Here is a 57,671-nt window from a genome sequence, read left to right on the forward strand (position 1 = left end):
TCCGGAAGAATTGTTTCGTGCAGGATATAAAAGAATGCCAGGGCAATCACCAGCGACAGGACAGTCAGACTGTAATAGGACTGAGAATCAACCGCAAATTGCGGTCTCGTATCCTGTACAACCCATGCTGCGATGGATGTGACGATTCCCCGAAAGCAATACAAACTCAGTGTGCAGACGCCTGCCCCGTAGAAGGCCTGGGTAAATGACATATCCGTGGATAGATATACGCCTGCGGCCATGGCCAGGAGCAAAGCAGGAAGATGCAGCCAGGAAAGAGCCGTCAAATCAGCTGCGAAATAAGCTCCGATAAGAAGAAGTAACGCTGCCCCTATCCTCCAGTGATCCCTCTGGCCAAAAGGCAGCAGCTCGCGATAGTAGAGCAAAAAGGTGAAACAATATATGATGATGGAAACTCCTGCAGCGATGCTCATAACTTTATCCCTCCTTTTGGAAGGTAGATATGATTCTGAGTGATGTAATGGCAAAAACGCCCCTTTACCCTATCTATGTATTTTCTTCCAATCGGAAGTTCCGTCGTATCCTGCAAAACTACCTTCTGTGAACAGAATCTGGCGATATATGGAAGATGAACAAGGTAGGACCTGTGAATGCGCAAAAATTCTTCGGAGGACAAGTCCTCTTCCAGATCGGACATCTTTCCATAAAAGCAGACAGGCTCTGAATTATAAGTGTGATGCAATAGAATTTTTCGGTTTATCACCTCAAAATAAGTGATGCACCTAAAAGGGATACTCGTAACTGAACTATTGAATTCGCAGACAAAATAGGTATCCTTTTGTGATTCCACCTGATTTACCGCCCGCAAAAAAGTCTGCTCGAACTCTTCCTCTGTTATTTTTCCTTTTATCAGATACTGAACAGCCTCTACATCAAAAGCCTGTCCCATATAGTCCGGCGTACTTGTCAGAAACACAATCTGAGCATGAGAACCCTGATCCCGGAATGCCTGTGCCGCATCCATGCCGCTGGTCTTTTCCATAATGATATCCAGATAGAGAATATCTGCATGGTGACCGCATTCATACAAATCAAAGAGAAGCGATTCTGCACTTTCATAGCATGATAATTCAATTTCAATCTTGTTCTTGTCTGCACATTGTCTGATCTGATCTGCACAGTTTTTTAAATCCCGGCGATTATCGTCACATACGGTAATCTGAAGCATACGATAGATACCTCCCCTATTCGTGAACTTAATCCAGCAGTGAAGATAAAATCTCCACTTTTTCCATTTTCCAAGATTTGAACGGATTGCTCCGCATCCTTATTATCTTATAATATATTTGTCGAATTTTGTAAGGATGTTGCAGAAAGCGTAAATTTTGTTGTAGAAAGCAGAAAAATCACCTTTCTTTTCACTCTTCCTGTTTTATTACGATTATAAAGTACACTTTTGTGACCGTCAAGAATAATGGTAAAAAATCCCTTTAAAATCCATATGATTGTGATAAAATGATACCAGGGTCAAAAGGTCATGCGTTTCATGCTCGCATGAAAAAGCATGAATAGATACAGATGGTCAATAGAATGAATACAATTGGGAGATTTCGTTATGACTGCAGGAGAAAAGATCAGATATTATAGAGAGATGTATGGACTATCGCAGGAAAAACTCGGTCAGCTTGCCGATATCAATTCTGCGACGATAAAAAAATACGAGTACGGAATCCGAAACCCGAAGATTGAGCAGCTGAAAAAAATTGCAGATGCTTTTGGTATCAGTATCTGTCTTTTTCTTGATTTTGATATCGAGACAGTCTCCGATATTATGTCCCTACTCTTTAAACTGGAGGATGAGACAGATATGTGTTTTGAAGCAATACAAGATGATGCCGGAAACTTTATCCCCGAAAGTGTAAAACTCTCTTTTCAAAACCAGGATATCAACGAAAGACTCTGCACCTATCTAAAAGAGAAACATTCACTGGAAGAAAAGTGCCAAAAGGCCAGAACCCCCTTGGATGATGAACTTACAAAACTAAAAATGCATCTGTCGGATGATTCTATGGTAACGAAAAAAAAGAAGCACTGCTAGTTACAGTACCTCTTTTTTCTATCTATGGTTACCTGACATCACAAGTCATACTTTGAACTTATGTCCATAAGAGCGTGTGCCATGCGAATTTCTTTCCTGACTTTCAGCACTGAAGAGGGTGCCACGGACAGTTCATCTGCACCCATCCGCACAAATTCCTCCGTAAGTGTCACATCGGCCGCAAGTTCCCCACAGATTCCCGCCCAGATACCTGCTTTATGGGCATTGTCCATGACCATACGGATCATACGCAGAACTGCCTCGTGGTGCGGATTGTAGAACTCATCGAGAATTTCGCTTCGCCGGTCAATCGCCAGTGTGTATTGTGTCAGATCGTTGGTGCCGATGCTGAAGAACTCTACGAGAGGGGCAAGCCGATCGCTGATCAGCGCAGCCGCCGGCGTCTCTATCATAATTCCCTGCTCTGGTACCTGATATGCGGCATGCTCACGATCCAGTTCTTCTTTTACCTCATTTACGATCTTCTGAATTCTCCTGATCTCGTCGGCCGAAGTAATCATCGGATACATGACGGCCAGACACCCATGTACGGCGGCCCGCAATAGAGCTCGCAGCTGTGTTTTGAAGATATCCGGCTGTCGAAGACAGATCCGGATCGCGCGGTATCCGAGTGCGGGATTCTCTTCTTCGGGCAAGTTAAAGTAATCCGCCTGCTTGTCCGCTCCGATATCCAGCGTGCGGATCACAACTTTTTTTCCGTTCATTCTCTCTAGAACTTCTCTGTACGCCTGATACTGCTCTTCTTCCGTCGGGAAGTCCTCTCTGCCAAGATAGAGAAACTCGCTTCGGAACAGACCAATCCCGTCGGCGTCATTGTCCAGTGCAAAATCCACATCCGAAACACTTCCGATATTGGCATAGACATGCACCTTTTTCCCGTCTGCAGTGATAGATTCTTTGCCTTTTTGTTCCTGCAGGAGCTGTAACTTCTCTCTCTCCTGCTCAATTTTTTTGGCTGCCCGGCGACTTGTCTCTTCATCGGGATTTAAGATGAGTTCCCCTTTTTCTCCGTCCACGACCGCCATAGTCCCATTCTGCAAATTGGACAGCTCCACTGGAACCTGTATCAGAGCAGGGATATTCATCGTGCGTGCAAGAATTGCCGTGTGGGAGTTCATAGAACCATGTACCGTCACAAAAGCCAGAACTTTCGACTGATCCATCTGTATCGTCTCGCTCGGACTTAAATCATCGGCTATGATGATCGACGGCTCTTTGATCTCATAATCGTTCTCTCCGTGACCGGTAAGGTTTCTTGTCAGCCGGTCCGAGATATCCCGGATGTCTGCCGCCCTCGCCCGCATATACTCATCATCCATCTCGTCAAATATCTTGTAAAACCGGTCGCAGACAATGTTGACGGCATACTCGGCATTCAGGTTTTCTTTTCGGATCATATCTTCGATGGACTCTCTGTAATCGTCATCCTCTAACATCATCTGATGTACTTCGAAGATCGCTGCCTCGTTCTCTCCCGCCTCTTTGGCTGCCTTCTCGTACAGCTGCCGAAGTTCCTTTTGCGACTGATCGACAGCTTTTTGAAGGCGCACAAGTTCCTTTTTGGGATCTTCGATCTTCCGTCTTCTTATCATCTGTTCTGTTTTCTGTAATACCAGTATCTTTCCGAGGGCAATTCCCTCATACACAGATTTGCCCGATATCTTCGTCATTTTTTCGACCCCTTCCATAAACAGTTTCCTAATCTACAGGTTTTCCTGAAAGAAGATCTTCATCGCCTCACAGGCGGACTCTTCGTCCTCACCCTCGACGCAGACCGTAACTTGATCATTACACTTGATACCAAGTCCCATCAGTTTTAACAGCTGTGTCGCCGATGCCTCTTTCTCTCCCTTTTGGATCTTTATCTCGCTTTGATACTTTTTGGCCTCTTTCGCAAGGATTCCTGCAGGTCTTGCATGAATTCCCAATTCATCTGTAATCACATATTGAAACGACTGCATCTTTCGTTACCGCCTTTCTTCTTAAAGTTTTTCTCCATTTGATTCAATTACTTTTTTATACCAGTAAAAACTGTCTTTTCGAATTCGCTCTTTACTTCCCTTGCCTTCATCGTCCTGATCCACGTAGATAAACCCATAACGTTTGCTCATCTGCGAGGTTCCGCAGCTGATCAGATCGATGCATCCCCAGGTCGTGTATCCCATCAGGTCAACGCCGTCTTTGATTGCCTCTTTCATCTGAATCACGTGTTCGCGGATATAATCAATGCGGTATTCGTCATGAACAAAACCGTCCTCACTGATCACATCATGTGCTCCCAGACCATTCTCGCAGACGAACAGTGGAATTCCATAGCGGTCATACAGTTTCATCAGAGAGATTCGAAGACCCATCGGGTCGATCGGCCAGTCCCACTGCGACTTGGGCAGGTACTCGTTCTTTATGGGGCTGTCGAAAGTTCCGGCAAGCTTCATGGCATCTTCTCTTGCCTCGGTTACGTGAGACATATAGTAGCTGATCGCCACATAATCAACGGTTCCCTCTTTTAAGATGGTATCGTCTTGCGGCTCTGTCTTGAGGACAATGCCATTCTCATCAAAATAGCGATTGATATAAGACGGATATTCACCCCGCACCTGCACATCCGGATAGAACATATTCAGCTGATTGGATTTTAATGCCTGCAGCTGATCTTCCGGTTTCGCCGTTCTCGCATAGGATTCAATCTGGTTGATCATACAGCCAATCTTTGCATCCGGGCAGATCTCTTTTGCCGCTTTTACTGCCAGGGCACTTGCCAGAAACTGATGATGAGAAGCCTGATATGCCGCCTGTAATTTATCGTCTGCCAGATCTTCCAGTACCCCGGCACCCGTATAAAGGCTGTTCAAGTTCATGTTCATCTCGTTAAAGGTGATCCAGTATTTTACCTTGTCTTTGTATCGCTCTAAGATCACTCTTGCATATTTTTCAAACAGAGGCACCAGTTCACGGCTGACCCAGCCATTGTATTTTTCCGTAAGTGTAATCGGCATCTCATAGTGAGACATCGTCACAAGCGGTTCCATCCCATACTTTGCACACTCTTCAAAAACTTTATCGTAAAAAGCAAGTCCTGCTTCATTTGGCTGCTCTTCCAGGCCCGTGGGGAAGATTCTTACCCAGGAGATCGACAGACGGAATACCTTAAAGCCCATCTCGGCAAATAAAGCGATATCCTCTTTGTATCTATGATAAAAATCAATGCCCCATCTTTTCGGGAAGAGATACTGCTTCGGGTTTGCCTTATATTCTTCCAGCTCCCGAGACGTCACATTGAATGTAAAATTGTTGACTTTTCCGGAAGCATAAGGGTCTTTGTAAGCCGCATAGTCTGATGTAGACATTCCTTTTCCGTCAATATCATAGGCACCTTCAATCTGGTTCGCCGCTGTTGCACCGCCCCACAGGAAATTTGCGGGAAAGCCTTTTTTTGCTGTTAAGTTCATATTGATCCTCCTTGTATCATAGGGGGGTCAAATTACTTTTGACCCCAACATCATTAGTTTACAATTTTTATAATTTTATCCTCGCAGGCTTTTACTTTTCTGCCGCCATCGGATATCACCTCTTTATATTCATCACTGTTGGTTACAATGACTGCCGTATCAACCGAAAATCCTTTTTTAGCAATGAGTGCCGCGTCAAACTTCAGCAGTTTTTGCCCTCTCGAAACGCGCTGACCGTCTGTTACAAATGTTTCAAATCCCTCTCCCTGCATGGATACGGTATTGATTCCCACATGAATCAGCAAATCCACACCGGCGTCGGAGGTGAGCCCAAGTGCATGTCCAGTGTCTGCAACCATGGAGATGGTTCCGTTAAAGGGCGCCCTGATTACATCCTCATCGGGAAGTATACCGACGCCTTTGCCTAAGACTTCCCCTGCGAAGACATCGTCTTTCATCTCGCCAAGTGGAATGGTCTTTCCGGATACCGGTGCCAGAACCGCTGCCTCTTCCCCGAAAACCGGAGTTGTATCGGCATGAGAAGCGACAACTTCCGGCTCTATTGTATTGCCTTCTTTTTCATCGCCGGCAGATTCAAAGGAGAACAGCATCGTAAGCACAAAAGCCACGACCATACTCACAACCACCCCGATGCAGGCGAACAAAAAGTTTGATGTATAGCTGCTGCTGATAAAGGATGGCAGAGCGGTAATACCCGGTATCGTAAAAGTAAAGATCTTCACAGTGAAAAATCCGTAGATGGCGCCCCCGATACCGGAGCCAATCATAGCCGCATAAAGGGGCTTTTTCAGTTTTAAAGTTACTCCGTACATCGCCGGTTCGGTAATTCCAAACAATGCGGAAAGCGAAGAAGAAAATGCCAGCGATCTTAAGTCTTTATCTTTTGTTTTAATTGCCACTGCCAGGGTAGCCGCACACTGTGCCATATTGTTGACCAGGCTCATCGGAAGGAGCATAATATCATATCCCAGTCGTCCGATGGAATCGAATGCAACCGGAAACAGTGCATAATGCATGCCGGCCATCACGATAAATGGCATAAATCCGCCCATCAGCAGTCCTGCAGCCGGGCCGGCAACATCGAACAGCCATTTAAAGAATTCTGCCAGATATTCGCCGAGATAATTGCCAATCGGGGCTACAATAAATAATACAATCGGCGCCACAACCAGCAGTGAAAGGAGCGGTGTAAAAATCAGCCGCAGCATCTTCGGCATATGTTTGTCGATGAATCGATAGACAACACTGAGCAGCAATACTCCCAGAATAATCGGCAGTACCGAACCGCTATAGTCCAAAACCGGTATCTTCAAGAAGAAAAACCGTATGGATTCTTCCGTTCCGACCAGAGCTGCAAATGACGGATACATCAAGATGCCGGCAAGACTGACGGCAACGAATTCATTCGTCTTAAACTTTCTGGCTGCAGAAAATGCAAGCAGAAACGGCAGAAAATAAAAGGTTGCATCGGATATCATGTTCAGCACCAGATATTCGCTCGACTGGTCACTGATGACACCGATAAACAAAAGCAGGGACAAAATACCTTTTAACAATCCGGCGCTGGTAATGGCCGCAAGCATCGGATTGAAAATTCCTGAAATCGTATCAAATACAACATTCAGTGGATTTTGCTTTTCTTCCTTTTTCGCTGCTGCCTGCGTACCTGTATCGCCGACCATCTCTTTTAGTTCCTCATATATACTGCCTGCACTGTTTCCGACGATAACCTGAAGCTGATTCCCCTGAAACTGTGCGTTTAATACTCCATTGATCTGTTTTAATTCACTTAAATCTGCTTTGGATTTATCCACAAGATTAAACCGAAGTCTGGTAAAACAATGCCACGCCTGCGTGATATTGGATTTTCCGCCAACTTTTTTTATGACTTCCTCCGCCACTTTCTTATTATCCATATGCTCTTCCTCTCATACCTTTATAGAATTCAATCAACTGCGTTTGTTTTTCTCTCTTGATAACCGGACAAAAACTGTGAAATACTCAATACTAAGGAGAGCATCTCTTCACCGGAAATCTCATAAGAATACTGATCAGCTAAGAACTTTTTAATCTTTTTTGCACAAGGATTGATCTTGCTGTAGTATTCCTCGATTACCTGATATAATTCTTCATGCATATCTTCATGTTTTGCAGACTGCAGAATCTGTGAAGCAAGAATCCGAATCTGATTAATCAGCGGATAATCTTCCTCCGACTCAAGATTCTGCTCAATGTGAAAGTAATACTTGATAATACTACTGATCTCCCGGATGATTTTTGTCACCTGATGAACCAGTTCCATGTTCTCATCCGTATTGATCCTGGCATTGACAAAATGTAAAGCAATATAGGCCGCTTCATCATCGGAAAATCGAATCTTACACTCTTCCTCAATGATATCCAAAGCCTGCTGGGCGACCAGATACTCTTCCGGATACAACTGCCGGATGTCCCAAAGCAGTGCATTATCGAGCTCGATATTTTGTTCGTAGCGGCGAATTGCACCGGATATATGATCCGTCAGTGTAATATAAATGTTATCGTTGAGTTTCCACCCTGTAACGGAATATACCATCTGGATAATCTTCTCGCTCAGAATAATATGTTCCGACGGCAAAACCGTAACAAGCTGCTGGAATTTGCTGTTGATCTCTTTTTGGCGCAGTGAAAAGGTTTTTTTAATGCTGTCATAGGGAATGAGATCTCCCGGCTTTTTGCGAAAACCTATGCCCTTGCCCATGACTACGGTTTCATTTCCCTCATTGTCCAGAATCGTCAGAACATTGTTGTTAATCACTTTCACAATTCTTGTATCCATTGTTTGCTTACCTCCTTTTCTTTTTTATTCTTCCCTGCAGCAGCTATTTTCATAAATCTGTCAGGTACCCGGAAGTTTCATCTTCTGCTTCGTCGTCCCGAAAAAAGAAAGAAAAAAGGCAGGCAAAACCCTTATCGGTTTTGCCTGCCACGCAGTAACAATCCTTGTTCTAAAAAAACTATATCAGACAACTTCCCAAAATGCAATACGGATTTTCTCATAAAATTTCACCCTGCTTTTTGTGCTATTTGTACACTTGCCCTGTGACTGCTCAGATTTACGGATTGTCTTTGCTCATACGATGTACTTGTTTATACGAGATATAATTCTCTTAATCTCTGCTCTTCTTCCCTGCTCACACCGATCCCCCGATAGATGTACTCAGCAAAAGAACCATAGATTTCTTCGGCCGCCTGGTATGCCGCTTCCAGATAGGAACAGTCCACAGACATTGCTTTTAACACAGAATGTGCCCGCGGACTGTCGGCCTTTATTCCATACTTATGTGTAAATTCCTCTATCATTTTCCGGTTTGCCTCATATCTCATCTCGTTTGTGCGCATGTAATCCCGAAAGATTTCTTGTTTTGAGATGCCAAGAAGAGTCAAAATGATGGCAACAGAAATTCCGGTTCTGTCTTTTCCCGCAAAACAATGTACTAGTACAGCACCTTCTTCCTGATTCAGATAGATCTCCACCATCTTACGTAGTTTCTTACTCACCTCAGGTGTGGAAATCAGAGAAGCATAGAATTCTTGCATAAATGTGTCTACATATTCCGGATCTTCCATAGCCTCCAAAGTTCTCTGGTCAGAAGTAGGAGCATCTTTTAACTGCCCGGTCAAATCCAGGTTGTGGTAGGCAACCCCATCCAGGATAACATCCGGACTCCGACTGATCTCCTCTCCCTCACGAAGATCAATGATGGCTGCAAGTTCATACTCCTCAACCAGTCTGCGCTGTTCCTCTTTGGAAAGTCCGGATAGTTCTCCCGAACGAAGAATTCTTCTGCTGCGGATTCTCTTTCCTTCTTCGTTGATCAGTCCGCCCAGGTCTCTGAGATTATCAGGTTTTTGTGTCTTCATATTCAGTAACCTCCATGTTTTGTTTTATCAGTATTGGTGTCGCAGCCTACAAAAATAGCCACTGCAGGTTAAAAAGTGACGGGAACATCAGTAAAACACCGAATGTTCCTATAATCATAGTGCCGCAGATAAAAAAACGCAATGCCGTAAATGGAATACAGCTCTTGATTACGGCTGCCATGGTTATTAATATCAAAAGCAGATACATCACCGTCTGTTTTTGTGCCACTGAAAGTGGCGCCAGGAGGGTGACCAGAACAATCATTCCTGTCACCGCCATTGCAAACGGAAGTGCTTTTTTCACAGCATTTTTAAGAAAGCTTCCCCGCGCCTTTCGGGTGTCCGACTCAAAAACAGTAAGAAAAGACGGATATGCTTCGATCGCGGCATCAATCAAAGTAATCTGAAGCGGGATAAACGGGAAAGGCTGATTCATAAGCAGGCAAAACAGCGATACAAGAACGGAATAGATCGTCTTGATAAAAAAGACCCCCGCTGTTCTGGTGACATTGTTGATCACTTTTCTCCCTTCTAAAAGGACTTGCGGAAGGTGTGTAAAATCCGACTCCAAAAGTACAATCTGGGAAATCTGGCGGCTTGCATCGCTTCCTTGTGCCACGGCAATCGAACAATCCGCCTCTCGAAGTGCCAGCAAATCATTTACGCCGTCTCCTGTCATCGCAACGTGATGTCCCTGCCTCTTTAATGCCCGCACCAGTTCCTGCTTTTGTTTGGGAGTGACCCTTGCAAACACTGCATAGTTCTGACAGATATCATCATATGGAATCTCTCCCTTCAGTTCGGACATATCCAACACATCCTCCCAACGTGTCAGCCCGGCTTCCTTTGCAATCATGGAGACGGTCTTTTTATGATCCCCGGAAATGATCTTGACATCCACGTCTTCTTTTCGAAAATAGTCCAGCACTTCCTTTGTGTTTTTACGGATCGTATCCGACATAGAGATCACCGCCAGAGGGAGAATCTGCCCCGGCTCCGGCAGAGCCGTTGTATCTGTCCACATCTTTTTTGTATAGCCGAACGCGACTAGGCGAAAACCTTGCTCCATCTCCTGCTTTGCTTTCGATGGAAGTTCCTGTAAGATTTTTTCCGGTGCCCCTGCAAAGATCGTTCCGATGTTTTCGAAACTGACAGATCCCCACTTCCTACCCGAAGAAAAGGGGATCTTGCGAACGGGTTTGAAGCTTACAGCAGGTGGATATTCGTTTCTCAGAGCCTGTATCGTTGCGTTGTTATCATCGCTTGCCGCCAGGTAGGCCCGTATCATGTTCTCTGCCTCTTCGTCTTTCATGCGTATTTCACCTGCATTTTCCAGAGGAATCCGGGTATGCACCTCCATATTTCCATCTGTGATGGTTCCGGTTTTATCGAGGCAGAGGACATCCACATGGGCCAATGTCTCCAGCGAATAGATATTCTGCACCAGAATTTTCATCTTCGCCAGACGGATGACGCCGACTGCTAAAGAGACGGAAATCAAGAGGACCAACCCTTTTGGCAGCATTCCGAGCAGGGCCGCTGACGAAGAAACAACAGACTCCGAAAAGGACGCCTTCCGAAAATACAGCGATTCCATGAACATGAAAACTCCTAAGGGGACAATCAAAAAACTGGTAAGCCTTGTAACTTTCTTCATCGAGCCCAAAAGTTCCGACTCAATTTGCTTTTCTTTTTTCGCTTCCTCTGCCAGCCGGTCTGCATAATTAGATGCTCCGACATGTGTCACTTTCGCATAGCATTTTCCGGCAATCACCGAACTTCCGGAGAAAAGCTCATCGCCTCTTTCTTTGACGATGGCGTCACTCTCTCCGGTGAGAAGAGATTCATTGATCTCGGCCAGTCCCGATACAACAACACTGTCATTGCAGATCTGCCTGCCGCTCTCCAACACCATAATATCATCTCTTACAATTTCATCGGTTTCTATCAAGACCTCTTTCCCGTCTCGAACCACTGTCATGTGCGGGTGGTTGAGTATAGACAGGTCATCCACCAGCTTTTTGGCCTTCCATTCCTGCGCAATTCCGATGACGATATTTAGCAGGACAATTGCGATAAACACCATATTCGTATAGGCGCCCGCCAGGAAGAGTAACACCGCAATGATAAAATTGAGCAAATTAAAGAGTGTAAAGATATTGTCCTTTAGAATCTGCCCTTTCGTCTTTGTCATTGGTTTTTGTGCAGCGTTTCCTTCACCGCGCTGCCGACGCTTTTGTACCTCTAAAGACGTCAGCCCTGATATTGGCTCCTCCATATCATTCCTCCGTTAAGTAATCATTCTCTTGTCTTTTTTTTATTTCGAATCCGTTTGATCAGTTTCGTAATCTCCACAAGGAACAAAGGCAAAAGCGACAGTAACGCTGTCATCCCCCACTGTGCACCTGTGAGAACTACAAGGCTAAAAAAGCGGCGCAGAGCAGGAATCAGCAGAATGCATGTCAGAACTGCCCCGGATACCACTATGGTCCCGTACAGTGCCTTATTGTGCCCATTGCCCCTTGCAAAAACCGAGTCTGTATTCGAACGCTGATTGAGTGCATGAAGCAGCTGTGAAATTGCCAGAACCAGAAACGCCATTGTCATACCCGCAGCATGGTTGTCACTCGTCAGACCGTATCGATAGGCCAAGACGGTAGCAGCCGTAATATAGATGCCGTGCAGCATGACACGAATCACCAATCCGCGCTCAAACAACGTTCCTGATTTTACAGGTTTGTGTTTCATAATATTTTTGCTGGCCGGATCCACACCCAGAGCAATCGCGGGGAGCGAGTCTGTGATCAGATTAATCAGCAAGATGTGCACGGCTAGAAGCGGTGCATCCCAGTTTATCAGCGTAGCAAGAAACAGCGTAAGTATTTCTGCAACGTTGCCGGCCAGAAGGAATTGAATTACTTTTTGTATGTTTCGATAGATACGACGTCCTTCACGGATCGCATACTCGATTGTGGTAAAATCATCATCCAGAAGAATCATATCTGAGGCATCTTTTGCGACATCTGTACCACTTTTTCCCATGGCAATTCCGATATCTGCAGCTTTCAGTGCAGGTGCATCGTTTACACCGTCTCCCGTCATCGCCGCCACCTCACCGGTACGCCGAAGCGATTCAATAATGCGAAGTTTATCCGCCGGCGTGACACGGGCAAAGACAGTGGTACGTTTTATCGCCTGATCGAGAGCTTCCTCGGACATTTGATGAAGTTCATCACCTGCCACCACAAGATTTCCCTCACAAAAGATACCAAGCTGCTGCGCAATGGCTACGGCGGTCTCTTTATGGTCACCTGTAATCATGATCGTACGAATTCCCGCATCGCGGCAAGTCTCGACAGCTGGAATTACTTCTTCGCGTGGAGGATCAATCATCCCCGTCGCTCCGAGAAAGGTGAGGTCATGTTCCAGATTTTCGTCATCCTCCTCAGGGATTCGTGACAGCGTCCGCTTTGCAAACCCTAACACACGCAGTGCATCCGTTGACATATGATAACACAGATCCCTGATTTGTGTCTGGTCTTCTTCGGTAATCGGACGTTCTCCCCTTGAAGTGAGGATATAGGTACAAAGAGGAAGGATCTCATCAACAGCACCCTTCGTATAGGCGGTATATTCCTCTTCCATCTTGTGCACCGTGGTCATTCGTTTGCGTTCCGAGTCGAAGGGCTGTTCAAACACCCTGGGGTATTTGTCTTCTAGTTCCTCATGATCTTTTCCGAATGCATCGGTCAGAAAGAGCAGCGCACCCTCCGTGGGATCGCCGAGAATCTCTCCCGGACGATCCGGGTCAAAGCTTGCATTATTGCAAAGCGCCGCCGCATAGACCAGTTCCCGATATACGGCATGTTTTTTCGCGGCATCCGCTACTTTCGTCGTCTCTTTCGTCTCAAAGTCACCGTTCATCGCTATGTCTGTTACCGTCATACGATTTTTTGTCAGTGTGCCGGTCTTGTCACAGCAGATGACAGATGCACCTCCAAGCGTTTCCACTGCAGGCAGCTTGCGCACCAGTGCATTTTCCTCTGCCATACGCTGTACACCGAGTGCCATAACAATCGTTGCCGTCGCAGGAAGACCCTCCGGAATCACGGAAATCGCCAGTGAAATGGCTGTCATAAGCAGCGGAACCCAGGGTCTGCCATACAAGGATCCTATCACAAAGATCACAATGCAGACAAACAGGCCAAAGATACTTAAGGTTTTGCCGACAGCGTTCAGTTTCTGCTTTAAGGGGGTGTCATATTCATCCTGCTGATCCAACATGCCGGCGATTTTTCCGACCTGCGTACGCATTCCGGTTTCCACGACAACACCTGTTCCGTTGCCATACATGACGATGGATGAGCTATAGGCCATATTCCTTCGATCACCCAGCGGTGTATCTTCGGCATATGAGGTGTCATCCTCCTTTTCAAGCGGAACGGATTCTCCCGTAAGAGCTGCCTCTTGAATCTTTAAGTTATTCGTACTGAGCAAGCGGATATCTGCCGGCACAATACTGCCGTCTTCCAGATAGACAATGTCTCCCGCCACGAGCTCCCGGGCAGGGATCAGGCTCTCTTCTCCTTCGCGCAGTACCCTCGCAGTCGGCGCTCCTATACTTTTTAGCGCCTCAAGTGCGTTTGCCGCCTTCTTTTCCTGAATGATGCTCACCGCAGCATCCAGCGCTACAATGACCAGAATTACAATCGCTTCTGTCCATTCATTCAGCAACATGGAAAGCAGTGCGGCAGCAATCAGGATAATCACCATCACATCCGTGAGCTGTTCTTTTAGCATCTCAAGAATACTCTTTTGCTTTTTCTGGCACAATACATTGCAGCCATCTTTTTGCAGTCTCTTTTCTGCCTCGGCATCACTTAATCCTTCTTCCGATGTCTGAAGTTTCTTCAGTACATCCTCCGCAGATTTGGCATGCCAAGGCTTGTGTAAGTCGTCATCCATCAATATAAACTCCTTTTAAAATTTATTATAAGTCAGAAGAGCATAAAAAGGCATACTTTACATCGAAACGCAAAGTACACCCTCATCTTAATCTGAAACTTATTCTGTATTTATACATGGTCTTATCTGGTACATCCTTTTTTGTATCTGATTTTCCACAGCTTTTGAGGTTGTCCTCCAAGCGGCAGATATCTGTTGTCAATTTTGTCTCATCTTATTTGGTTCTCTCATGTTGTCCGACAGAAGAAGGTTCCACATTGGGGTGCGGAAACCTTCGTATGTTCATTCCCTTACATGCTGACAATAACTGAAGAAAGGGAAAAAATTAATCATGATAAGGGAATGAACCGGGACAGCAGGGGTTGAACCTGCAGCACAATCATACACATGCTTAAAAGGCAAAACATACAGAACTGGAGAAATATAAAAACAATTTGCAAATCTAATATTCTTATAAGCCTGGTACAACTATGCCTGAATCACTCTGCCATTGAGCTATGTCCCGAAATAATAATAATGCAAAAATGAGTATAGCAGAATTCAAGGGATGATTGACTATATATGTACTGAACAACATATTTCATGTACCGAAAAACAAAAAGTGCAAGAAAGTATATCACATGCTTTCCTGCACTTTTTATCTGATTAACCGGGACAGCAGGATTCGAACCTGCAGCTATCGCGCATCGCATATATGGAAAACATACAGATCTATGAAACATTGTACAAGATCTCGAGTGAAACTTTTTATACATTAGTCATTACTACGTTGGAGAACTGCTCTGCCGCTCTGCCATTTGAGCTATGTCCCGACAAGTATAAATTATAATTCAGTATAACAGATCTACGCCAGATTCCTTTGTATAGGTAACGAACAACCTGTCTTATGTAACAAAAGACAGGTTGTTCTGATTTCAGAATATGCCGCACTGCGAAAACACGAAGTAATTCTTTCGCTGATTTGTTGAATTACTGAAGATTCAATTTCTTTGTCATAATATATTTTGTCACGAAAAAGCCCGCGATGAAAATAATCAGTGATATAATCAGATTTATAATCATCGTTGTATTCGCTATCTGTACTCCGGTTACCTGCATTTCCCAGGCATTTTCTGATTCAAGACTTGAGGATATGAATGAATTACCGGTGACTGCGATTGTTATGATCATAATAATCTGTTCAACAACGTAGATTCCGGCATATACCCCAACCGAACCCAATAGCTTATGTCCGGAAAGCAAACTGCCTATGGATACAGAAACATACATCTTAAGGACGCTTACGAATGGGGTCAGAACAATTGTGGCTACAATTAAACATCCCGTCAAAAGAGATCTGCCATGAAACAGATACCCGATGACCTCCTTCATAAGTTGTGACAGATTGCTGAATGTCTCCTTGTCTGCCATTATGATAAAAATAGCTGCGATCACAACAATAATATCAAGAACCATCCAGAGAATCCCTGTAAGTCCCTTCGAAATGATAATCTGCTGCGGTGTAACAGGCAGTGTGTTTGTCAGGTATCCCTGATCTGTAAACACATCTTTATAGAAACGATATCCGATAAAAACGACAGTGAATATAGCTGCTGTTCCAATTACCATAATGCTTAAGAAGAAAAACAACCCTGCTATGGTAGAATTTTCATTCAGACCGCCGCTTACTGCAAAGGATATTCTTGTGAGAACTGCAAAAAGAAGAACAATTCCATGCAGAATAATTAAACTTTTGGATATTTCTTTCCACTCATATTTAAATAATTTCTTTAACATCTGAATACCTCCCTGAACAGTGCATCCACTGATTTTCCCTGTTTGACACGAATGTCATCGACTGCTGTCTGCATACGGATCTGTCCATCCTTTATGAAAATCACTTCATCTAAAATGTTTTCCACATCCGATATCAGGTGAGTAGAGATAAGTATCGTTGCATTTTCATCATAATTATTGATAATGGTATCTAAGATATAATCTCTGGCCGCCGGATCAACACCTGCAATTGGCTCATCCAGACAATACAGCTTTGCTCTTCTGCTCATCACTAATATCAGCTGTACCTTTTCCCTTGTCCCTTTTGACAAGGTCTTAATTCTTGCTGTCGGATCAATCGCCAATCGTTCCAGCATATCCTTAGAACGGCTTCTGTCATAATCTGAATAGAAGTCCTCAAAGAAATTCATGACATCGGAAACCCTCTGATTTTCATTCAGATAGGTACGCTCCGGAAGATAAGAGACAATCTCTTTCGTCTTAAGCCCAGGTTCATTTCCAGCGATGAGCAATGCACCCTCAGACGGTGAGAGAAGGCCGTTAATCAGTTTAATTAAGGTGGTCTTTCCACTGCCGTTCGGACCAAGCAAACCGATAATCCTACCGGATTCCAAATCCAGATCCACAGATTTCAAGGCCTGCTTTTTTCCATATTTTTTTGTCAGTCCCCTGCACTCTAATATTGTACTCATACTCTCTCCTCCTTCAGATTTTTATGGAGCAGGCTGAGAATCTCCTCTTTTCCAAACCCCATCTGAATCATCTTTTCCATAAACTCCCGAATCTGGACCGACGCCAGTTCTTCTCTCGTCTTGTCAATCATTCCCGAGTCCTCCGTTACAAATCTTCCACTGGTTCTCTCCGTAAAGAGAAGTCCTTCTCTCTCAAGTTCCGACATAGCCTTTTGCATCGTATTAGGATTTACTCCGGCTTCTACAGCCAGCTCCCGTACAGATGGTAATTTATCACCCGGTTTGTAATAACCGGATACAATCGTAAGTTCAATTCTCTCGACTAATTGTGTATAAATTGGTCTTCCTGAATCTAAGTCCCATGCCATTCTCTTGCCTCCTTAATTTTAATTCTTGTATTATTGTATTGTTGTATTATTTGTATAGTACAATAATACGATAGGAAATACATTTTGTCAAGATGTTTTTTTATTTTTTTTAAATGGCACATTAAAAAAGCAAGGATAGCGTTCCAGCGATATCCCTGCTTTTCAATTACAACGTTATTTTCAGCAGTGCTTTATTTTTGATTCCCATAATAGCATCTCAGATAAATCTCTTTTATCTCTTTTAATAATGGATATCTGGGATTAGCTCCTGTACACTGATCGTTAAATGCCTGTTCAACCATGTCGTCTAAGGTATCAAGAAAATAGTTCTCATCGACACCATACTCCCTGATAGACTTTTTGATTCCAATCTGTTCTTTCAGCTTTTCCAGCTTTGCTATGAATTCTTCAAACACTTCCTGATCATCTTTGCCGGTACACCCTGCAAATCGTCCCAACTCGGCATATCTTGCCAGGGTATCCGGATAAGGGTACTGGGAAAAAGTTCCCATCTTCGCCGGTGCTTCAGCTGCGTTATATCGCATGACCTCCGTGAGAAGAACCGCATTGGCAATACCATGGGGAAGATGATGGAAAGCGCCCAGTTTGTGTGCCATGGAGTGGTTGACTCCCAGGAATGCATTCGCGAATGCCATCCCCGCTATACAAGATGCATCAGCCATCTTTTCCCGGGCAATCGGATCATCTGCTCCGTTCTCATAGGCAGAGGGGAGATAATCGAATACGGTTTTTACGGCTTTCATTGACAATGGCTGCGTAAAGTCCGTAGCCATAATTGATACATAGGACTCGATTGCGTGGGTCATGACATCAATACCGGAAGCACTGGTCAGTCCCTTAGGCTGTGACATCATGTTGTCAACATCTACAATTGCCATATTCGGGAGGAGTTCATAGTCTGTCAGAGGCCACTTTACACCTGTATCTGCATCTGTAATGATAGCAAACGGTGTCACCTCAGAGCCGGTTCCCGAAGAGGTGGGAATTGCTACAAAATATGCCTTTTCTCCCATCTTAGGGAAGGTGAATACCCTTTTTCGAATATCCATAAAATCCATGGCCAGATCTTCAAAATTCACTTCCGGATGCTCATACATAAGCCACATAATCTTCCCTGCATCCATCGCCGAACCGCCGCCCATAGCAATGATCGTGTCCGGTTCAAAAGCAGAGATCATCTCTGCTCCTTTTCTTGCGCATTGGAGAGTCGGATCGGGTGCAACTTCAAAAAAGCATGAATGCTGAATTCCCATCTCATCCAGCTTTTCCTCAACAGCGTCTACATACCCGTTCTTGTACAGGAAGGAATCTGTGATAATAAAAGCCTTCTTTTTATGCATCACTGTGCCAAGTTCATCCAGCGCAGTCGGCATACAGCCTTTTTTAAAGTAAACTTTTTGAGGTGTCCGAAACCAAAGCATATTCTCTCTCCTCTCTGCAACCGTCTTAATATTCAGCAGATGTTTTACCCCTACGTTCTCTGACACGGAATTTCCGCCCCAGGAACCACAGCCAAGTGTAAGAGAAGGGGTCATTTTAAAGTTGTAGAGATCACCAATACCTCCCTGAGAAGAAGGTGTGTTCACTAATACACGCCCTGTCTTCATTCTCTTTGCATGCATTGCTATCTTTTCTTTCTGACTTGGGTGTACGAAGAGAGAGGATGTGTGTCCATAACCGCCATCGGCTACGAGCCTCTCGGCCTTTTCAAGGGCTTCATCAAATGTTTTTGCTTTATACATCGCAAGAACTGGAGATAACTTTTCATGGGCGAATTCTTCGGAAGGTTCTACAGACTCCACTTCACCGATCAGAATCTTTGTATCCTCCGGAACATCTATACCCGCCATTTTTGCAATCGCACACGCCGACATTCCCGGAATCTTTGAATTCAGTGCACCGTTGATCATTATCGTCTTTCGCACCTTATCAAGCTCACCTTTCTTTTTCAAAAAATAGCATCCACGATAAGCAAATTCCTTTTTGACTTCATCATATATATCTTCAAGAACTGTTACAGATTGCTCGGAGGCACAAATCATACCGTTATCGAATGTCTTAGAATGAATAATTGAGCTGACAGCCATCTTGATATCTGCTGTGTCATCTATGATGACTGGTGTGTTGCCCGATCCTACTCCCAGTGCCGGTTTTCCCGATGAATACGCAGATTTCACCATCCCCGGTCCGCCTGTCGCCAGAATAATATCTGACTCTCGCATTACCTGTGTTGTAAGTTCGAGAGAGGGTTCATCTATCCAACCAATGATTCCTTCGGGAGCCCCTGCTTTTACCGCCGCCTCAAGTACCACCCTCGCAGCCTCGATCGTACATCTTTTTGCGGCCGGATGAGGACTGATAATGATCGCATTTCTCGTCTTTAAACTAATCAAAGTTTTAAAAATTGCTGTTGAAGTAGGGTTTGTGGTGGGGATAACTGCTGCAATCAGGCCAAGAGGTTCTGCAATCTTCTTAATTCCATATGCCGGATCTTCTTCAATAACACCACAGGTCTTTGTATGTCTGTACGCATTATATATATACTCCGCTGCATAATGGTTCTTAATTACCTTATCTTCCACAACACCTCTTTGTGTCTCTTCCACTGCCAGTTTTGCAAGAGGGATGCGCTGTTTGTTCGCTGCCATAGCCGCTTCAAAGAAGATTTTATCTACCTGCTCCTGCGTATAGGCAGCAAATATCTTCTGAGCCTGGCGCATCGCCTGTATCTTAATGCTGAGGGTTTCTGTACTGTTCACGATATCAGGTACAACTGTCTTATCCTTATTAGCCATCTTAGTGCCTCCTGTTATTCAAATCTTTTTACATTAATAACTTACTCGTATAGTTTACAACATGCTGCATTGTTTGTCAATATATTAACGTTATATTTTTAACATAGTTAGTTTTTTAGTTATTACTCGTGTTTGAAGATAGAAAAAAAGGGGATGGCCCCTTTTTTCAAATCACCTTTATTCACCAAATCCACTTTCTACCAGTGCACATAATTCTTCGACTGCATTTTCTTCATCAGAACCGTCTGCAGCTATCTCAATTCTTGTTCCCTGCTTCAATCCTTCTGCCATGATTCGCACGACTGATTTCGCATTCACTGCCTCTTTATCCTGATCCAGATTACGAATTGTCACTTTGCTTTCAAATTTCTTGGCTTTTAGCACAAGTTCAGAGGCAGGACGTGCATGAAGACCTGTTTTATTGATCACTTTCAATTGCTTTTTTATCATGATTTGCTACCTTTCTGCTAAGTTTTGTGTTTCTTGCAGCTGATGTCAGACACTCTCGCCGTTGCTGGAAATCAGCTCTTGATACCAGTAGAAAGAGTCTTTTCGAATCCTCTCTAAAGTGCCGTTTCCCTCATCGTCTTTATCTACATAGATAAACCCATAACGTTTCATCATCTCACCTGTGCTTGCACTGACAAGATCAATACAGCCCCACGGCGTATATCCGATGAGATCTACCCCATCTTCGATGGCCTCCGCCATTTGCTCTACATGCCATCTCAAGTAATCGATCCGATAATCATCATGAATACTCCCATCCGGCTCCAACGTATCAGCGGCACCGAGTCCGTTTTCCACCACCATAATCGGAACTTCGTATCGGGCATACACTTCATTCAGGAAATAACGCAGTCCCTTGGGGTCAATCATCCAGCCCCAATCGCTCGCCTTGAGATAAGGATTCGAAACTGCATCTCCCATCATATTGCCCGCCGTCTTTTTCATCTCAGGATCTGCACTGGCACAGGCACTGGAATAATAACTGAAAGAGTAGAAATCTACACATCCGGCTTTTAGTATCTCATCGTCGCCCGGCTCCTTCGTCACCTGAATATTGTGTTCCTGAAAGTAGCGTTTAGCATAATGTGGATAGGCGCCGCGAACCTGCACATCACTGCAAAACCAGTTTCCCATATTCATCCGCTGCTGGCTGGCAAGCATGTCATCCGGATTACAGGTATATGGATAGACACACGTTCCCGCTATCATACAGCCCACGCGATTATTTTCATCAATTTCATGTGCCAGCTTCACTGCTTTCGCACTTGCCAAAAACTCATGGTGCAGCGCTGTAAAGCGTCGGCTGGCCACTTCAGGAGATTCTGTCTTGCTGTTTGCAAATGGATTGCCCATATCGGCATCTTCTTTTGGCAAAATTCCGCCCCCTAGTGTTTCTCCAAAACTATGGCTTAAGGCATTGATTTCATTAAATGTCAGCCAGTATCTCACCAGACCTTTATATTCTGTAAATATTGTCCGACAGTAATTGAGATAATAATCAACCACTCTTCGATCTGCAAAACCATTGTATTTTTCACAGAGATGATACGGCATGTCAAAATGCTGTATGGTCACAAGGGGTTCTATCTTGTATTTCTTACACTCTAAAAATATATCTCGATAAAATTCAATTCCCTCTGCATTCGGTGCACTCTCATCTCCCCTGGGAAATATGCGGCTCCACGCAATCGAGAGACGATACATCTTGAATCCCATCTCAGCAAATAGGACAATGTCTTCTTTATAATGATGATACATGTCGATTGCCTCATGACTGGGATAGCTCTGATTTGGATCAATCTCTCGGGTAAACTTACGGGGAACCTGTCGGCTTCCTGCCGTATAATGATCCGATACAGAAGGACCCTTGCCTCCCTCCTTCCATCCACCTTCACACTGGTTTGCCGCGGTTGCTCCGCCCCAGAAAAAATTATTAGGAAATGTCTTTGTTTTCTTCATCAACTTCTAAACCTCCCAGTTTCTTATTCTGTAACTGCTTCGCTTTCCATCATTCTTCTATTTTCTTCTTCTTCCGCCACATGAGCCTTGTCTTCCCATCTCATAAACGGAATATAGATGATATAGCAAAGAACCACCTGTACCAACTGTGCCACGATTCCCTGCCAGCCGTTCATAAAAAATCCGTTTACAATAATGGGAAATCCAAGTGGAAGTGTAACGCCATTATGGTATGGCAAAAATCCTATAACTGTCAGCAGCCATGCACTAAATACAGAGACTGCCGGTGTCAGTATCAGCGGAAGAAGCATTCGGATATTCATAACCTGAGGAATACCGAACTTAATGGGCTCAGAAATTCCGAACAAAGAAGGAACTAATCCCGCTTTCCCCACTGCTTTTAACTGCTCAGATTTACAATTGAATATACAATGCAGCGCAACAGCAAAACTTCTTGCACCACGATTGTTTAAGATAAAACCATAAGTAAACAGATAAGGAAGAGCCTTTCCGGCATTATACGCCTCCATATTGGCAACCTGCGGTCCGTAAAAGATAGCCATTAGAATCGGCATGACAACCATAACGCCGTGGATTCCAAAAAACCAGAAAAATTCAATTACTGCTACAATGAACATCGCCGCTATAATATTTGATCCCAAAGCTGTGAGCGGTTTCTGCAAGATTGCATAGATAAAATTTGACAAGCTGTCATATTCTGTGTTAGCCATAATTTCATATACAATACCGCTTCCAAGAGCAGCTGCAGCTCCCGGTATAATGGATGCAAATGCATTTCCGACAACAGGTGGAACTACATCTGGCATTTTAATTGTAATTTTTTTATCCATGAGAAAAATATACAGACGTCCGAATACCACGGATGATATCATTGCCACAAATACACCGCCAGAGCCCACATCCGACAGACCAATCCCCATGCTTCCTTCCGATATCTCGACCAGGGGAGTCAGGATAAGGAAAGACATCAGTCCGACAATCCCGCAGTTCAGAGCATCAGATTCATAGATCTCACCCATCTTGTAAGCCACAACAAAAGCAATATAGATTGCAATAATACCATTTGTCATATCTACGATCTGGTTGAGAATACTTTTAATGCCAGTATTTTCAAAAAATGTTCCAATTCCCCAAAAGTTAATTGCCCCGATGAGTGTTGCGAAGCTGCTGATGAGCATGATCGCCATAACACCTGTCATACCGCCGGAAATCGCGCGGACAATTCGATTGCTCTGAAATTTTTCGGCAAGCCCTACCACCTTGTCCATTACTTTTTTATTTTCCATTTCCTTATCCTTCCTCCAAGAACATATCTTTTAGTGTTTTTTGCTTTTCCTTTGTCATACCCAGTTCCTGCATGGCATATTCCGAAACCGTACCATAACGTTTTTTTATTTCATCCAGTGCCGTCAAAAGGAATTCTTCGCTTGCCTCCTTTAAGTAACGCAGCGCCTGAACAAAATCCTCCCTGTTTGGCATCTCGGACACCGCTTGCAGACTTTTCTGATTTTTTTCATACTTACACACATTTGTGTCCATATAATCTTGCAATACCGTATCCTGATCAACACCCAACAGAAGTAGAATCAAAGCCACTCCATAACCTGTCCTGTCTTTTCCGCCGCGGCAGTGCTGTACCAGCGGCAGATTTTTTTGATCCAGAATAAGTTCAAACATCTTCCCATAAACACATTTGCTGCTCTCTGTCAAGACAAACTGACGATTCTGTTCCACCATCAGCTTTCTTGCAGCATCAGCTGTCAATTCCCCATATCCTTGTTCTTTCAGATCTGCAAGACCGGCCGATGCCATGGCAGCCGTGTCTGCTTTCGGATCCAGATGATAGATCGTCACATTTTCTATGTGAACATCTTCCTTTTCCTTCCATTCTCGATCCCCGCGATAATCAATAATACTTTTTAGACCTAACTGTTCCAGCGTATGTACATCCTTTTGTGTACAGTAACACAATTCATCGGAACGGTATAAAAGACCTTTTTTAACCTTTTTTCCATCTATGGTTCGATACCCTCCGATATCACGGAAATTATATGCGCCTTCCAGTACTACCTGTCTCTCTGTTTTCATATCAGGATTCCTTTAACAGAGCAAGTGCACTCTCCAGAACTGCTTTTCCATTAATCTGACCATAGGCCATCCGATCGATCACCTGTACCTTGATTCCTTTCGGTTCATAGTCTTTTTTCATTCGTTCCAGAATGTATCCGACCTGGGGTCCTAAAAGCAGAACATCGGTCGGTTCCTTGTAAGTTTTAAAGGCAGATTCAGACATGGCTGTTACCTTCACTTCTTTTCCCTGGCTCTTCGCCTCCTTCTCCATCTTCTTTGCCAGAATACTCGTAGACATTCCTCCTGCACAAACCAACGTAATATAAATCATCCTTTATTTCTCCTTTCCCGATAAAATTGTATTCATCTTTTTATACATTTCAATGAATTCCATGGCCAGATCGCTGGTAGTGATGGCATTCATAAGATGATCCTGCGCATGAACCATAAGAAGTGATACGGTAACGGTCTCCGGCTCGGCTGCTTCGCTGGTTAAAAGTTCTGTCTGAATCTGATGCGCCCGCGTTAAAGCTTCTTCACATTCTCTCATCTTTTCCTCTGCAGCCTCAAATTGTGTACGCTTTGCCGCCTGGATTGCTTCCATGGCTCTGCTCTTGGCTTCTCCGCCATCGGCAATCATGTTCATAATCTGTTCTTCTAAATCCATGTCTCTCTCCTCCTTGTAACATACACGTTATCAGAAAATTCGGATGATCTCCAGCCAGAAAAATGCCACATTCAATCTGGCAGGAATTGAATGTGGCATTATCTCTCTAACAATTCTATTAATTTCTTATAACTTCGTGCCTCCAACAGGCATTCGATATCCTCTTTGTCTAAAACAAAATCTAGGAAGACTTCATAAAAGTTGGGTAATTTCTTATCCTCTTCTGTTCCGATCAAGGTCAAAAAGACAATCTGGACATTATGATGTTCCCAGGGAATTGGTTTTTCCAGGATTGAGACATAAACGCTTGTATGTTTTGTCATCCCTCGATTTGGATGTGGTATTGCAATCAAATCCCCAAAATCTGTAGGACCATAGCTTTCTCGTTCCATCACGGAAGAAAACAAATCCTCCCCAATATTTTCCTGTTCCCTGGCTAACATGCAAATCTTCCTCAGAGCATCCTCTTTGCTTTGCGCCCTCAGTGAATCGCAAAATCCGTTCTCCAAAAAATACTTCTCCCAGGGAATTGTCCGTTGGTTTTTTAGAACATTTAAAATCTTAGGGATCTCTCTTTCATGCAAGAACAAGCCAATTTCTATGATCGGTTTTGGCAGCTCCCACGGAATTGGAACCGTGGTGAACACAAAGTCGATACCTTGAAGATCGTAATTTTTTAATTCTATCATATCGCAGGTGTGAATAATATCGATATACTCCCGAAAACGATGCATATATTCATATTTCAGCAGTTGAGAACTCCCTTTTCCTGATGTACATACAATGAGGATATGAAATTTCTGTTTTTTTCACTTTCTCTGCATTCCAATCCAATGGAAAAGATCAAAGCCAAATATCCCGTTTCTTCCTCGGGGATATCGGTTTTATAATGGTTCTTTAGAACCGTAGAAGCCATCGTTGCTATCGTATATGCCGTAAAATGATGATCTTTTATCTCCTGCAGCATGGGGTTTTTTAAAAAAATATGATAACGGATTCGAATATCCATCTTGGCCATGTGCTGTTTCAGCAACATCTGTACTTCCAGATCACTGTAAAAGTCAAACATGGTCTCATGATATAAAAATTCTAACATATCATCGACAAGATTACTGACTTCTTCGCCGATTACAATATGGGTGCTTTCTCCCTTTGTTGTCTGTTTACTCATCAAATGTAGATAAAGATAATCAAGTTCTTCCTTATGAAAAATCACAGAATAATCCTTTTCTATATTATCTGTGATCTCCTCAAGCATGTGAAACTCGGGCGTATTCCTGTCTATATTCTGCTGTTCATCCAAACTCTCCACGTAATGCTCTCTTTTCAGCCGATCTAATGTAATGTATAAGATTAATACAATATTTTCATATGATATTTCCGATAAATGCACATCATATTTTCTTGTAAGGTTTTCAGTTAAGGCCGCAATATAATCGATATCCATTTTTTGCTTTTTTTCGTCGAGATCAGGCAGGCTTCTTTTCACAAAATATTCCAACATACAATTACGAATATCAAATTCTTTTCCGATCACTTTTATTCCGTAATTGGGGCGCCTGTCCAGATGGAGCTGGTAATTATTTAAAATCTTTTCTGTTTCCTTTAGAACTCCTGACAGCGTTCCCTTCGATATGTATAAAAAGAGAATCAAATCATCGGTCTTGACATAGTGGTCCTGGCATAACAGATACAGCAGGACATACTGAACTCGCTCCTGTAAGTTATCTGGTACCCCCTGTCTATCTTCCTGTTCCTGCATCAATTTTTGATACAACACATCATAGTTTTCTGTAGAGATCCGATATCCATATCTCGGCTTTGAGATTAAAGAAGCATCATTCTTTTTCAGCCACTCATCCAATGTACTTAGACGGTTTCGAACGGTCTTTACACTGACACCTGTAACTTTGGCCAATTTCTCCGCAGAAATATAGGTTGTTGCAGACATCTTTTTGTATAATTCAAACAAATTGTCTTTCATCCTTGTTACATCCCCGTTTCATCATGTGAAACCACATATGACAGATTCTATTTTTTCTAATATACATATGATATTTTAACATAATTCCAGACTATTTTGTTGTATATGTAATGAAAGCAATGTTTCATGTAACAAAATCAGATAGTAGGCTAGAGATATCGGACCAATCCGCTGTCAATTCATCTTCAAATGCTCCATTGTATCCATTATGCCAAAATGGAAATCAGCTGTGTCTGATTCCTTCGAATATTCCTGCCACTGTAAGAAAAGTTCCTACGATCCAGTATACATTGCTCAAACTGTTTGTTGTTCCATAGATATCTAAAACTCCGTGCATGATACTTCCTACAGTCAATGACGCAATTCCCGGATTATATAGCGAAATAGCAATATCATCCGGGAAATTTCTCCCTCGTAACGCCACCAGTAGGAAAGGAAGAGCTCCGCCTATCATGGGAAACGCAAAGGCAAATATCATATAATCTGAATATACCTGATGGCTAAAATACTCATAGACAGCGGCAAATACGATGCAGAATAAGGTTGCCATAAGATATCGCATTCCTGTTACCCTCATACGATTTCTTTGCTCTCTCAGTTCGTTTTTATCCAATGTAGACAATATCACTCACCTTCCTTTCCGAGATCTTGCCTCCGCCTGTGGTCGGATTGTTAATCACAGTTCCTTTAAAATACATTGTGGATGATCCGCCACCATCCAGATTATAAGCGGTTTCTACGCCAAGCCCATCCATAAACTCAGCCAGCTGGTAAAGGGACAGACCGGTACTTTCATTTGTACGGCCGTCTGATACAACGAAAACATAATGCAGATCATCAATTATTCCAATTGCGGTTCTTGGATTGCTCACCTTTGCCTTACCGACTTCCTCCCCTTCTGTGACTGTCACATTGCCATTACTAACAAGTCCCGGTCCGAAAGATAAGATCTGCTCAGCCCCGTCTTCCAGCAATTCGGACGCAGGTACATCACTCTCATTAATAATCTTAAAGGATCCATCAGTCCCTATTACCAGATCTTCCTGCTTCTCTTCGGCTGTATCTCTGTACAGGATTCCGTTTCTAAGTACATATCCTGATCTCTGCGCACCATAATAATCACCATTGATTGCAAGAATTGCATTGTTTTCGGATGCTGTCTCTGAAGTAGTTTCCGTCAGATTCTGTCCATATGCGTTTTGTGCAAAAGCTGTTTTCAAAGAATCGGCCGATGCAAGAGTTACGTCTGCAACATAGACTGTGGTATCATCAACATGTTCCTCGGTAATTTTTATTGTAATATTTCCATCGCTATAACTGTCTTCCGCAGATGTTGCACTCAAAGAAGAGGTACTCATCGAACTAATTGTCGCCGCCTTTGCGGTGGTAGTATTACTTTCAGATTCAACTGACTGATATACATGGGTGATAACGAAAGTGTCTAATGCCACATAAGCTGTAAATGCAGTCAGAATCAGGTAAAACAAAACCTCCCATACTCTTTTCTTAAGATTTTTTTTCATGCTGTTCTCTTTCTTGTTCTTGACTTTCCTTCTTTTCTAAAAACAAACAGGTGTTGCTCAAACCAGCTTATGATGAAGAAAAATGCTTCCGTAATCAGTTTTGCCACGTATGGATTGAGTGTGGTATTTGCGACAATCCTGTTGAGTACAAAGGTATCACCGATCAGAATTCCTGCTGCAAGTGTAAAATACTTAAGTGCTGACTGCCATAGATTATTTTCAATATGAAAGACAAACTTTCTATTCAAGGTGAAATTGACTATAGAACTGACAATCCGTGCTGTCACATTCGATGCCATTAACCCAATTCCGCCAAATTCTCCCGTGAAAACAGTGAAGATACTATACAGACTATAATCCGTCAGAAAACTTAAAAATGACGAAGCTGAAAACTTGGCAATTTCCTTATAAATCCGATAAGAATCCTTTACTGTATCAAAGTGCGAACCACTGTTATTGTCAAAATATACAGCCGGAATCTCTATTTCCTCTATTGAGCGTTTTTCATGAGCAAATTCCAGAAGTACATTCATCTCATATTCATACCGCTCTCCCGGTATGGAGAGCATGGCAGGAACCTGTCTGCTGTCAAACGCCCGAAGACCTGTCTGTGTATCGTGAATATGAAGACCTGTGGATACTGTAAATACGCCACGTGTTATGCTGTTTCCTATTCTGCTTCGAATCGGAACCTTTTTTTTCAGAACCCGGCTACCCAAGATAAGAGTATCCGGTTTCTTTTCGGCAGCATCACAGATTCTGATTGCATCACTGATTTGGTGCTGACCATCCGCATCCATCGTCACAACCGTATATGGCTCTTCGAATTTTTCTCTGATATAAGTAAGTGCCGTTTTAATCGCCTTTCCTTTTCCACAATTTCTTGGATGAGTCAGTATAGTTGAAAATTCTGATGCCCAACGAAATATCTCAGCATATTTCTCTCCACTTCCATCGTCGATTACAATACTCCTGAAATTCGAATCCCTCAGACTGTAAAGCAAAACTATCAGCTTCACATCTGGTTCATATGCCGGGATCAGTGCAATACGTATATTCTCATTCATATAAATCACATCCTCTTTCTTAGCTGTATCTGTTATTTTTTACCGGGGCCCCGTCCCTGTCCACCCTCTTGCATCTTTGGAGGATCTCCCTGACCGCTTTCGCCACCTGGTCTGCCCTGACCGCTGATATTTCCGGCTTGCGTGCTGACTGAATCAAGTGTAATATCTTCAACTTTTGTATCATTGATATACAGAGAATACGTACCACCTTTAGATAGATCGGGAAAACTGATTACAACTGCCTGATACGTTTTTGCCGCTGTGGTCGATATCATTTCACTTCCGGAAGAATCTTTTAGTGAAACCTTTGTTCCGGCATTTTTTGAAGAGTCAAAACCATACAACAGACTATATTGTGTGGAACCGTCCGAAAAACTCTGTGCCATATCCGAGGTTCCCACCCCTATCAGTGTCCCTCCTGTGATTATCCCTTTGCCGTTATAATCGAGAATTCCGTTGCCTCCGCTGACTGTCCCATCAATTACTGTCTCTCCTCCTGTGATTGTCAGGCTGCCGTTCGAATCGATGGAATCTCCTTCAGCATTGATGTATATCTTCCCGCCATTAATCGTGACCAGAACATTCTCATCGTTTTCCATGGATCCTCCCATTCTTCCCGGTCCATTTTTAGTGTCTTGACCGGAGGATGCATCTGAAGTATCTGACGAATTATCTGTCAGTCCGTTGGATCCGTTAATTCCATCGTCCGAGGAAGTAACAGAAATGTCTCCATCATTGATGGTGACAACCGTACCTTCAATTCCTTCATTACTTTTGTCTATCAAAATCGTACCGCCATCTATCGTCACTGTACTGTCTGCATGGATTGCATCATCTCCTGCACTGATCGTAATCTTACCATCAGTAACCTGGACATCCGTAGCCGAATGAAGTGCGTCCTCAACAGAAGTCAGATTTAATGTGCCTCCGCTGACCGCGATATAGTCTTTTCCACTGACTGCGTGGTTTACAGCATCTATACTGATAACTCCACTAATAACCTTTACACCGTCTTTTCCATGAATACCATTCTTATAATTGCCTTTGACATTCAGTGTCCCGGCTCCGTTGATTGTAAGATCATCTTTGCTGAATATGGCCGCATCTGGCTCCTCGTCATCATCCAGATCACTGTAATTGTTTCCATCGGTCAATTTGTTTTCTGTTCCTTCCGCCAGAGTAAGTATGATCTTTCCACTCTGTGTTCCATTAATCACCGGACCGTCAGAAGAAGTGATATTCGCTCCGTTAAGCACAATATGAACAACATCATCGGAATTTGCCTCCACAACAATCTGCCCATCCAAAAGAGTTCCACTGATCTCATAGGTCCCTGCATTTTTAATCGTAATAACGCCATCTGTTTCAGATGCGTCAGAACCATCAATCTTCACAGAAGAATCATCCAGCGTAATGGTTGTGACATCATCTTTGCTCCATGCATCATCTTTATCATCCTCGTCATAGCTGATATCTGCGGCTTCTACCTTTGTAGATGCTGCCGCAGCTGTCTTCGCCGCTGTTGTCGTTGAACTCCTCGTATTGGAGCTGCTGCTTGTATTTGATGTGCTCCCACATCCGGTCATGCCGGCTATGAGCATCACAGATAATAATACACCTGAGATTAAATACTTTGTTTTCATAATATTTTTCCTCGTATCTTTCTTTTTATTTATAATTCCTCACGTCCTGCAGCGGGTCTGCCACATGTGATGCCAAGATTTCCATTTCTGCACCTGAGTGCATCCAGAAACTCTTTTTCCTTCCTTTGATCTTTCAGTACCACACGGTAACGTAACTCATACAGACTTCCCATATTGACGGTTCGCACTTTATCCAGTTGTGTATGTGTTGTATATGTATCGAACACATCGTCAAAAATATTCTGATAATCCAGATTCTCCGGAATCGTGATCTTCAAATCTTTCTCATAATGATTCTCACCAAGTAATGGCACGACCATCAGCAGAATCTGCAGTACTGCCACAATGACAAACAGAATTACTGCAATTCCCAGATATCCGACACCGGCTGCAAGTCCAACGGCCATTGCAAGGAATATATTTGCAATCTCTCTCGAATTCCCCGGCACGGAACGAAAACGTACCAGCGAAAATGCTCCCATGACTGCAACTCCTGTTCCAAGATTACCATTTACAATCATGATGACGACTTGTACGATCACAGGAAGAATCGCCAGTGTCAGTAAAAAGTTCTTAGAAGCTCTGTTTTTATAGCAGTGTACCAATAAAATCATAATTCCCAGTATCAATGATACCGCAGTACAAGCCAGAAATTGCTCCAGACTGATCGATGATGTTTCTGCTGTAGATAATATACTGTTAAGCATTATATCTTACACCTCCCCTACTTACATTGTTTACGTTTGTCACTCTCTGTGCTGATTTCGGCAAAAACAAAAAACATTCCGACAAGAGATGTTGTTGATAATATGTGCCATATTTAGAAAATGAAGTAGGAAAGATCTTCAGTTCTGAAAGCAGTCTCGCAAGCCATATCGGCATTGATCCTGGAATCTTTATTTCCATAAGAATCTGATTTTCTTCGAGAATCGGAACCCCATATCTCTTCGAATTGAGATGCAAGTCTTCCTTACGACAGAGAATGTTCTGGTCGAAAGTGATTCTTAAGTTCTTATCCTCCAGTCCGGACAATGCTTCACGATCATAAGAGATATAGGCAGCCGGTACCACCTGGTACCTGTCTTTGGCAAAATCTATCTCATGTAAGATCTGACAGTCCAAACTATCAGGATAAATACCTTTGTTCAGGTATTGTTCCGCCTCCTGAAGCGACAGAATAATCCTTCTTTTTCCGACAATTCCCTGCGATTTCTTCTTTATTTCCAGAAATACTTTATCATAATCACCAGGAACTCCATAACTTCGAAGTCTGATTTTTTCCTTATATATTGGTTTCTCAATAGATGTACGAATCAGGCTGAAATCACGGGTGTCATAATAGATATTACAGATAGAATATTCTGCATACATATCCGGTTCCATTCTTTTGGACAGAACCTCATGAATCACACTGTACTGTTCTCTAGTAAGCAAATATTTCTTTTCGGTTCTCTTAAAAATTTTCTGCACTTGCTTTACTGCTGTCTTCATGTTGTTTCCCTCCGTTTCCTTAACATGATCCTATCATAACCTGGCATGCTTAAATTAACCTTAAAATTAACCTTCAAATTTCTCGCCTGTTTGAGTAATCCAGGTCACGGATTGTATATTATAAGCCTCCTTAAAAAATATCTTATTTTTTAAATAATAGTCCATAAAACAATAAATCCTCTATTGTCGGCTTCTTTTTTGTGTGGTATGATGGCACATGTATTAGTTATGACTAACCATTTTGGAGGAATTATTTTGAATTTATTTTTTAAAAGAAATATGGATGCATCGGTAAAAAAAGACGGTGGGAGTTCACATTCATTTATCCTGCTTATAGTTGTTCTCACAGCTCTTTTACTGGTATCCATATGTCTGACAATGACTTTTGGTGCCGTTCGCATTTCACCCTCAGATATCTATCATGTGTTGATCTATCATCTGTTTGGTAGGGCTGCCTCCGGCGCAGAGGAACTACTCCAGAGTTCAATCGCCAAAATCATATGGGAAATACGTCTTCCGCGGGTTCTTCTCGGCATCATCGCCGGTGCCGGGCTCTCCGTATGCGGTACTGTCATGCAGTCTACCGTTCAAAATCCACTTGCTGAGCCTTATATCCTGGGTATCTCTTCCGGAGCCTCTCTGGGTGCAACCTTTGCAGTGTTTATGGGAACGCACCTCGTATTTATGGGAAATGTATCCAGTATCTCTGTACTGTCCTTTCTTGGTGCCCTCGGTGCCACAGCCGGAGTTTTGATGATGGCCTCCATCGGAGGAACAATGACATCAGGAAAACTGATTTTATCAGGTACCGTAATCAACGCCCTATGCAGTTCATTTTCCAACTTTATTATCTCCATGGCAGGAGACGGCACAGGAATGCTAAGCATCAAATTCTGGACCATGGGCTCCCTTACCCGGGCAAAGTGGAATAACCTATTCTGGCCTTTTCTTGTAGTTTTATGCTGCTGTATCTTTTTTATCAGTCAGTATCGAAATCTTAACACAATGCTGCTTGGTGATGAGGCCGCCTCCACGCTGGGTGTCAATCTTACCTTTTACCGCAAGTTATATATGCTTGCCGCCGCTCTGCTGACCGGAATTATCGTATCTAACTGCGGTGTGATCGGCTTTGTGGGACTGATGGTGCCCCATATTTCCCGGGCTCTAGTGGGTGCAGATCATCGCCGCCTTCTGCCTGTGGCGATTCTGCTGGGCGGAATATTTCTCACATGGGCAGATGCATTTGCCCGTATTGTCATTCCGGGCGGAGAGCTTGCTATCGGCATTGTAACATCTATGATTGGTGCACCATTCTTCGCATATATTCTGGTAAAACGCCACTATCATTTTGGATCCTGAGGTGATTAATATGAATCTTGAACTGGAAAACTTAAAAGTATCTCTCTCCTCTGCCCCCATCATAAACGATATATCCATGCAGATAGACGGGGGACAGTTTGTCGGGCTTTTAGGGCCAAATGGCAGCGGAAAATCGACCCTTCTGCGTACCGTTTACCGTATGCATAAGCCGAGCGGCGGTGCTGTATTACTGGATGACCGCCCGCTGCCTTCATATAAACCTAAAAATCTTGCCCGGGAAATGGCCGTAGTCGGGCAATTTAACAATATTAACTTTGATTTGTGCGTTGAAGAGGTTGTGATGATGGGGCGCACACCTCACCTCGGAGCACTGGAACGGGAAAAAATCCGGGATTATGAAATTGTCAGAGATTCACTGGAAAAAGTCGGAATGTCAGATTACACAAAGCGCAGCTTTACAACTCTCTCCGGCGGTGAAAAGCAACGAATTATCCTGGCGCGCGCCCTTGCCCAGAAGCCTTCCCTGCTCATATTAGACGAGCCCACCAATCATCTGGACATTACCTATCAGCTGCAAATTCTTGGAATCATTAAGAATCTCGGAATAAATGTATTTGCTGCGCTCCACGATCTTTCACTTGCTGCACAGTACTGTGACAAGATTTACATCATCAAGCATGGAGCTATCGATTCCTGCGGAACACCAGATGAAGTGATTAACCGAAACATGATTAACCGTGTTTATCATGTAGACTGCGATATCACAAAGGATTCCGCAGGCCGGATGTCCATTAGCTATTTTCCATTACATATATTAGAAAGTGAGATTTAAGATTATGAAAAAAAGAGCAACCCTTTTACTTACAGCCGTTATACTCTCCTCACAGATTTTTGCTGGATGCGGGAATCAAAAATCCGATGAATCAGCCGCTGCCTCTATAAGTAATTCTTCCCTGCTTTCAGCCTCATCAGCATCTGGCGCATCCACATCTACTGCTTATCCTCTGACTATACAGACAAGGGGCAGTGATTTTATTTCTATAGATCAAACATTTGAAAAAGTGCCTGAACGCATTGTTACAGCCAATGCATCTTCCATTGACATGTTATATCGTCTGGGCCTGCAGGATAAGATTATCGGTACCATCGCTATCGACAATGAGCCCGGTAATGAATGGGCAGATCTATATGAGTCTCTGCCTAAGCTGGGTGACAAGATGACAATCAGCAAAGAGGTTATCGCTGAGGCGGAGCCGGATATCATCATCGGACGCAGTGCCACCTTCGAAGAGGGCACCTTTGGCAGTATAGTAGAGTTAAATGCTCTCGGTATCAACGTTTATGCTCAGAAAGCCAGCGACATGAGTACTGCTGTCACGATGGAAAGTATCATCGATGATGTCCGTAATCTGGGTGAAATTTTTGATGTGCAGGACAGGGCAAAAGAATATGCGGACAGCCTGGAGAACAGGCTTTCGACTGTTACAAAGACGGTACGTGATGCTACGGGAACAGATATAAAAAAGGTTGTGGTTATGGCAACTTATCAGGAGGGCAACTTTGTTGTTTTTGGAGCAAATGCGAAATTGCAAAACGGTATACTTCAAACCCTGAATGCAGAAAATGTGATGGAGAAGGGTGGAAATGGCCTGACACTTGAGAATATGGTCAGCGCAAATCCCGATGCCATCATTTACATCACTTCCACAAGGAACAAGGACATAGATGTAAGTGCCAAAGAAGCTCTCTTAAATGAGTCACTTCTCTCATCTGTGCCTGCAATAGCCGATAAAAAGATTATTGAAGTGCCTTATGATGCATTTATGGACTATGGGGTACGTAATTTTGACACACTTGAAGAATTAGCAGACTTCTTATATAATAAATAATATGAGACAACAAAAAATCAAGGCATTGATAGTCGGGCGTAATGTAGAAATTCTCCTTCCGAAAGCTTATGATGAATCACAGGCCGCATACCCAACTGTCTATCTGCTGGACGGAGATGCCCTGTTTCCATTCTTAGATCATCTCCCAATAGAGCAGACATCATTTGACTTTATACTTGTGGGTATCCCCGCGTCCGATCGAATATCCGAATATACGCCATGGCCTGCAAAGGCTCTGAATAAGCGTTTTTTGGACTTCGGCGGAGGAGGCAGTGAGCACCTTGTGTTTCTTCAAAATCAAATCATGCCCCGCATACAGGAAATGTTTCACTGTGATTCCAATCCGGAAAGTAACGCCATTATGGGCTATTCTCTGGGCGGGCTGCTCAGTGTCTATTCCCTGTTTGTCACAGAGAAATTCGGCCACATATCAAGTATATCCGGCTCTTTCTGGTACAACGGCTGGACTCAATTTATCGAAAAGACTTATCTCGTCAATCCGTCGGCTGATATTTATATCAGTTCCGGAAGAAACGAGGGCGGTCGTGCACAAGATATCAAGAATCTTCCCAGTAATAATGTATATTTAGAATGGAATTCATATGGACATCATGATAATATAGGTTTTAAACTTGAAGCCGCATTATCTTATCTCAATCAACGGATTAACAGGAACTGATACTCTCTGTTACATCCAATGCAGACTTTTTCAAGGAGATGATACTTTTGCATTCGCAAAACAAATTTAATATATTAAAAGAGGCATATATACGTGCGCCTTTCCAAGTACACAATACTATACGATTTACACGATATAAAGATGAAACTTCTGCCTCATATCCAACAATTCATGGAGCCTTTATTTTTTGTATACAGGGGGAGGCACTGATTTCATTTGATGATGAAACCTTTTTCGCGAAACCTGGAATACTGGTACATGGCTGCCCCGGCCGCCAGCTTAGTTTTCGCATCAAAAGTGACTGTCCCTTTGTACACATCAATCTGTATTACAAACAGATTAACAGTGATTTATTATTTGAAGTTCCGGTTAATCTTCCCCAGATTGAGCCTGCACTGCAGGAGTTAGCAGAGCAGAACGAAGCTATGGATATCCACACCATACTACAGAAAAAAATTCTCACACAGCAGATATTTCAGCACATCTTTTACGGGAGTAAGGAGGATGCTCTTAAAGGTGATTATTATTATGTCTCGCAGATTCTGTCCTATATCAAGAAACACTATTCAGAGCCGGTCAGTATGAAAGAACTGGCAGATCTGATCGGCAAAAGCGAATCTCAGATGTCTTATATCTTCTACAAATACACACACAAGAGACCAATTGATTTTTTAATTGATTACCGGATGGATATCGCTGCCTCTCTTCTGCGTGAACAAGGTCTTCGGATAAACGAAGCGGCAGAGGCCGTGGGTTACAGCGATTCTCTCTATTTCAGCCGTATTTTTAAAAAGAGAACAGGCTATTCTCCCAGCCAAATCAAAAAATAAAGAACTATTCATTCGGGCTATACTATAGCAGATATTTTATACGATACAAAAAATCCTAATATAAAAAGTCCACAAATGTTTAATATTAAACATTTGTGGACTTTTTAGGTAACAGGGGATGAGAGAATCGAACTCCCACCAAAGGTTTTGGAGACCCCTATCATACCATTTGACCAATCCCCTATATGTACCTTCAAAACCGCACACAAATTATAACATCATTCCATCTTTTTGTAAACACCGGACCTCACTTGATGATTGCTGTCGTATCAGTTCCGGCTCGACTTTCGTCTCGCCTGTCTGTTTTGCGCTGTTGAATCACTGTGGCTTTGGATGTTCAATCTCGCTTCGCTCAATTGAACGGCCTCTCCACTAGGATTCGACCTGCGTCTGCGACTTGCTCTCATCAAGTGTCGAGGTCAAGCCCTCGACCGATTAGTAACAGTCAGCTCCATACATTGCTGTACTTCCACCTCTGCCCTATCTACCTCGTCGTCTTCAAGGGGTCTTACTTCTTTCGAATGGGATATCTCATCTTGAGGTGAGCTTCACGCTTAGATGCCTTCAGCGTTTCTCTCTTCCCGGCTTGGCTACCCTGCCCTGAGCCTGGCGGCTCAACAGGTACACCAGCGGCCGGTCCATCCCGGTCCTCTCGTACTAAGGACAGCTCCTCTCAAATATCCTACGCCCACGCCGGATAGGGACCGAACTGTCTCACGACGTTCTGAACCCAGCTCGCGTACCGCTTTAATGGGCGAACAGCCCAACCCTTGGGACCTACTACAGCCCCAGGATGCGATGAGCCGACATCGAGGTGCCAAACCACTCCGTCGATGTGAACTCTTGGGAGTGATAAGCCTGTTATCCCCAGGGTAGCTTTTATCCGTTGAGCGATGGCAATCCCACTTTCATACCACCGGATCACTAAGTCCTACTTTCGTATCTGCTCCACCCGTCGGTGTCGCAGTTAAGCTCCCTTCTGCCTTTGCACTCTTTGAATGGTTTCCAACCATCCTGAGGGAACCTTTGAGCGCCTCCGATACTCTTTCGGAGGCGACCGCCCCAGTCAAACTCCCCGTCTGGCATTGTCCCATGTCCGGTTCACGGACTCTGGTTAGAAATCCACTACTGCAAGGGCGGTATCCCAACAGCGGCTCCAAAGATACTTGCGTACCTTCTTCTTAGCCTCCCGCCTATCCTGTACATGCAGTACCGGGTCCCAGTACCAAACTGGAGTAAAGCTCCATGGGGTCTTTCCGTCCTGGCGCGGGTAACCAGCATCTTCACTGGTACTTCAATTTCACCGGATGCATTGTTGAGACAGCGCTCAAATCATTACGCCTTTCGTGCGGGTCGGAACTTACCCGACAAGGAATTTCGCTACCTTAGGACCGTTATAGTTACGGCCGCCGTTTACTGGGGCTTAAATTCAAAGCTTTGAGCCGTAGCTCTGACCTCTCCTCTTAACCTTCCAGCACCGGGCAGGCGTCAGCCCATATACTTCACCTTTCGGTTTCGCATAGACCTGTGTTTTTGCTAAACAGTTGCTTGAGCCTTTTCTCTGCGGCCTGACTTTCGCCAGGCACCCCTTCTCCCGAAGTTACGGGGCCATTTTGCCGAGTTCCTTAACAATGCTTCTTCCGTCGGCCTTAGGATTCTCTCCTCATCTACCTGTGTCGGTTTACGGTACGGGTACAATAAAAACAATAGCGGCTTTTCTTGATCCATGGCTCACACGCTTCCCTACTTTACTTCGGTCCGCTTCACGTCTTTGGATTGTACTGCGGTTTTACCTGCAGCACTCCTCCTTCGCTTGCACGCGGCTTTCCATTCCGCGCCCGTGCTCTCCACACATGTCCCCACAGTTCTGTTTTACTGCAGTGCAGGAATCTCCACCTGCTTTCCATCGACTACGGCTTTCGCCCTCGCCTTAGGTCCCGACTTACCCAGAGAAGATCAGCTTTACTCTGGAAACCTTGGATATTCGGCCGAGAGGATTCTCACCTCTCTCTCGCTACTCATTCCGGCATTCTCTCTTCTCAGATCTCCACGGCCCCTTCCGGTACCGCTTCTTCGTTCTGACAATGCTCCTCTACCAATGATCTTACAATCATTCCTGAGCTTCGGTGTCGTGTTTTAGCCCCGGACATTTTCGGCGCAGAACCTCTCGACCAGTGAGCTGTTACGCACTCTTTTAATGTATGGCTGCTTCTGAGCCAACATCCTGGTTGTCTTTGAAATCCCACATCCTTTTCCACTTAACACGCACTTTGGGACCTTAGCTGCAGATCTGGGCTGTTTCCCTTTTGACCATCCAACTTATCTCGTATGGTCTGACTCCCAGACATCGGTATCACGGCATTCGCAGTTTGATATCCTTTGGTAAGCTTTGACGCCCCCTTGGGAATTCAGTGCTCTACCTCCGTGTATCTTGTCTGAGGCTAGCCCTAAAGCTATTTCGAGGAGAACCAGCTATCTCCGGGTTCGATTGGAATTTCTCCCCTACCCACACCTCATCGCCACCCTTTTCAACGGATGTGCGTTCGGTCCTCCACGGCCTTTTACGGCAGCTTCAACCTGGACATGGGTAGATCACCCGGTTTCGGGTCTGCGTGTTCCGACTTTCGCCCTCTTAAGACTTGGTTTCCCTTCGGCTCCACACCTGACAGTGCTTAACCTTGCCGGCACCCGCAACTCGCCGGACCGTTCTACAAAAAGTACGCGGTTGTGCATTTGTAACACTTCCACAGCTTGTAAACACAGGGTTTCAGGTTCTCTTTCACTCCCCTCCCGGGGTCCTTTTCACCTTTCCTTCACAGTACTATGCGCTATCGGTCACTGAGGAGTATTTAGCCTTGGGGGGTGGTCCCCCCGTCTTCCCACAAGGTTTCTCGTGTCTCGTGGTACTCTGGATCCTGCCGGTCTTTCCTTCTTTTCGCCTACGGGTCTTTCACCCTCTTTGGATGGCTTTCCCAAAACCATTCGGCTAAGTTAGAAAGTACCTCCTGCAGTCCAAAACCCCATGGTGCACGCACCATGGTTTGGGCTCTTTCCCGTTCGCTCGCCGCTACTTGGAAAATCGAGTTTTCTTTCTTCTCCTCGGGGTACTTAGATGTTTCAGTTCCCCCGGTTCCCTTCCCTACGTTATGAATTGGCGTAGGAATGCATGAGGTCTGCTCATGCGGGTTTCCCCATTCGGATATCTCCGGATCTCAGGCTGTGTGCGCCTCCCCGAAGCTTTTCGCAGCTTGCCGCGTCCTTCTTAGGCTCTCAGTGCCAAGGCATCCACCCTGCGCTCTTAATGCTTGACCTTTGTTGGTCCACCTCCCCGCTAGCGTGCGGTTCGGTTTTGTGTTTACTGATTCTGTATTGGAATCCATGTCTGACTCTCATCTTCCATGGACTTCGACTTTCTTTAAAAGCATCGATTCTTTCGAATCTATCTGGTTTCGATAACATCATGTATTCTCATACACAATGCCTCGGATGTCTTTTCTCTATCTTGCGTTTTTCACGCTTGGATATAGATATAATCTGTATGCAGTTTTCAAGGTACATATCATACACCGATTCCTGACTATTCATTCATCGATGAGTGGAGATAAAGAGATTCGAACTCTCGACCCCCTGCTTGCAAGGCAGGTGCTCTCCCAACTGAGCTATATCCCCTGGGTATTTATGATATATTATTAACTGGGCTTAAGTGGACCTTTGCCCTATGGCTTTCACTTAAATTATTAGCTGGGCTTAAGTGGGCCTTTGCCCTATGGCTTTCACTTAAAATACTAGCTGGGCTTAAGTGGGCCTTTGCCCTATGGCTTTCACTTAAATTATTAGCTGGGCTTAAGTGGACTCGAACCACCGACCTCACGCTTATCAGGCGTGCGCTCTAACCGGCTGAGCTATAAGCCCTCAATTTTATTATTAGGTGCTGGCAGCCACCTGCTCTCCCACACCGTTACCAGTGTAGTACCATCGGCCGCTTAAGGCTTAACCTTCGTGTTCGGGATGGGTACGGGTGTTTCCCCTAAACGCATCGCCACCAGCACTTAGTTATTTTCGTGAATCAGTTGTAAGTGCACATAAAATTTAAGGAGTCGCTGAAAGCTTGCTTTCATAAGACGAATTAAAATTTTATGTATAAGCGGCTCCGCCGCGACCGAATCAGCTTTGCTGATGAGGCTCTTACAACGTCAACAATATACTTGATAACTAAACAGTAAAACACATCCGGTTACTCATCCGTTTCCTTAGAAAGGAGGTGATCCAGCCGCACCTTCCGATACGGCTACCTTGTTACGACTTCACCCCAGTTACCAGCTCCACCTTCGACTGCTCCGTCCTCCGTAGAGGTTCGGTCACAGGCTTCGGGCATTTCCGGCTCCCATGGTGTGACGGGCGGTGTGTACAAGACCCGGGAACGTATTCACCGCGGCATTCTGATCCGCGATTACTAGCGATTCCAGCTTCATGTAGTCGAGTTGCAGACTACAATCCGAACTGAGACGTTATTTTTGGGGTTCGCTTCCGGTCTCCCGTTCGCTTCCCTCTGTTTCCGCCATTGTAGCACGTGTGTAGCCCAAATCATAAGGGGCATGATGATTTGACGTCATCCCCGCCTTCCTCCAGGTTATCCCTGGCAGTCTCATCAGAGTGCCCAGCTCTACCTGCTGGCTACTGACAATAAGGGTTGCGCTCGTTGCGGGACTTAACCCAACATCTCACGACACGAGCTGACGACAACCATGCACCACCTGTCTCCTCTGTCCCGAAGGAAAGGTACCATTACGTACCGGTCAGAGGGATGTCAAGATTTGGTAAGGTTCTTCGCGTTGCTTCGAATTAAACCACATGCTCCACCGCTTGTGCGGGTCCCCGTCAATTCCTTTGAGTTTTATTCTTGCGAACGTACTCCCCAGGTGGAATGCTTAATGCGTTTGCGGCGGCACCGAAAAGCTGTGCTTCCCGACACCTAGCATTCATCGTTTACGGCGTGGACTACCAGGGTATCTAATCCTGTTTGCTACCCACGCTTTCGAGCCTCAACGTCAGTTACCGTCCAGTAAGCCGCCTTCGCCACTGGTGTTCTTCCTAATATCTACGCATTTCACCGCTACACTAGGAATTCCGCTTACCCCTCCGGTACTCAAGATCTGCAGTTTCCAAAGCAGTCCCAGGGTTGAGCCCTGGAATTTCACTTCAGACTTGCCGGTCCGTCTACGCTCCCTTTACACCCAGTAAATCCGGATAACGCTTGCCCCCTACGTATTACCGCGGCTGCTGGCACGTAGTTAGCCGGGGCTTCTTAGTCAGGTACCGTCATTTTCTTCCCTGCTGATAGAGCTTTACATACCGAAATACTTCTTCACTCACGCGGCGTCGCTGCATCAGGCTTTCGCCCATTGTGCAAGATTCCCCACTGCTGCCTCCCGTAGGAGTCTGGGCCGTGTCTCAGTCCCAATGTGGCCGGTCGCCCTCTCAGGCCGGCTATGGATCGTTGCCTTGGTAGGCCTTTGCCCTGCCAACTAGCTAATCCAACGCGGGTCCATCTCATACCACCGGAGTTTTTCACACGGCATCATGCGATGCTGTGCGCTTATGCGGTATTAGCAGCTGTTTCCAACTGTTATCCCCCGGTACGAGGCAGGTTCCCCACGCGTTACTCACCCGTCCGCCGCTGTCTATCCCTTCCTCTGTCCGAAGACTTTGGAAAGAATTTCTCGCTCGACTTGCATGTGTTAAGCACGCCGCCAGCGTTCATCCTGAGCCAGGATCAAACTCTCTGATCAATATGATCATCCACTGATTTCTCAGTTGATGCAAAGTTCGTTCCAGGTCAAAATCAACTACTAGCTAATTTATCCCTTTTACTGTTTTTTAAGGATCTTTCGATCGTTCATTGTTAATTCTCAAATGGACTTTCGAGGATGTGTTTTACTGTTTAATTATCAAGGTTCCTGTTCGTTCCTGTTTTTGCAGCAACTTGATTATCTTATCACGCTGCATGCGCTTTGTCAAGAACTTTTTCTTTCTTTTTATCTCAATATGAGATGCCTGCTGTCTTGTTTGATGCCTTATCGACAGCTTTTTAAATATACCATATTAAACTAACCTTTGTCAATATGTTTTAACCAAAAATTGCAAAAACTTACAAATAATATTGAATTTCTCACTCGCATTATTAAACTATAAAGCGAATTGCGTCACTAATGTTCTTAACTGGAACAAATTTCATCTGGCTCTCTCTTTTGATTGATCTCATGCTCACAGCAGGAAGTATCACAGTCTCGAATCCCAATTTTTTCACTTCCCGAACTCGCTGATCCGCCATATTCACTGCCCGTACTTCTCCGCTTAATCCTACTTCACCAAAAGCCACAACTTTGTCACTGATGACAATATCACGATAACTGGATACAATAGCAAGGAGTATCCCCAGATCAATCGCAGGTTCATTCATCTTAATCCCACCGGCTATATTGACATACGCATCGCTGGCAGACAGATTCAGATGTGCTCTTTTTTCAAGCACAGCCATCAGAAGATTAACCCTGTTAAAATCGGTTCCGGCTGTTGTTCTGCGCGGAATTCCAAAGTTGCTCGGCGCCACCAGGGCCTGTATCTCAATCAAGATTGGTCTTGTGCCTTCCATTGAGCATGTGACAATAGATCCCGATGCTCCCTCTGGTTTACCTTCGAGCATATATTCCGAAGGATTTTTCACCTCCATTAACCCATTATGCTGCATTTCAAAGACACCGATTTCATTCGTTGATCCGAAGCGGTTCTTGACTCCTCTTAAGATTCGATAGGAAGCATGTCTCTCCCCCTCAAAATAGAGCACCGTGTCAACCATATGTTCCAATACTCTGGGACCGGCAACATTACCATCTTTCGTAACATGCCCGACAATAAAGATTGATATTCCAAGTCCCTTCGCAATCTGCATCAAAACAGCGGTCGACTCCCTCACCTGAGATACACTGCCCGGGGAGGAACTCACTTCTTCATTGTACATTGTCTGGATAGAATCTATCACAGCAATGTCAGGTTTTTGCCTCTTTATAACCTCATGGATCACCCCGAGGTTCGTCTCACAGAGAAGTTCTAAATTTCCATTAAAATCCCCGATTCTGACTGCCCGAAGCTTAATCTGGCTTAAAGATTCTTCACCGGATATATAAAGAACTTTCTTTCCGTTTAATGACAGATTTCTACAGACCTGAAGCAAAAGGGTCGATTTCCCAATTCCTGGGTCTCCTCCAACCAGAGTCAGAGAACCTGGAACAACTCCTCCACCGAGAACCCTGTCTAATTCTTCTATATTCGTGGTTATTCTACGTTCGCCGGACATATTGATCTCTGATAGTTTTACCGGTTTTGCATCAGTTTTTGTTCTTCGTGCTCCTGCCGGCTTTTTTGTATCGATGATCTCTTCGACAAAGGTATTCCATTCTCCGCATCCCGGACACTGTCCCATCCATTTTGTAGATTCATATCCGCAACTCTGACAGAAAAAAACTGATTTCGATCCCTTAGCCATGATTCATCCTCCTGGTATCCTTTAAACATTGTTCTCTCAGATATAGAAACCCCGGGATCACATCCCCCGGGGTTTCTATAATCTATGTAAACTCTACTGATCCACTCTTACAATTTTAACTCTGATCTGCTCTGCCTGTTCCAATTCAACGCTGAAAGAAAGCTTTCCGCCAAGACCAGTTGTCATGTGTCCGACATTCACATCATCCAGAAGTACTTTATACTCGGTATCGTCTTCCATGCCAAGCGTGATCTGTACATCCTCATCTGCTTCAACAGTAAACTCAACACCTTCGCTTGGAAATTTCATCTCTGTAACCGCTGTCCCCGGAACAGATTCGTATACGAACATCCCGTTTCGTTCCAACCTGGTGATTTCACGAAAAGTTTTAACTTTGTACACATCACCCTCATACTCGAAATCAGATACCTTTGACTTCTGATCTAGTTTGTAATTTCCAAAACTGATTCCGCCATCTTTCTCAGTACGAATTAATTTTTTAATTACTGACATTCTAAGGTCCTCCTGCTAATACTTTCACTCAATAGCTACAGCTTTATTCATCTGTCGTAACATTTGTGTTACTCATTTAAGATATTACTATTATATAATATTTCGTCGATTTTTACCAGACAATTATGAAATTACTTTCATTACTTGTCTCTGAGATTTCATACCAGTTGACACCCCCATATCTAAAGCAAGGAGTTTTACGACACGATCTGATAATCCCCGCGAAATTAAGAATTCCATCTTTTTATAATACCAAGACCCAATGGGTGCGGTCCGGTATGGACTCCGATTGTAGCACCAATTTGCCGTATCGGGAGTTCTTCTTCTGACAGACCATAACCGGCCCCCGCCAGTCGCTCCAACACAAGATTCCTGTAATTTATGGCTTCCTTTCGGTCATAGCCAAAACCCACCGAAAGAGAATAATCATATAGGTTTTTATTATTTTCTTTTAAATAATTGATCAAAAGATCAATGGTCTTATCCACAGTCCTTTTCCTGCTTCTTCCAACCGCAGAGGGATATATCTCTCCTTCTTTCAGTGTGATCACCGGGCGGATACCCAGGACAGAACCGGCAACAGCGGTTACCTTTCCGATTCTGCCGCCATGGCTGAGATACTCCATATTCCCTACAGTAAAAAAGATTCGCCCGCTTGATTTCATCTTGTCAAGATATCTCAATGTCTCCTCATAAGGAATTCCATCATCTCTCATAGCTGCAGTTTCGAGAACCATCAGACCTTGTAAAACTGTATTTACCATAGAATCCACCACCGTGATTTTTGCACTGGGATATTTCTCCAGTACATAACTTCTGGCATTCGTCGCAGACTGCAGAGAGCCACTAAATTTACTAGTGATACAGATGCAGATGACAGGAACAGACGCTTTCACATATGGCATAAATGCGTCCACATAATCTTGTACAGAGGGCATGGAGGACTTTGGAAAGATATTTGGATCATCAACCATCTCCTGATAGAATGATCTCACCTTAATATCTGTTCCTTCTCTTAAATAAGTTGTATCATCAAAGGAAACATAGAATGGCACGATGTCTATGTCCCTTTTCTCTGCCAGTTCTTTTGAAAGGTCGCAAGAGCCATCACTGATAATTTTATATTGATTATTCATGTAAAAAATACCTCATTTTCGAATGATCTCAGATTGCGATTCAATCTGCGGTAATGACAATTTGTTTTTTTCTGATACCAATAGTTACGATATCACCTTTCTTAACGTGTCCTAAAAGAATTTCTTCAGCAAGAGGATCTTCAATCTTATTTTGAATCGCCCTTTTAAGTGGTCTTGCACCATATTTACTGTCAAAGCTTGTGTCAATCAGATATTCTTTTGTTTTTCCAGTGACTTTTAGATCAATGTTCATCTGTTCGCGGCAACGTCCTTTGAGATCTCTCAGCAAAATATTGACAATTTTTTTCATGTTGTCTTTACTCAGCGCATGGAAAACAATGATGTCATCAATTCGATTGAGGAACTCCGGCTTGAACATTCTCTTCACCTCGTCCAGAACCTGATCTTTCATATGCTCATAATCTTCTTTCTCGTCTGCACCGGCTCCAAATCCAAGTCGTTTCGGCTCAGTAATCAGTGAAGCTCCTGCATTGGAGGTCATAATGATGCAAGTCTCTTTAAAGTCAACCTTTCTGCCCTGAGAATCTGTGATATGTCCATCATCCAGTACCTGAAGCAGAATATTAAAGACATCCGGATGTGCCTTCTCGATTTCATCTAGAAGGATCACACTATAGGGATTTCGACGCACCTTTTCGGAAAGCTGGCCGCCCTCTTCATATCCCACATATCCAGGCGGAGAACCAATCAGCTTTGAGACGCTGTGTTTTTCCATATATTCGGACATATCAATACGAATCATGGCCTGCTCTGTTCCAAATACTGCCTCAGCAAGTGCCTTGGACAATTCTGTCTTGCCGACACCGGTGGGTCCAAGAAAAAGGAAAGATCCAATTGGGCGGTTTGGGTCTTTGAGTCCTGTCCTTCCACGGCGAATTGCCTTGGCAACTGCTTCTACAGCCTGATCCTGTCCGACAACTCTTTTATGAAGGACTTGCTCCAGTCTCGCCAGACGCCTGCTCTCACCCTCTTCAATTTTTTTAACCGGAATCTTGGTCCATCCTGAGATCACCTCAGCAATTTCCTCTTCTGTAACCATCCGTTTTTTATTTTTACTGTGTCGTTCATACTTTTCGCGGGCCTCACGAAGATTTTCCTCAAGTTCTTCCCGATTTTTCTGAAACTCTTTTGCTCTCTCATAATCGCCTGATTTTATGGCTGTTTCTCTATCCTGAAGGATTTCTTTTAGTAGTTTCTCATCTTCCGAAATCTTTACCGGAATCTTATATCCGCCGAGCTGAACCTTAGCCGAAGCCTCGTCAATCAGATCAATCGCCTTATCCGGAAGAAAGCGATCATTGATATAACGTTCACTCATTTTAACCGCTGCACTTAAGGCTTCATCCGTAATCGTAACTCCATGATGTCTCTCATAATATGGTCTGAGTCCCTTTAAGATATCAATTGACTGTTCCGTGGTAGGTTCATCTACCATCACAGGCTGAAAACGTCTCTCCAGAGCAGCATCCTTTTCTATATATTTCCTATATTCCTCAATTGTAGTCGCACCGATCAGCTGTATCTCTCCCCGGGACAAAGAAGGTTTTAAGATATTAGACGCATCAAGCGCACCTTCAGCTCCTCCGGCACCTATGATGGTGTGAAGTTCATCGATAAACAGCAGAATATTACTGTTATCCATAACTTCTTTTACCACCTTTTTGATCCTCTCTTCAAATTCGCCTCGATACTTGCTGCCTGCGACCATCCCTGACAGATCTAAAACAACCACCCGTTTCTGTTTCATGACCTTCGGTACAAGTCCCCAGACAATTCTCTGTGCAAGTCCCTCCGCAATAGCCGTTTTTCCTACTCCAGGTTCTCCAATCAGACAGGGGTTGTTCTTCGTACGTCTGCAGAGGATCTGAATCACGCGGTCAATTTCCTGCTCTCTTCCCACAACAGGATCTAATTTCCCCTGTCTTGCCATTTCATTCAGGTCTCTGCTGTATTGATCCAATGTCGGTGTCGAAACTGGCACATTATCATTCGATGAAGCTCTTTTAAGATCATTTTTTTGCAGATGATCTTCTTCACCCATCGCAGTCAGAATTGTCAAATACATCTTTTGTATATTCACGCCCATGGTATATAAGAGCCGTGCCGCCACACACTCTGTATCTTTAAGAAGAGCAATTAAGATATGTTCTGTCCCTGTGGACTCACTTTGAAAATGTTCAGCTTCCTCCCCTGCATCTTCCAATATTTTCTTTGCTCTGGGAGTATATCCAGGCTGTTCTTTCACTGCAGCCTGCTGTGCAGGTCTGATCAGGTTATCAATCAGTGTCAGAAGTCGGCTTTCTTCCACACCGAATTCCTGTAATACTATGCCGGCTGTTCCCTGAACATCGTTCAAAAGTCCTAAAAGCAGATGTTCTGAACCAATATAGTTTTGTTTGCACGATATGGCTTTTTGCTCAGCCAGTTTAAGAGCTTTTTTTGCCTGTCTCGTATATCTGTCTTTCATCTATTCCCGCCTTTCATCGGCATATTACCTGTTTTTATTGTATATGATCTGAAGTCCTTTCAGAAGGAGATTATTATCTACAATGATTTCTTTTCTGCAAAGAGGAACGATGTAACCTGCAAGGCCACCTGTGGCAACAACGGTACAGGTTTCTTTTTGTTCTTCCTCTATCCGGTCAATCAAACCATCAATCGCAGCTGCATTTCCATATAATGCCCCACTTTGCATACACTCAATCGTATTACTTCCAATCAGTTTCCTCGGCATATCGAAACTGATCTGCTGAAGCTGTGCTGCATTGCTCACCAGTGAATCCGTTGCAGTCCGAATTCCGGGCAGAATCATACCGCCAATATAGCTCTTGGTATGGTCAACAACGCTCACGGTGGTAGCTGTCCCCATATCAATAATGATCAGCGGAACCGGATGATCTGCCATAGCTGCCACGGCATCTACAACCAGATCACTTCCCAGCTGCGCCGGCTGATCCATCACAATATTAAGCCCCGTCTTCAGACCCGGACCGACAACTTTTGGGGTCTTGTCGATCAGTTTTTTTATAGCCCTTCGGACCACATCCGTAATCTGTGGAACTACAGACGATATAATTGCTCCTTCAATTATACTCGGAGCAATTTCATATATTTCCAGTACATTTTTTATATCAATGGCGTATTCCAGTTCTGTTCTCTTTCTATCCGTCGATAATCTTTCCTCAAAAAATATTTCTCTTCCATCAATACAGCCGACAACCACATTTGTGTTGCCTATATCAATCACCAGAAGCATAGTTTATCAATGTCTCCTTCTTTTGTAGTTTATAGCCTTACCCTTTTATTCATCAACACTCTTCCGATTGTCGCTGCCAGCACTCCTGATATAATTGCCTCAGGCACTCCATTGATTCCAATAATGGATAAGATGAAACGATAAACGCCGCCTGCAGCAACATTATTTGCCGCAGCATACTGATCTTTGAAAAAGAAAAAGATCATATTCATAACCAACAAGGTATTCGTAAGTGCCCCGGTCACACCGGCGGCAGCAAGTGCAGCAGTATTTCCTTTCTGTCTGGCTGTTGCTTTTATACCTTGATACACATAGAAGGGAACTACACCCGTCAGAATTCTGGGGAGGAAACAGATGATGATGCTTGGTACTCCCCCTTCTACTCCTCCGAAACTATAAAACGGGGTGAATACGAACGAAGTTACCGTAGGATTTATCGTGTTGTTGATGAAACTGGTCATTCCAAATATTCCGCCTAATAATGCTCCTCTGGCCGGTCCAAGCATCAGCGATGCCAGAATCACAGGCACCTGGATAATGGTTGCACGGGTAAAGCCTAATGGAATATAACCCAAAAAAGGTGTGAACGCCATAATAATGATCAGTGCCGCAAACAATGCAGTTGCGACCATGTCTTTTACATTTGTTTGATTTTTCATATTCTTTTCTCTCCTTGTTATTATTCCCGCATACGGGATACAATACAACCTGATGACTGAAGAAACAGTGGGCAAAATCTATTGAACTTTCAATAGTATTTCATCCAGAAGCCGATCTGCAACTTCTTCTTTTGACATAAGCGGAAGTTCTGTAATCTCATCCCTGGTGATCAGTTTCACCACATTTGTGTCCATACCAAAACCGGCTCCCGCGTCTTTTAAATTGTTGGCCACAATCATATCCAGATTTTTCTTCTCAAGTTTCTCCATCGAATGTTCAAGTACTTGTTGTGTCTCCATTGAAAACCCGCAGAGGAACTGGCCAATATGCTTATGTTTTCCCAAATATCCTAAAATATCTTCTGTTCTCTTCATATTAAGTGATAAATCCAAATTGTTTTTTTTCACTTTTTCGCTGCTCACCTCTGCTGGTGTGTAATCGGCCACAGCTGCAGCCTTAATAACAATGTCCGCATCAAAATAATGCTCCCTTACAGTCTCAAACATCTCCTGTGCTGTTATAACGGAAAACGTGGTAACCCCTATAGGCGTTTTTAAATTGACAGGGCCTGATACAAGTGTCACGTCAGCTCCGCGAAATGCCGCCATACGTGCAATAGCATAACCCATCTTCCCCGTTGAGTGATTTGTCAGATAACGAACCGGATCGATTGATTCCTGCGTCGGTCCTGCCGTAACAAGAATCTTCTTTCCCACTAAGTCCTTCTCTTTTTCTATCTCAAACTCAATATTTTCTAACAACACCTCAGGATCAGGCATCTTTCCTGCTCCTACATCCCCACATGCCAGATATCCGTTTGCCGGATCTATGATTTTATACCCATATTTTCTCAATTTACTCAGATTATCCTGAAAAATGGGGTTGTTGTACATTCTGGTATTCATGGCCGGCGAGATGAGTTTCACGCACTCACAGGCCATAACCGTAGTAGTCAGCATATCGTCAGCAATCCCGCCGGCAAGTTTACCAATTACATTGGCCGTAGCCGGTGCAATCAAAACAATATCGGCTTTTTTTGCAAGTGCAACGTGTTCAACTTGAAATTGAAAATTTCGGTCAAAGGTATCTACCAAACATTTTGTTCCAGTCAAGGTTTCAAAGGTAATCGGGTTTATAAAATTAAGTGCATGCTCCGTCATAATCACATGAACTTCTGCCTGTTGTCGAACCAGCCTGCTTGCAAGATCTGCTGCCTTATATGCAGCGATCGAACCAGTCACACCAAGGACAACTGTTTTTCCTTTTAGCATCAACTGCCTCCTAATCTGTAAATTCTAAAAGTAGCAACGCAATAAAAACCCTCAAACCCTGTGACATCGGAATTCACATCAGTTTGAAGGTTCATCATCAACTATCTGCCGCAGCAATACTTATATTTTTTGCCGCTGCCGCAAGGACATGGATCATTTCTTCCGACCTTATGGCCTTTCACAACTGTACCAGCCTTTTTCTGTTCCAGATACAAGGCCTTTTTCTTCTCCTCTGTGAAGATCTCATCCCACATCGGAAGACTATAGAGCCACTCTGCCTTGGCATCCACCATATTCTTATATAAAAGTTCTTTATCAAAGCCCAGATTTACAACAGTATTCTCGTCCATCTCCTCGATTGGGTTTTTCACCTTGAGGCTGTCATTAATTCCATCAAGGAAACCAACCATAGTCATTACATCAATATGAAAACGTGCTGCCAAATCCTTCACTGATCCGTGAACGACAGTATCCGGGTTTGAGAGAAGCTGTTCATAGATGCTTTTTTCTATGTCAAAATAATCTTTCCATAGTTTCTCAAGCTCTGGTTTGCTTTTATTTTGAGAGTATGCCACATCTCTCCACTCTTGTAATAAACTCATTTCCTTTACCGTCCTTTACTTTCTTCCACCTGTTCCATCTCTTCTTTTTCTATTTTCTGTACAATTGTACTTTCTACGCGATGTTCTTTCACTTCAACCACCTTAATCTGAAGCTCATCTGTCTCAAGTTCAAACTGACTTCCATCATCCGGAATGGAACCCAGATTTCCAAAGATATAGCCTCCAAAGGTGTCGTATTCCTCTACCGGCAGTCGAACATTGAGCAGTTCCTGAACGTCATCAAGCGTAGCGTAACCTTGTATCTTCCATATATTTTCACCAATCTGTTCGATCTCTTCCGGACGTTTCTCATCGTCTTCTTCTACAAGATCCCCGACAAGTTGTTCGATCAGATCCCTTAAAGTGATGATGCCCTCCATACCGCCATATTCATCAAGTACAACAGCAAAATAATTACCGCTCTTTTTCATATTGCTGAACAAAATATCAGCTTTGATATTCTCAGGCACAAAATAAGCCGGTTTTACAGCTTTCGCCATAATCTCTTCTCTTGTAAGATCATGCAGTCTGAAAAAATCTTTAGCATCCATAACGCCGAGAATATCATCCACACCCTCCCCGCAGACCGGGAATATTGAATGGCGGCTTGCATGTATTGTGTTTTCCCAAATATCTTTCTTATCGTCAGCCCACAGTACAACCACATCTGTACGGTGTGTACAGATCTCACCTAAGGTGATATCGTCAAATTCAAAAACGTTTTGAATCATCTCATTCTCGTCCAGATCTATCGTACCTTTTTTGCTTCCGGCATCTATCATCATACGGATCTCTTCCTCGGAGACTCCATCATCTTCCTGATTCGGATCAATCCCTATCAAACGCAGAACTCCATTCGTGGAGACAGTCAGCAGACCGACAATCGGCGAAAAAAAGTTTGCAATGACATTGAGTACCCTTGCCATTCCAAGCGCCACCTTCTCTGTATTCTTCATAGCGATGCGTTTTGGTACCAGCTCACCAAATATCAGGGTGAAATAGGATAAAATCAGCGTTATCAAAAAAACAGAAATCGAATTCAAGGTTTGGGTCGGTATCGAAACACCAAGCCGAACAAAAAGTTTCACCAGGTGACCGGAAAAATTATCCGCAGCATAAGCACTGCCCATAAATCCCGATAAAGTTATCGCCACCTGGATCGTAGCGAGAAATCTCGACGGCGATGAAGTCAGCTTTTCCAAGCTTATCGCTCTCTTATCACCATCAGAAGCCATCTTTGCAAGTTTTGTCTCGTTCATAGAAACAACTGCAATCTCAGCACAGGCAAAAATCGCATTCAGAGCAATTAAGATCACCTGTAAGATTATAGGCCATAGCAAAGGGTCACTGTCCAAAATTCATTCCTCCTAAAAATATAAATGTATTCATGGAATCTATTCTACTATCTTTGCCTGTATCTGTCAATTGCTGTAACCTTTTTTAATATCTTGAATATGCTATAGAGAAACAAAGTCTGACAAGGAGAAAAACCTTGGCTTATCGTATAATGCTCGATGCCGGTCATGGCGGTGATGATCCGGGTGCTGTATACAAGGATCACACAGAAAAAGATGATACCCTGCGCCTTACTATGGAACTTGGCAAAATACTGGAAGATAATGGAATAGATGTCGTCTATACTCGCACCACTGATACATTCCAAACCCCCTTCGAACGAGCTCAGACAGCAAATAATTCCGATGTGGACTTTCTGATTTCGATTCACCGAAACGATTCCCCTCTTCCGAATCAATATAGTGGTACGTCTGCATTAGTTTATGATACATCCGGAACGAAATTGGATATGGCCGAGAATATCAATGCCTCTTTGAGTGATCTGGGCTATGATAATCTTGGCGTTCATGCACGCCCAGGACTGATCATCCTGAGAAGAACCGCGATGCCCGCAATCGTTTTGGAAGTCGGCTTTATTAATAACGATTATGATAATGAACTATTCGACAATTCTCTGGATGCAATTGCTCAGGCAATTGCAAGTGGAATTCTGGAAACATTAAACCCTCAAAACATTCCATCATCCTCACAAGACCAGCCCTCCTATCAAATCCGAGATGTAGCAGGAAGCACATTCTCATATGATGACTGGGAAGACTATGACGAATCCGAAAGGGAATATGAGTCTCTGCACGGAAGCATGCAGGGAACTCCAACTGTTTCACAACCAACCAGTTCTGCTCAGCCAACCAGTTCTGCTCAGCCAACTCGCTCTGCTCAGCCAACTCGCTCTGCTCAGCCAACTAGTTCTGCTCAGCCAACTCGCTCTGCTCAGCCAACTCGCTCTGCTCAGCCAACTCGCTCTGCTCAGCCAACTCGCTCTGCTCAGCCAACTCGCTCTGTACAGCCGGCAGAGAATACTGGCTCTGCCCCCTCATCTGCAAATCAGAGTGAAAACGATGAATCCTTCTATCGAGTTCAGGTCGGGCTGTTTCGTCAGCGTTCAAACGCTGACCGGCTTTCCTATGAATTGCTTGAAAAAGGATATCCCGCTTTCATATTAAATGAGGATGAATTCTATAAGGTACAAGTCGGTGCTTACCGTCATCTGGGAAATGCAATTATCATGGAACAGCGTCTCAGAAAAGAAGGATACGCTACTATGATCACAACCTGAGTAAAAGGGAACCGGTCAAAAACACTTCTGACCAGGCTCCCTTTTTAATTTTCCAGCAGTCTTCGTTTAAGAGCATCTCTTTTCGTTTGTGTATAAGTCTTTGGCTGATACATCAGTAAATATATGACAGCGTTCAGGACAAGAGCCAACCCCACATCAAATACGGAATGCTGCTTTAAGAACATCGTCGACATCACGATCAAAAGTGTGAGTACTATCGTCCCTTTTTGAACTCCCTTATGTTTTTTCAATGCCTGACAGTTGTTAAACGCAATACATGCGGCTACCGAGTTGTATACATGAATACTTGGAAGAATATTCGTAGGGGTATCAATCGCATACAGATGTCTCACCAAATTCACAAAGATATTGTGTCTTGGAAATACCACGGGTCGAAGATTCTGTCCATTTGGATATAGCCAAGATACAACCAGAAAAATTGTCATTCCAATTCCCAGGCTCAAAAAAATCTGATAAAATTCCTTCACACTCTTATTGACAAAAGCAAAGTATACAATGACGGCTCCCATATAAAAAAACCATAACAGATATGGAATGATAAAGACCTCGCAGAAAGGTATTATGTCATCTAGTGCTACATGTATGACATGATATCCCCGTGTAATCTCTTTTTCCAGTATTGCAAAACATATCATATAAAAGATACCATAAACAGGTATGATCCATATTTGCTTTTTTTTAAAGAATTTATTCATCCGGCCTCACCACCTTAAGCATTCACCACAGGAGGGCAGCTTATCTGGCAATATACTGCTCTCAAGGCTGCTTTTATTATGATACCTGCAGTTTCTTATGTCAATACAGTTACTTGAATTTAAGAAAAATTTTAAATTTTTTTTAGCTTTGCAAAGGAGGCAAACATTTTCTTGACACCTGCATGATCAAAGTGAACGGTGACTTCATAATCTTTTCCGCCATCTGCGATATCTGTCACTTCCCCTACTCCAAACTTCGTGTGGCGTACGGTATCCCCCACATTATATTCTAAGTGTTCAAGCCTGGTTACCGTAAACTGACGCGGCTTAAATGATACGTTGTTCGAAAATCTTTGCCTGGGATTAACGAATGCATCCCGATCAAGATCCTTCTCCCTTCCAAGTTCAACCAACTCTCTTGGTATCTCATGTACAAATCTGGAGACTTTATTATATTGAGTCTCTCCACGAATCATACGTTGGCTTGCAGCCGTCATCACAAGTTCCTTTTTTGCCCGCGTGATACCGACATAGCATAATCTGCGCTCTTCTTCCAGTTCGTCCGGATCATCCCCTGTTATGGTCATGTAACTTGGGAAAATACCATCCTCCATCCCCGCCATAAATACATAGGGGAATTCAAGACCTTTTGCACTGTGAAGTGTCATAAGAAGACAAAAGTCACTGTCCGAGTCAATCGAATCAATATCAGCAACCAGTGCAACTTCCTGCAAAAAGCCACTAAGCGTGGGGGACTCTTCCTCCTCTTCGTATGTGACAACTTTAGATATTAATTCATCAATGTTTTCTATCCTTGCCCTTGCCTCATCGGTATCCTCTGCTTCCAGCTTTTTGACATAACCGGTTTCCTCTATAATATGTTCCAAAAGCTCTTTTACCGAGTAGTATTGAACCTGTGTTCTTAATTTCTGAATAAACGTTGTAAAAGATTCTATTTTGGACAGACTCCTTGAAAGTCCCGGTATGTACTGTGCTTCTAAGAGCGCACCATAAAAATTAGTCCCTGACTCGGCCGCATGAGCCTGTATTCTTGAGATCGTCGTCGCGCCAATTCCCCTCTTCGGAACGTTGATAATTCTTTGAACGGCAAGATCGTCACTGGCATTGTCAACAGTCTTTAAATAAGACAGCAGATCCTTTACCTCTTTTCTGGCATAAAAGTTAACACTCCCAACGATTTTATAAGGAATATTTGCAATCAGTAATTTTTCCTCAAACAGACGAGACTGTGCATTCGTCCTGTATAAAATTGCTATATCACCGTACCTGCACTCACCATTTCTGATTTTCCTGCTGATTTCACCGGTGACATATTCCGCCTCCTCAAAACCATTCTGGAACTTGCGAAAGGTGATTTTTGCTCCCTTTTCATTTTCGGTCCAAAGCTTTTTCTCTTTTCTTCCTTTATTATTGGATATAACCCCATTGGCGGCATCTAATATATTGGAAGTAGATCGGTAATTTTGCTCTAGTTTGATCACCTTCGCATCCGGAAAGCTTTTTTCAAATTCCAGAATATTTCTGATATTTGCACCTCTGAATTTGTAGATGGATTGATCGTCATCTCCTACTACGCAGAGATTCCTGTTCTTCGCAGCAAGCAAATTGATAAACTGAAACTGAACCGTATTTGTATCCTGGTACTCGTCCACCATCAGATACTGAAATCTATCCTGATAATACTCCAACACATCCTGACATTGTTTGAAAAGTTCGACTGTTTTGACCAACAGATCGTCGAAATCAAGAGCATTGTTCTTTTTTAATTCTGCCTGATATTCATAATATACCTGCGATATTTTCTTCTTGTTCCAGTCAAGTCCGGCATTCTTTTCAAACTGCTCCGGAGAGATCATCTCATTCTTCGCAGAGGATATTGCCGACATCAGTGCACGTTCCTTGTATATCTTGGGATCCAGCTCCAGTTTTTTAATTACCTGTTTCATAAGTGTTTTCTGATCATCTGTGTCATATATCGTAAAACTGTTTAAAAATCCGATTCGGTCGATAAATCTGCGCAGAATACGCACACAGCTGGAGTGAAACGTACTTACCCAGATGCTCTCAGAACCGAATCC

46 protein-coding genes, 3 tRNA genes and 3 rRNA genes (2 of these 52 only partly in view) are annotated in these 57,671 nt (G+C 43.7%); 7 read left to right on the plus strand and 45 right to left on the minus strand.

Going from position 1 to position 57,671, the window contains the following annotated elements:
- Both INP51_RS08690 and INP51_RS08695 read right to left on the minus strand, forming a co-directional pair.
- Positions 1-434: the start of a sensor histidine kinase gene (locus tag INP51_RS08690; RefSeq protein ID WP_193734494.1), read on the minus strand. Its footprint begins 886 nt before the window's first position; only the first 434 of its 1,320 coding nucleotides appear in the window; the start codon lies at positions 432-434; the stop codon falls past the left edge of the window.
- Positions 431-1,189, minus strand: coding sequence for a LytR/AlgR family response regulator transcription factor (locus tag INP51_RS08695; RefSeq protein WP_193734495.1), 759 nt, complete (start codon positions 1,187-1,189; stop codon positions 431-433). Before INP51_RS08695 ends, INP51_RS08690 begins: the two co-directional genes overlap by 4 nt.
- Positions 1,190-1,576: 387 nt before the next feature.
- Between INP51_RS08695 and INP51_RS08700 the strand changes: the two genes are divergently transcribed.
- Positions 1,577-2,059 carry a helix-turn-helix domain-containing protein gene (locus INP51_RS08700; protein WP_193734496.1) on the plus strand — a complete coding sequence of 161 codons (483 nt, stop codon included), beginning with the start codon at positions 1,577-1,579 and terminating at the stop codon, positions 2,057-2,059.
- Between the two features lie 38 nt (positions 2,060-2,097).
- On the opposite strand, the gene ptsP is transcribed toward INP51_RS08700, so the two are convergent.
- The 26 genes from ptsP to INP51_RS08830 all read right to left on the minus strand — a co-directional run bounded on the left by ptsP (position 2,098) and on the right by INP51_RS08830 (position 32,504).
- Positions 2,098-3,750: a phosphoenolpyruvate--protein phosphotransferase gene (ptsP, locus tag INP51_RS08705; RefSeq protein ID WP_193734497.1), complete on the minus strand. Its 1,653-nt coding sequence runs from the start codon at positions 3,748-3,750 to the stop codon at positions 2,098-2,100.
- Positions 3,751-3,783: 33 nt separating this feature from the next.
- Complete coding sequence (locus INP51_RS08710; protein ID WP_193734498.1) at positions 3,784-4,041, minus strand: HPr family phosphocarrier protein; 258 nt, start codon at positions 4,039-4,041, stop codon at positions 3,784-3,786.
- Between the two features lie 21 nt (positions 4,042-4,062).
- On the minus strand, positions 4,063-5,529 hold the full coding sequence (locus INP51_RS08715) for a glycoside hydrolase family 1 protein (protein WP_193734499.1): 1,467 nt from the start codon (positions 5,527-5,529) through the stop codon (positions 4,063-4,065).
- A 53-nt stretch (positions 5,530-5,582) separates the two neighbouring features.
- The gene (locus INP51_RS08720; RefSeq protein WP_193734500.1) at positions 5,583-7,466 is read right to left on the minus strand and encodes a beta-glucoside-specific PTS transporter subunit IIABC; all 1,884 of its coding nucleotides are present in this window, start codon (positions 7,464-7,466) and stop codon (positions 5,583-5,585) included.
- A gap of 29 nt (positions 7,467-7,495) precedes the next feature.
- Positions 7,496-8,368, minus strand: a complete 873-nt coding sequence (locus INP51_RS08725) for a PRD domain-containing protein (protein ID WP_193734501.1) — start codon at positions 8,366-8,368, stop codon at positions 7,496-7,498.
- 311 nt (positions 8,369-8,679) lie between these two features.
- Positions 8,680-9,453, minus strand: a complete 774-nt coding sequence (locus INP51_RS08730) for a tyrosine-protein phosphatase (RefSeq protein WP_193734502.1) — start codon at positions 9,451-9,453, stop codon at positions 8,680-8,682.
- A gap of 46 nt (positions 9,454-9,499) precedes the next feature.
- The gene (locus INP51_RS08735; RefSeq protein ID WP_207736874.1) at positions 9,500-11,731 is read right to left on the minus strand and encodes a cation-translocating P-type ATPase; all 2,232 of its coding nucleotides are present in this window, start codon (positions 11,729-11,731) and stop codon (positions 9,500-9,502) included.
- A 20-nt stretch (positions 11,732-11,751) separates the two neighbouring features.
- Entirely contained in the window at positions 11,752-14,418 is a 2,667-nt protein-coding gene (locus tag INP51_RS08740) for a calcium-translocating P-type ATPase, PMCA-type (RefSeq protein WP_193734503.1), read from the minus strand.
- Positions 14,419-15,387: 969 nt separating this feature from the next.
- Positions 15,388-16,194: a hypothetical protein gene (locus tag INP51_RS08745; RefSeq protein ID WP_193734504.1), complete on the minus strand. Its 807-nt coding sequence runs from the start codon at positions 16,192-16,194 to the stop codon at positions 15,388-15,390.
- The gene (locus tag INP51_RS08750; protein ID WP_193734505.1) at positions 16,188-16,886 is read right to left on the minus strand and encodes an ABC transporter ATP-binding protein; all 699 of its coding nucleotides are present in this window, start codon (positions 16,884-16,886) and stop codon (positions 16,188-16,190) included. Before INP51_RS08750 ends, INP51_RS08745 begins: the two co-directional genes overlap by 7 nt.
- Positions 16,883-17,254 (minus strand): GntR family transcriptional regulator, encoded by a 372-nt coding sequence (locus INP51_RS08755; RefSeq protein ID WP_193734506.1) that lies wholly within the window; start codon positions 17,252-17,254, stop codon positions 16,883-16,885. Before INP51_RS08755 ends, INP51_RS08750 begins: the two co-directional genes overlap by 4 nt.
- 191 nt (positions 17,255-17,445) lie before the next feature.
- Positions 17,446-20,070 carry a bifunctional acetaldehyde-CoA/alcohol dehydrogenase gene (gene adhE / locus INP51_RS08760; RefSeq protein WP_193734507.1) on the minus strand — a complete coding sequence of 875 codons (2,625 nt, stop codon included), beginning with the start codon at positions 20,068-20,070 and terminating at the stop codon, positions 17,446-17,448.
- 177 nt (positions 20,071-20,247) lie between these two features.
- The gene (locus INP51_RS08765; RefSeq protein WP_193734508.1) at positions 20,248-20,520 is read right to left on the minus strand and encodes an HPr family phosphocarrier protein; all 273 of its coding nucleotides are present in this window, start codon (positions 20,518-20,520) and stop codon (positions 20,248-20,250) included.
- Between the two features lie 45 nt (positions 20,521-20,565).
- The gene (gene ascB, locus INP51_RS08770; RefSeq protein WP_193737309.1) at positions 20,566-22,038 is read right to left on the minus strand and encodes a 6-phospho-beta-glucosidase; all 1,473 of its coding nucleotides are present in this window, start codon (positions 22,036-22,038) and stop codon (positions 20,566-20,568) included.
- Positions 22,039-22,061: 23 nt separating this feature from the next.
- Complete coding sequence (locus INP51_RS08775; RefSeq protein WP_193734509.1) at positions 22,062-23,345, minus strand: PTS sugar transporter subunit IIC; 1,284 nt, start codon at positions 23,343-23,345, stop codon at positions 22,062-22,064.
- 4 nt (positions 23,346-23,349) lie between these two features.
- Complete coding sequence (locus tag INP51_RS08780; RefSeq protein ID WP_193734510.1) at positions 23,350-24,147, minus strand: tyrosine-protein phosphatase; 798 nt, start codon at positions 24,145-24,147, stop codon at positions 23,350-23,352.
- 1 nt (position 24,148) lies between these two features.
- Positions 24,149-24,460, minus strand: coding sequence for a PTS sugar transporter subunit IIB (locus tag INP51_RS08785; protein ID WP_193734511.1), 312 nt, complete (start codon positions 24,458-24,460; stop codon positions 24,149-24,151).
- A 3-nt stretch (positions 24,461-24,463) separates the two neighbouring features.
- The gene (locus INP51_RS08790; RefSeq protein ID WP_193734512.1) at positions 24,464-24,796 is read right to left on the minus strand and encodes a PTS lactose/cellobiose transporter subunit IIA; all 333 of its coding nucleotides are present in this window, start codon (positions 24,794-24,796) and stop codon (positions 24,464-24,466) included.
- Positions 24,797-24,894: 98 nt separating this feature from the next.
- Positions 24,895-25,485, minus strand: coding sequence for a PTS sugar transporter subunit IIA (locus tag INP51_RS08795; RefSeq protein ID WP_193734513.1), 591 nt, complete (start codon positions 25,483-25,485; stop codon positions 24,895-24,897).
- Between the two features lie 56 nt (positions 25,486-25,541).
- Entirely contained in the window at positions 25,542-26,780 is a 1,239-nt protein-coding gene (locus tag INP51_RS08800; protein WP_193734514.1) for a BglG family transcription antiterminator, read from the minus strand.
- Positions 26,781-27,003: 223 nt separating this feature from the next.
- On the minus strand, positions 27,004-27,393 hold the full coding sequence (locus INP51_RS08805; RefSeq protein ID WP_193734515.1) for a hypothetical protein: 390 nt from the start codon (positions 27,391-27,393) through the stop codon (positions 27,004-27,006).
- Positions 27,386-28,303: a phosphodiester glycosidase family protein gene (locus INP51_RS08810; RefSeq protein WP_193734516.1), complete on the minus strand. Its 918-nt coding sequence runs from the start codon at positions 28,301-28,303 to the stop codon at positions 27,386-27,388. Before INP51_RS08810 ends, INP51_RS08805 begins: the two co-directional genes overlap by 8 nt.
- Entirely contained in the window at positions 28,300-29,370 is a 1,071-nt protein-coding gene (locus tag INP51_RS08815; protein WP_193734517.1) for a bifunctional glycosyltransferase family 2/GtrA family protein, read from the minus strand. Before INP51_RS08815 ends, INP51_RS08810 begins: the two co-directional genes overlap by 4 nt.
- A 32-nt stretch (positions 29,371-29,402) precedes the next feature.
- Complete coding sequence (locus tag INP51_RS08820; RefSeq protein WP_193734518.1) at positions 29,403-31,013, minus strand: carbohydrate-binding domain-containing protein; 1,611 nt, start codon at positions 31,011-31,013, stop codon at positions 29,403-29,405.
- A 29-nt stretch (positions 31,014-31,042) separates the two neighbouring features.
- A complete protein-coding gene (locus tag INP51_RS08825; RefSeq protein WP_193734519.1) occupies positions 31,043-31,720 on the minus strand; it encodes a DUF4956 domain-containing protein in 678 nt (225 codons plus the stop codon).
- Positions 31,713-32,504, minus strand: coding sequence for a polyphosphate polymerase domain-containing protein (locus INP51_RS08830; RefSeq protein ID WP_193734520.1), 792 nt, complete (start codon positions 32,502-32,504; stop codon positions 31,713-31,715). The genes INP51_RS08825 and INP51_RS08830 overlap by 8 nt, the downstream gene beginning before the upstream one ends.
- A gap of 255 nt (positions 32,505-32,759) precedes the next feature.
- Between INP51_RS08830 and INP51_RS08835 the strand changes: the two genes are divergently transcribed.
- From INP51_RS08835 to INP51_RS08855, 5 genes are read left to right on the plus strand one after another with little or no spacing between them, the layout of a single operon-like run.
- A complete protein-coding gene (locus tag INP51_RS08835) occupies positions 32,760-33,863 on the plus strand; it encodes a FecCD family ABC transporter permease (RefSeq protein ID WP_230406752.1) in 1,104 nt (367 codons plus the stop codon).
- Between the two features lie 10 nt (positions 33,864-33,873).
- Positions 33,874-34,656, plus strand: coding sequence for an ABC transporter ATP-binding protein (locus INP51_RS08840; protein WP_193734521.1), 783 nt, complete (start codon positions 33,874-33,876; stop codon positions 34,654-34,656).
- Positions 34,657-34,660: 4 nt separating this feature from the next.
- Positions 34,661-35,713, plus strand: a complete 1,053-nt coding sequence (locus INP51_RS08845; protein ID WP_193734522.1) for an ABC transporter substrate-binding protein — start codon at positions 34,661-34,663, stop codon at positions 35,711-35,713.
- A 1-nt stretch (position 35,714) separates the two neighbouring features.
- Positions 35,715-36,392: an alpha/beta hydrolase gene (locus tag INP51_RS08850; protein ID WP_193734523.1), complete on the plus strand. Its 678-nt coding sequence runs from the start codon at positions 35,715-35,717 to the stop codon at positions 36,390-36,392.
- 47 nt (positions 36,393-36,439) lie between these two features.
- Entirely contained in the window at positions 36,440-37,222 is a 783-nt protein-coding gene (locus INP51_RS08855) for a helix-turn-helix domain-containing protein (protein WP_193734524.1), read from the plus strand.
- A gap of 112 nt (positions 37,223-37,334) precedes the next feature.
- Here INP51_RS08855 and INP51_RS08860 read toward each other — a convergent pair.
- The 15 genes from INP51_RS08860 to INP51_RS08930 all read right to left on the minus strand — a co-directional run bounded on the left by INP51_RS08860 (position 37,335) and on the right by INP51_RS08930 (position 53,579).
- Positions 37,335-37,405, minus strand: a tRNA-Trp gene (locus INP51_RS08860).
- 231 nt (positions 37,406-37,636) lie between these two features.
- Positions 37,637-40,534, minus strand: a 23S ribosomal RNA gene (locus INP51_RS08865).
- A gap of 284 nt (positions 40,535-40,818) precedes the next feature.
- Positions 40,819-40,891 (minus strand) — tRNA-Ala (locus INP51_RS08870).
- A gap of 169 nt (positions 40,892-41,060) precedes the next feature.
- A tRNA-Ile gene (locus INP51_RS08875) sits at positions 41,061-41,134 on the minus strand.
- A 17-nt stretch (positions 41,135-41,151) separates the two neighbouring features.
- A 5S ribosomal RNA gene (gene rrf / locus INP51_RS08880) occupies positions 41,152-41,269 on the minus strand.
- A gap of 207 nt (positions 41,270-41,476) precedes the next feature.
- Positions 41,477-43,011: ribosomal RNA gene (locus tag INP51_RS08885) — 16S ribosomal RNA — on the minus strand.
- The 16S, 23S and 5S rRNA genes sit together here with 3 tRNA genes alongside, the layout of an rRNA operon.
- A 392-nt stretch (positions 43,012-43,403) precedes the next feature.
- Positions 43,404-44,765 carry a DNA repair protein RadA gene (gene radA, locus INP51_RS08890; RefSeq protein ID WP_193734525.1) on the minus strand — a complete coding sequence of 454 codons (1,362 nt, stop codon included), beginning with the start codon at positions 44,763-44,765 and terminating at the stop codon, positions 43,404-43,406.
- A gap of 93 nt (positions 44,766-44,858) precedes the next feature.
- Complete coding sequence (locus INP51_RS08895) at positions 44,859-45,278, minus strand: endosialidase (protein WP_193734526.1); 420 nt, start codon at positions 45,276-45,278, stop codon at positions 44,859-44,861.
- A 227-nt stretch (positions 45,279-45,505) separates the two neighbouring features.
- Positions 45,506-46,414: a DegV family protein gene (locus INP51_RS08900; RefSeq protein WP_193734527.1), complete on the minus strand. Its 909-nt coding sequence runs from the start codon at positions 46,412-46,414 to the stop codon at positions 45,506-45,508.
- 40 nt (positions 46,415-46,454) lie between these two features.
- On the minus strand, positions 46,455-48,902 hold the full coding sequence (locus INP51_RS08905) for an ATP-dependent Clp protease ATP-binding subunit (protein ID WP_193734528.1): 2,448 nt from the start codon (positions 48,900-48,902) through the stop codon (positions 46,455-46,457).
- A gap of 24 nt (positions 48,903-48,926) precedes the next feature.
- Complete coding sequence (locus INP51_RS08910; RefSeq protein ID WP_193734529.1) at positions 48,927-49,691, minus strand: type III pantothenate kinase; 765 nt, start codon at positions 49,689-49,691, stop codon at positions 48,927-48,929.
- A gap of 29 nt (positions 49,692-49,720) precedes the next feature.
- Positions 49,721-50,350 (minus strand): ECF transporter S component, encoded by a 630-nt coding sequence (locus tag INP51_RS08915; RefSeq protein WP_193734530.1) that lies wholly within the window; start codon positions 50,348-50,350, stop codon positions 49,721-49,723.
- Positions 50,351-50,428: 78 nt separating this feature from the next.
- Entirely contained in the window at positions 50,429-51,622 is a 1,194-nt protein-coding gene (gene coaBC, locus INP51_RS08920) for a bifunctional phosphopantothenoylcysteine decarboxylase/phosphopantothenate--cysteine ligase CoaBC (RefSeq protein ID WP_193734531.1), read from the minus strand.
- 101 nt (positions 51,623-51,723) lie between these two features.
- Complete coding sequence (locus INP51_RS08925) at positions 51,724-52,224, minus strand: SEC-C metal-binding domain-containing protein (RefSeq protein ID WP_193734532.1); 501 nt, start codon at positions 52,222-52,224, stop codon at positions 51,724-51,726.
- Between the two features lie 5 nt (positions 52,225-52,229).
- Positions 52,230-53,579 carry a hemolysin family protein gene (locus INP51_RS08930; RefSeq protein ID WP_193734533.1) on the minus strand — a complete coding sequence of 450 codons (1,350 nt, stop codon included), beginning with the start codon at positions 53,577-53,579 and terminating at the stop codon, positions 52,230-52,232.
- A gap of 137 nt (positions 53,580-53,716) precedes the next feature.
- Between INP51_RS08930 and INP51_RS16145 the strand changes: the two genes are divergently transcribed.
- Positions 53,717-54,856 (plus strand): N-acetylmuramoyl-L-alanine amidase, encoded by a 1,140-nt coding sequence (locus INP51_RS16145; protein WP_230406753.1) that lies wholly within the window; start codon positions 53,717-53,719, stop codon positions 54,854-54,856.
- Between the two features lie 44 nt (positions 54,857-54,900).
- Here the strand turns inward: INP51_RS16145 and INP51_RS08945 are convergent, their stop codons facing one another.
- Both INP51_RS08945 and pcrA read right to left on the minus strand, forming a co-directional pair.
- Positions 54,901-55,572: a phosphatase PAP2 family protein gene (locus INP51_RS08945; protein ID WP_193734534.1), complete on the minus strand. Its 672-nt coding sequence runs from the start codon at positions 55,570-55,572 to the stop codon at positions 54,901-54,903.
- 131 nt (positions 55,573-55,703) lie between these two features.
- Positions 55,704-57,671 carry the 3' portion of a DNA helicase PcrA gene (pcrA, locus tag INP51_RS08950; protein ID WP_193734535.1) on the minus strand. It continues 222 nt past the right edge of the window, so only the last 1,968 of its 2,190 coding nucleotides appear in the window; the start codon falls outside the window, past its right edge; its stop codon occupies positions 55,704-55,706.

Origin of the sequence: Blautia liquoris, from assembly GCF_015159595.1 — a bacterium.
Lineage (GTDB): Bacteria > Bacillota > Clostridia > Lachnospirales > Lachnospiraceae > Novisyntrophococcus > Novisyntrophococcus liquoris.

Bases quoted from the DNA above. Each gene is read 5' to 3' on its own strand.
- INP51_RS08800 (WP_193734514.1), bottom strand. From the start codon at position 26,780: ATGAAAGACAATTTGTTTGAATTATACAAAAAGATGTCTGCAACAACC.
- INP51_RS08765 (WP_193734508.1), bottom strand. From the start codon at position 20,520: ATGATAAAAAAGCAATTGAAAGTGATCAATAAAACAGGTCTTCATGCA.
- INP51_RS08840 (WP_193734521.1), top strand. From the start codon at position 33,874: ATGAATCTTGAACTGGAAAACTTAAAAGTATCTCTCTCCTCTGCCCCC.
- INP51_RS08775 (WP_193734509.1), bottom strand. From the start codon at position 23,345: ATGGAAAATAAAAAAGTAATGGACAAGGTGGTAGGGCTTGCCGAAAAA.
- INP51_RS08715 (WP_193734499.1), bottom strand. From the start codon at position 5,529: ATGAACTTAACAGCAAAAAAAGGCTTTCCCGCAAATTTCCTGTGGGGC.
- INP51_RS08795 (WP_193734513.1), bottom strand. From the start codon at position 25,485: ATGATAGAATTAAAAAATTACGATCTTCAAGGTATCGACTTTGTGTTC.
- INP51_RS08915 (WP_193734530.1), bottom strand. From the start codon at position 50,350: ATGAAAAATCAAACAAATGTAAAAGACATGGTCGCAACTGCATTGTTT.
- INP51_RS08730 (WP_193734502.1), bottom strand. From the start codon at position 9,453: ATGAAGACACAAAAACCTGATAATCTCAGAGACCTGGGCGGACTGATC.
- INP51_RS08695 (WP_193734495.1), bottom strand. From the start codon at position 1,189: ATGCTTCAGATTACCGTATGTGACGATAATCGCCGGGATTTAAAAAAC.
- INP51_RS08905 (WP_193734528.1), bottom strand. From the start codon at position 48,902: ATGAAAGACAGATATACGAGACAGGCAAAAAAAGCTCTTAAACTGGCT.
- INP51_RS08810 (WP_193734516.1), bottom strand. From the start codon at position 28,303: ATGAAAAAAAATCTTAAGAAAAGAGTATGGGAGGTTTTGTTTTACCTG.
- INP51_RS08945 (WP_193734534.1), bottom strand. From the start codon at position 55,572: ATGAATAAATTCTTTAAAAAAAAGCAAATATGGATCATACCTGTTTAT.
- coaBC (WP_193734531.1), bottom strand. From the start codon at position 51,622: ATGCTAAAAGGAAAAACAGTTGTCCTTGGTGTGACTGGTTCGATCGCT.
- INP51_RS08845 (WP_193734522.1), top strand. From the start codon at position 34,661: ATGAAAAAAAGAGCAACCCTTTTACTTACAGCCGTTATACTCTCCTCA.
- INP51_RS08895 (WP_193734526.1), bottom strand. From the start codon at position 45,278: ATGTCAGTAATTAAAAAATTAATTCGTACTGAGAAAGATGGCGGAATC.
- INP51_RS08780 (WP_193734510.1), bottom strand. From the start codon at position 24,147: ATGAAAACAGAGAGACAGGTAGTACTGGAAGGCGCATATAATTTCCGT.
- INP51_RS08700 (WP_193734496.1), top strand. From the start codon at position 1,577: ATGACTGCAGGAGAAAAGATCAGATATTATAGAGAGATGTATGGACTA.
- INP51_RS08900 (WP_193734527.1), bottom strand. From the start codon at position 46,414: ATGAATAATCAATATAAAATTATCAGTGATGGCTCTTGCGACCTTTCA.
- adhE (WP_193734507.1), bottom strand. From the start codon at position 20,070: ATGGCTAATAAGGATAAGACAGTTGTACCTGATATCGTGAACAGTACA.
- INP51_RS08815 (WP_193734517.1), bottom strand. From the start codon at position 29,370: ATGAATGAGAATATACGTATTGCACTGATCCCGGCATATGAACCAGAT.
- INP51_RS08785 (WP_193734511.1), bottom strand. From the start codon at position 24,460: ATGATTTATATTACGTTGGTTTGTGCAGGAGGAATGTCTACGAGTATT.
- INP51_RS08755 (WP_193734506.1), bottom strand. From the start codon at position 17,254: ATGGCATGGGACTTAGATTCAGGAAGACCAATTTATACACAATTAGTC.
- INP51_RS08710 (WP_193734498.1), bottom strand. From the start codon at position 4,041: ATGCAGTCGTTTCAATATGTGATTACAGATGAATTGGGAATTCATGCA.
- INP51_RS08720 (WP_193734500.1), bottom strand. From the start codon at position 7,466: ATGGATAATAAGAAAGTGGCGGAGGAAGTCATAAAAAAAGTTGGCGGA.
- INP51_RS08790 (WP_193734512.1), bottom strand. From the start codon at position 24,796: ATGGATTTAGAAGAACAGATTATGAACATGATTGCCGATGGCGGAGAA.
- INP51_RS08820 (WP_193734518.1), bottom strand. From the start codon at position 31,013: ATGAAAACAAAGTATTTAATCTCAGGTGTATTATTATCTGTGATGCTC.
- INP51_RS08750 (WP_193734505.1), bottom strand. From the start codon at position 16,886: ATGAGTACAATATTAGAGTGCAGGGGACTGACAAAAAAATATGGAAAA.
- INP51_RS08740 (WP_193734503.1), bottom strand. From the start codon at position 14,418: ATGGATGACGACTTACACAAGCCTTGGCATGCCAAATCTGCGGAGGAT.
- ascB (WP_193737309.1), bottom strand. From the start codon at position 22,038: ATGAAGAAAACAAAGACATTTCCTAATAATTTTTTCTGGGGCGGAGCA.
- INP51_RS08850 (WP_193734523.1), top strand. From the start codon at position 35,715: ATGAGACAACAAAAAATCAAGGCATTGATAGTCGGGCGTAATGTAGAA.
- INP51_RS08825 (WP_193734519.1), bottom strand. From the start codon at position 31,720: ATGCTTAACAGTATATTATCTACAGCAGAAACATCATCGATCAGTCTG.
- radA (WP_193734525.1), bottom strand. From the start codon at position 44,765: ATGGCTAAGGGATCGAAATCAGTTTTTTTCTGTCAGAGTTGCGGATAT.
- ptsP (WP_193734497.1), bottom strand. From the start codon at position 3,750: ATGACGAAGATATCGGGCAAATCTGTGTATGAGGGAATTGCCCTCGGA.
- INP51_RS08910 (WP_193734529.1), bottom strand. From the start codon at position 49,691: ATGCTTCTGGTGATTGATATAGGCAACACAAATGTGGTTGTCGGCTGT.
- INP51_RS08725 (WP_193734501.1), bottom strand. From the start codon at position 8,368: ATGGATACAAGAATTGTGAAAGTGATTAACAACAATGTTCTGACGATT.
- INP51_RS08735 (WP_207736874.1), bottom strand. From the start codon at position 11,731: ATGGAGGAGCCAATATCAGGGCTGACGTCTTTAGAGGTACAAAAGCGT.
- INP51_RS08925 (WP_193734532.1), bottom strand. From the start codon at position 52,224: ATGAGTTTATTACAAGAGTGGAGAGATGTGGCATACTCTCAAAATAAA.
- INP51_RS08830 (WP_193734520.1), bottom strand. From the start codon at position 32,504: ATGAAGACAGCAGTAAAGCAAGTGCAGAAAATTTTTAAGAGAACCGAA.
- INP51_RS08745 (WP_193734504.1), bottom strand. From the start codon at position 16,194: ATGTTAAAGAAATTATTTAAATATGAGTGGAAAGAAATATCCAAAAGT.